Below are 57,671 nucleotides of genomic sequence, written 5' to 3' on the forward strand. Positions count from 1 at the left end.
AAAAATAGCCGCCTCTCTTGCGTCAATATTTGCTGCCACGGCGCTGTTATCGGGAAATGCAGCAGCATCTGATCCACTTCGCTATCGCAGTTGCCGCGCACGGCAATGATTTGCGTCGCCACCGCGTTCAGGCGTTCGGCGACCTGGGCGGGCGCATAGCCTTCAGGCAGCGCATTGCGCGGCCCGTGGTTAAGGACATCGCCTAATATCACCAGCCAACGCGCGCCGCTTTGCGCGAACCGCTCAAGCACGCGTTCCGTGGCAGGTAAAGAACCATGAATGTCCGATGCGAACATCAGTTTCATCGCTCACTCCTTGTTGTGAAAAACGGCGTTATGATACTGGAATATGAATAGATTTTCAGCCTGAACGCTTCGAGGAAAGCGCAATAAAACGCTGTACGGAAGCACGCTGCCACTGGAATGTCGCATACGCCGCCAGCGACGCCGGCACGTCATCGCCATGCAGCGCCAGACGATTGATCATCAATGCCAGATCGGTATCGGCAATGCACCATTCACCAAATAAATTTTGCGTTCCCTGCCCCAATAGCGCTTCAGCCGTCGCAAACAGTTTTGCCGCGCTGGCTTTTCCAGCCTCGCTTAGCGGCGCTTTTTTCGCCCCGGCAAACACCACGTCGGTAGGCCGTTCTTCGCGAAGCGGCAGTAAATCGCTGCGTAGCCACGCCTGAATCTGTCGCGCGCGGGCGCGTTTTTGTAAATCGTGCGGGTAGATACGCTCCCACTGCGGCGGCGCGAAACGCTCCTCCAGGTATTCCGCAATAGCGGACGACTCGCTCAGCTCAAAATTGTCGGCCTCAAGCACCGGTACGCGCTGCGTCAGCGCATATCCCCGCCAGCCAGGTTGCAGATGTTCTCCCTGGTCCAGATCGCGAGTTTTCAGAGTAAAGGAAAGCCCTTTTTCTTGTAATGCCACCCAGGCGGACAAGACGTAGGGAGAGAAAAAGTTCGCATCCGACCACAGCACAATAACAGGCTTACTCATAATGTCCTCTTGAGGGCGTATTAGGTTTCTTCCCAAAATATAGCGTCTTTCGCCTGCTGTCACCTGATGAAAACTCACACACATCAGGAGGCTTTCTATACTTAATTCAGCCCAGACTCTTTACGCACATGCAGGAGCCAAAATGATTGACCTTTACTACGCCCCCACGCCCAACGGGCATAAAATAACGCTGTTTCTGGAAGAGGCGGAGCTGGCGTATCGTTTGCTAAAAGTAGATATCAGCAAGGGCAATCAGTTTCGCCCTGATTTTTTGGCTATCTCTCCCAATAATAAAATTCCTGCCATCGTCGATCACGCCCCGGCAGACGGCGGTCAACCGCTTAGTCTTTTTGAATCCGGCGAAATTCTTCTCTACCTGGCGGAAAAAAGCGGCAAACTGCTTAGCGGGGAGCTGCGTGAACGCCATACCACGCTGCAATGGCTGTTCTGGCAGGTCGGCGGGTTAGGGCCGATGCTGGGCCAGAATCACCACTTTAACCACTTTGCGCCGCAGGCCATCCCCTATGCGATTGAACGCTATCAGGTTGAAACGCAACGCTTATACAACGTCCTGAATAAACGCCTGGAAACCTCCCCGTGGCTGGGCGGCGACCACTACAGTATTGCGGATATCGCCAGTTGGCCGTGGGTTAACGCACATCAGCGTCAGCGAATCGATCTTGATACCTACCCGGCGGTGTATAACTGGTTTGAACGCATTCGCACGCGTCCTGCGACAGCGCGCGCACTGTTACAAGCGCAACTGCACTGTAACAGTACGAAAGCGTAACGCGGTAGCATACATCATGTATGATGTAGAGGTGTATACACGGAAAAAACCTGCGTCCGGCACCCTTATTCGTATTAAAAACCTGACATTAGGGAAGAGGAAATCCTCCCTACTCTGGAGGTCATATGCAGATTCTGATTACCGGCGGTACGGGCCTGATAGGGCGTCATCTCATTCCCCGGCTGTTAACACTAGGGCACCAGGTGACGGTCGTTACGCGCAATCCCGATAACGCGCGTCAGATTCTCGATTCCAGAGTGACATTATGGAAAGGGCTGGCGGAACGTGAGCACCTCAATGAGATTGATGCCATCATCAATCTGGCGGGCGAACCGATTGCCGACAAGCGCTGGACGTCGCAACAAAAAGAACGGTTGTGCCAAAGCCGCTGGGCTATCACGCAAAAGTTGGTGGATTTAATTCATGCCAGCGCAACGCCGCCCTCGGTGTTGATATCCGGCTCCGCCACGGGCTATTACGGCGATCTGGGCGACGTTGTCGTCACTGAAGATGAGCCGCCGCACAACGAATTTACGCATAAACTTTGCGCCCGCTGGGAACAGATTGCCTGTCGTGCGCAGAGCGACCAGACCCGCGTCTGCCTGCTGCGTACCGGCGTTGTCCTGGCGCCGCAAGGCGGGATTCTGGGGAAAATGGTTCCGCCGTTTCGCCTCGGACTCGGCGGTCCGGTGGGTAATGGTCGGCAATATCTGGCCTGGATTCACATCGACGATATGGTCAACGGCATTCTGTGGCTGCTGGATAACGATCTTCGCGGTCCCTTCAATATGGTCTCGCCGTATCCCGTCCATAATGAGCATTTTGCTCATGCGCTGGGTCGCGCGCTGCGCCGTCCAGCGATTATTCGCATTCCGGCGACGGCAATTCGCTTATTGATGGGAGAGTCGTCAGTGCTGGTGCTGGGCGGACAGCGGGCGCTGCCAAAACGGCTTGAAGCCGCCGGATTCGCATTTCGCTGGTATGATTTAGAAGAGGCGCTGGCGGATGTGATTCGCTAGTTCCCAAAGCGCCGTATCCTGCCCGGTAAGCGATGCGCCGCCGGGCTTCTTTTATTTCAGCGAGCCTTTCAGGAATTGCTGTAAACGCGGGCTTTGCGGATTGCCGAACACCTGCTCCGGATCGCCCTCTTCTTCAATTTTCCCCTGATGCAGAAAAATAACGTGCGAAGAGACATGGCGAGCGAAGCCCATTTCATGCGTGACCACCACCATCGTTTTGCCTTCTTCCGCCAGTTGTTGCATGATGCGCAACACTTCGCCGACCAGTTCAGGATCGAGCGCCGAAGTAGGTTCATCGAACAGTAAAACGTCAGGTTCCATCGCCAGCGCGCGCGCAATAGAAACGCGCTGCTGTTGGCCGCCGGAGAGATGGACGGGATATTTGCCCTGAGCGCGCTCATCAATCCCCACCTTCGCCAGATATTTCAACGCCCGCTCGCGCGCGTCGTGCTTGCTTAATCCCAGTACCTGAATCGGCGCTTCCATCACATTTTCCAGCACCGTCATGTGGCTCCAGAGGTTGAAGTGCTGAAACACCATCGTCAGGCGGGTACGCAACAAGCGTAGCTGATTTTTATCCGCCACTTTGAGCTGCCCGTCTTTATCGCGGACCAGATTAATGTTCTGACCGTTCACGATAATCGCGCCTTCGCTCGGTTTTTCGAGGAAGTTAATACAGCGCAAAAAAGTGCTTTTACCGGAGCCGGACGAGCCGATGATGCTAATCACATCTCCGGCGCGGGCCTGCAGCGATACCCCTTTCAGCACTTCATGACCGCCGTAGCGTTTGTGCAAATCGATAACGTGTAATTTATTTTCTGACATCATGTTACTCGAATTATTTAGAGGACACGTGCTGCAACCAGCGTCTTTCCGCCCGACGGAACAGGCTTATCAGGACATACGAAATGAGTAAATACAACACGGCGGCAATGCCAAACGCGGTAAACGGCTGGTAAGTCGCTGAGTTAATATCGCGGGCGATTTTCAACAAATCCGGCACCGTCGCGGTAAACGCCAGCGCCGTAGAGTGCAGCATTAAAATCACTTCGTTGCTGTAGGCAGGCAAGGCGATGCGTAATGCCGACGGCAAAATAATGCAGCGATACATTTTAAATGACGAGAAGCCATAGGCCCGTGCCGCTTCAATTTCACCGTGCGGCACCGAGCGAATCGCCCCGGCGAAAATTTCCGTGGTGTACGCGCAGGTATTCAGCGTCAGCGCCAGTACGGTACAGTTCAGTCCGCTGCGGAAAAACGCGTTAAGAAGATCGGTGCCTTTGACTATCTCCAGCGTATACATCCCCGAATAGAACACCAGTAGCTGTACGTACAGCGGCGTACCGCGAAAAATATACGTAAACAGCCAGATGGGAAAACGGATGAATTTATTACTGGAAACGCGACCTACCGCCAGAACCACCGCCAGAAGACCGCCCATCACCACCGATGAAATTAACAACCACAGCGTAATCGCCACGCCGGTAAAACGATAGCCATCCGTCCACAGCAGGGATTTCCAGTACTCCTCAATGATCTCAATCACAAATCGGCCCTCTTCACGCCCACGGAATAGCGACGCTCAAGTAAGAGCAGCACACCATTGGAAACGGTGGTAAATACCAGGTAGATAAGTCCACAGACCACGGCAAAATAGAAAGGCTCCCAGGTACTTTTACCGGCAAGCTGCGTGGCTTTGACGACATCTTCCAGGCCCAGCAGCGACACCAGCGCCGTCGCTTTGAGTATCACCTGCCAGTTATTGCCGATCCCCGGCAGGGCGTAACGCATCATCGCCGGGAACATAATCCGCCGGAAGGTTTGCCCGTGGGTAAAACCAAAAGCCGTCGCCGCCTCGATATGGCCTTTCGGCACCGCCATAAACGCGCCGCGAAAGGTTTCGGTAAAATAGGCGCCGTAGATGAAACCAAGGGTGATAATACCGGCCACCATCGGATCAATATCTATCTGGTCGATACCCAGCGAATCGGTCACCACGTTAAGCGCGATTTGCAATCCGTAAAATATCAGCAGCATTAAGACCAGATCCGGCACCCCGCGAATCAGGGTGGTGTATCCTTCAAAAATAAGCCCCGTTACCCGGTTTTGCGAAAGCTTCGCCCCCGCGCCGACAAGACCGATAAGCACGGCCAGCACCACGGAACTGAGCGCCAGTTCCAGCGTGACGATCGCGCCCTGTAAAATTACGCCTGAAAACCCGTACAACATGCAGCCTGTCCTGTTGTGTGTGGTGAAGTAAGAAGCCTCTTTTGCATTTTTGCCTCACATCACGCCGGATGGCGGCTGTGCCTTTCCCGACCTACGATGCTCCGTAGGCCTGACATGCACAGCGCCATCAGGCAATGCAGACAGTCAACATTCTTTGGGCTTTATCTGCACCGACGGTGATTAACCGCCATAAACATCAAAATCAAAGTACTTTTTCGCCAGCTTTTCGTAAGTACCGTCAGCACGCATTTCAGCAAAGGCTTTGTTCAGCGCTTCGCGCAGCTCGTTATCCTCTTTGCGCAGCCCCATACCGGTTCCTACGCCGAATAACTTCTCATCTTTCACCGCCGGGCCGCCGAATTTATAGTCTTTTCCGACGGGCTGTTTAAGGAAACCTTCGCTGGCCGCGACCTCGTCCTGGAACGCTGCATCAATACGGCCAGCCGTCAGATCGGAATAAATGTTGTCCTGCCCCTGGTAAGAGACGATCTCAATCCCTTTCGGCGCCCAGTGCTCATTGCCGAAGGTCTCCTGCGTTGTCCCCTGTAGCACGCCGACGCGCTTGCCTTTCAGCGACGCGACGGTCGGCTGAATATCAGAGTTCTTCGCCACCACCAGACGGGAATCAGCGGCGTAAAGCTTGTCGGTAAACGCGATTTCCTGCTGGCGCTTTTCAGTGATGGACAGCGAGGACATGATGGCATCAATTTTCTTCGCTTTTAAAGACGGAATCAGCGCATCCAGCGGGTTTTCCACGAACGTACACTGTGTGTTGATACGTTTGCACAGCTCTTTGGCCAGATCGATATCAAAACCGACCAATTCACCTTGTGCATTTTTGGATTCAAACGGTGCGTATGTAGGATCGGTACCGATACGAATCTTTTGTGGAATAGCGGCAAATGCTGCGGTAGCGCTGGAAAATGCCAGCACCAGAGAAAGGGATAACGCCAGTTTTTTCATAACTATCCTCAACAGACTGTCTTTCCAGGAGATCTTTACAGATCCGATGCGACTATCGTGCCATTAATCAGGCCGACAAGGCAAAGCATTCTACCTTGTCAGCCGGTTTATTTTGCATAAAAATCGATTAAGTATGCATTTATGTGCCTGTTCCGCAACGGCTTATGCACCAAAAAGGTGCAAAACATCTATTTTGCACCGTGATAGTTCCCCATCGCGGCGCGTTATCCCCTTTTCTCAATCGCCGTAGACATTAAAATCGAAGTACTTTTTGGCCATTTTGTCGTAAGTTCCGTCCTGGCGCAGTTCGGTCAGCGCTTTATCAAACGCGGCTTTTAGCTCGGTATCGTCTTTGCGCAGCCCAACCCCCGTCCCGTCGCCAAAATATTTTTTATCCTTCACGGAAGGACCGGCAAACGCATACTCTTTGCCCGCTGGCTGCTTCAGGAATCCTTCGCTGGCGGCGACTTCATCCTGCAATGCAGCATCCAGGCGACCGGCGGTTAAATCGGAATAGATAAGATCCTGGTTGGCATAAGCCACCACATCCACACCTTTAGTGCGCCAGTTATCATTGGCGTAAGCCTCTTGCGTGGACCCTTGCAGCACGCCGACATGCTTGCCTTTCAGCGATTCCAGCGTCGGCTGAATGGGAGACCCTTTTGCCGCAATCAGGCGTGAATCCGCAGCGTAAAGTTTGTCGGAAAACGCAATTTCTTGCTGGCGTTTATCGGTTATAGAGAGCGATGAAATAATGGCATCAATTTTTTTCGCTTTTAGTGAGGGAATAAGCGCATCAAAGTCGCTGGCGACCCAGGTACATTTCACCTGCATACGCTTACACATTTCATTACCGAGATCGATATCAAAGCCAATAAACTCGCCTTTGGCATCTTTTGATGAGAAAGGCGCGTAGGTGGTATCTGTTCCAATACGAACCGTTTGCGGGAGCGCGGCGTAACTGGCCGCCGTCGCACCCAAACCTATCAGCAAAGACAAAGCGAGAACGGTCTTCTTCATACATACCCCTCAAGTGGCGTCATTTTCTTATGTTTTACGTGGTGTTGTGTGTTTGCAGACTTTTTCATGCAGGTCTTATGCCATTTTCACGTCAGCAAAACGATTCGACGTTAAATTTGTTAATAAAACGTTGCAATATTGTCCTGATGTTGAAGATAGCAGGTATGACGGTTGAACCGCAGCGTTTCGGCGGCTTTTAACGAATTAAATGTTGAGGATATGATCGCGGTTACAAAATTGCCCTGAAACAGGGCAACAGGGACAATAATGCACGCTAAACAGACAACGCTATGCGCCCTGCCAGCGAACAAAAAGATCGTGCGGAAGGGGGATATCAAACTGATCCAAAACTCGGTTAACCGTTTGATTTATAATATCATCTAACGTCTGAGGAAGATGATAAAAAGCCGGAACCGGCGGCATAATCACCGCGCCTATCTCAGCGGCCTGGGTCATTAAACGCAAATGCCCGATATGCAGCGGCGTTTCGCGCACACACAGCACCAGAGGTCGCCGCTCTTTTAATATCACATCCGCCGCGCGGGTAAGCAGTCCGTCAGTATAACTGTGGACAATCCCCGACAGCGTTTTAATCGAACAGGGCAAGATAACCATTCCCGCCGTCGGGTAAGAGCCCGAGGAAATGCTGGCGGCAATGTCGCGCGCATCGTGCGTCACATCGGCCAGCGCCTGCACCTCGCGCAGCGAAAAATGGGTCTCCAGCGCCAGCGTTTGCCGGGCCGCCTGGCTCATCACCAGATGCGTTTCCACGCTATCGACATCGCGCAAAATTTGTAATAAGCGCACGCCATAAATCGCTCCGCTGGCGCCGCTAATTCCTACAATGAGTCGTTTCATGTTCTCTTACCGTTTACGAGCACCATTCATCCCACTGTGTTACGTAATCGGCTCAAAGTGGGTCTGAAGAGATACCATGACAAAAGAATCCCTATCATAAAAGCCAGCTCAACCAACATTATCACTACCCCTTGCTCACTAAACCAGGTGCCGACCATAATGGCAAAATTGGTGATAATGACAAATCGGGCCGTCCAGGGGAAAAGCGGCGATCGATAGCGTAGCAAATCGCTGGCGTACGTTCCATTACGCACCGATTGTCGGAAGCGATACTGGCACCATCCGATGGTTATCCATGCCAGGCAACCCACCTGCCCGGTACTGGCGATCAGATATAAATAAAATTGCTGTGCGGGAATATAGCGGGTCAGCAACGACACCAACGCCAGCAAGGCCGTGATTAAAATAGCATACACCGGCACGCCGCCGCCGTTCGTTTTACCAAAGCAGGCTGGCGCAAAGCGATCGCCCGCCATAGACCACAGCATACGCGAACTGGCGTAAATGGCCGAGTTAGCGGCAGAAACCGCGGCGGAAAAGATCACCAGCGTCATCAGCGTATCCGCCCCCGGAATGCCCGCGTGGGAGAATACCCATACAAAGGGACTTTGTCCATTTGGCGTCAGTTCATGCGGATAGACCAGCGCCAGCACCGCAATCGCCAGGCCGTAAAACAAAATGATTCTGAGACCGATCCCCAGGATCACTTTCGGTAAAATAATGTGCGGCGATTCGGTCTCCCCTGCCGCATTTCCTACCAGTTCCACCCCCTGGAAGGAGTAAATCACGATCGTCATACAGACCACAATTTGCTCCCAACCGTGGGGAAACCACATTCCGTCTGTTTTTAACGTCGGGTGCCAGTCACTATGGCCCATTAGCGAGTAGATCATGACCCCGCCCGCGCAGATAAACAGCACGATCGCGAAGACCTTAATGGCCGAAAGCCAGTATTCGCATTCGCCAAAACTTTTTGCGGAGGTGAGATTGATAGCCGTCAGGATGAGCAGAATCGCCAGGCAGAACATATATACCGGAACCGCAGGGAAAAACTGGTGAGCAATAAACCCTGCGGCAGTGAGGTCGGCTGCCAGGGAAAAGACCCAGCTAAACCAGTAAAGCCAGCCAATGGTATAGCTCCAGCAAGGTGACGGCATAAACATCAGCGCGTAATGTTGAAATGAACCGGAGTGAGGAAAGGCGCATGATAATTCGCCAAGACACATCATCGTTGCCAGCATAATGGTTCCGGCAAACAGATAGGCCAGTAAGGTTCCCGCCGGCCCGACGCTGCTTAACGGTTCGGCAATGCCGATAAATAAGCCGGTGCCAATCGTGCCGCCCAGCGACATCATCAGCAGATGCCGTTTCTTCAGGTTACGCCGCAGACCGCCTTCAGGCTCTGCTGGCGGTGATTGTTGCAGGGTATCCATCGTTACTCCCTGTCTTTCGTGAGGTCAAAGATGCCGCCGCGACATAGCCGCGGCGGTTATGCGTTAACGCGTAAACCTCCAGGCGACGCCTTTGGTCTGGCAGGCCATTAACAGGCCCGTATAATCCAGCTCAAAGCGAACCACATCGCCTACTTTTAGCGACTGACGACAATCTTCAATATCCACCAGCGTATGATCGCTGGTTTGCCCTAAGATAGTGATAGCGTCGTCGCATGGCACACAGTTATCCGATGGCACATCCTGACGACCAAACGCCAGCAATGCGCGTCGGCGTATGCCACGATCGACAAAGGTTTTACTTTGCAAAAAGGCATCGACGCCCAGCTCCCCGACCGGGACGGTCGGTTTACTGTTCAGTTCGATGATTTCCGCTTCCAGGATATACATATCGGAACAGGCTTTATCGACCGGTTTTGCGGAGTGGTGAAATTCATTCAGGTATTTCATGTCCACATATTCAATGCCGAATTCATGCAGTCCGCCGATGCGCAGATGATTCAGTCCCTGCGGCCAGATACCTTTATCCAGCAGGTGATAGCTGGTACAATTTCCCGCAGAAAGCCGCCGGACAGGAATACCGCTGTCGGCTTCCAGCCGGGCGGCCAGCGCCAGAAAATCCTCGCCATTTTTTACCGTTGGCAACACGGTGCCGTAACAATTAAAGTTGGTGCCCAGTCCATATAATTCCAGACCGGGCAGACCAGTAATCAGAGTCACGGTCTCAAGAATGCGTTGATATTCACCAAACCAGATACCCTCGCGTAAATCGCCCATATCCACCATCAGTAATACCTGATGCGTTTTCCCCTGGCGTTGGGCTTCCTGCGATAATGCCCGTAATACCACCGGCTCGCTATTTAAACTAATATCCGCGTAGCGCACCACATCTTCGATTTCACTCAGACACGGGCTGCGTAACAGGCAGGTCGTACATCCTGTCTCGCGTATTTTTTTCAAATTATAGGTTCGTGATTCAGCAATAACGGTAATTCCACCGTTGAATACCGCCTGCGCGGTTTCCACGCAGCCGTCAAAAACTTTATTGACAGCCATCACGTCAATACCGCTGCTTGCCAGCAGAGCTTTTTCCGTGCGGGCGTTTTCTTCCAGCTTGCGTAGATTTATTTCCAGAACTGGCATATACATTTTATTTTCCTCCCGCCATGCTTAAACGGGCATTACGTTTCTGCGCCCGATGGTAAATGTACTCCGCGACGACAACCGCCAGCACGGCTCCGCCAATAATCTTCCCGGCGTACTGGAAATATCCGCCCATATCAATTTGAGAAGGCGGAATAAATAACAGCGCAACGGCAAAGGCGATAGAAAGAAAACCCAGCGCGGGTAAAATAGCCGGTAAAACCTTGCCCGGAATTTTAAAACTTCTTGGCGTATCCGGCTGAGTCTTACGTAAACGCCAGAACGCCGGGAACATCACCAGATAAGGAATAAAATAGGTGATGGTCGTTAGCGCCGTTAACATCCAGTAAGCCGCCGCAACGCTTGGCGAAATAAAAGTCGAAAAACACAGGACCGTGACAATAATCGCCTGTACAGTCAAGGCAAAGGCGGGCGTTTTCCACACCGGATGTAATTTGCCGATTCGGTCCCCCAGCAGATTATCTTCACGCGAGGCTTCCTGGAGCATATAAATCGGCCCCACCAGCCAGGAGTTAATCTGCCCGAGTGCGCCAAAAAACATACAGATGGCCATAACAGGAATTAACCACGGCATATGCAGCGTGTCCGCAGCAGCATGCATAGCCTGCATGACGCCTGCCACGATGTCGGTTTTCCCGGCGGGTAAAAGCGTGTTTAGCGCCCAGGTGCCGACCATATAGATCCCAACGATAACGGCGGCGGAGACGGCCATCGCTCGCGGAAAATCACGCTGTGGATTACGGGTACGCCCGGCAATCATCGGGGCGACCTCCAGTCCGGCAAACGCAAACATCATGCTGGATAAGAAAACGATCGTATCCCAGTGTCCGAGATCCGGAATCCAGTTTTTCGCTGTAGTGTAGTCCGTCTGCATCTGGTGTCCGGTACATAGCCATACCACCGCCAGTAAAATGAGGATGGCGGAGGGAATAAATACGCCGCACCAGGCGCTGATGCTATTAATAATTTTTGTCCATTCCATCCCGCGGATATTCATCAGCGTTAATAGCCAGAAAATTACCGCGGAACCAATACCGATAAATGCTTTATTTTCCGCCAGGCCGCCGCCGATCATATAGCCCAACGCGGTAAAGCCGAATTGCAGCATTAATGGGAAAAACAGTACGCAGGAAAAGAGAAAACAAACCACGACAATCCATGCAATACGTTTACCAAATGCCTCTTTAATCCAGACAAATATCCCGCCATCTTTCGGCCAGCCGGTTGACAGCTCGCCGCATACCATCGCTAAAGGAAAAAACAAGCAGAATGCGGCTATCACCCATAGCAACATGGCCGATGCCCCGTAAGGCGCCACGTTAGGGATTTGCCGCAAACTCAGAATAGCGATGACATTCATAAAGACAATGTCTTTGATGCCAAGTAAGCCAGAATTCGTGTTACTCATGGCCATCTCCTGTTATGCATTCAGGCATCACTGCCCTCTTCTTATCATCTGACGACGGGCTTCAGCATGAAACTGAAGCCCAAAACAGTATTAATAAATGTCGTACTTGACCATGTCTTCGTAACTGTCTTCCCGACGAATCAGACGCGTTTCACCATTTTTATCGATCATCACCACGCCCGTGCGCGGACGGTTGTTATAAACGGTTTGACTTTCAATGGTGTATGCCCCGGCATCAAGAAACGCGACAATATCGCCAACATGAGTCTCCTTCGGCAGTAAAAACTCTTCGCCTTTCACTCCCATGTGGAAATAATCTCCGCCATCACACAGCGGCCCGGCTAATTTTATCCAGGCGTCGTGCGCTGCCGTCATGCGAGAGGCGTTATAGACATAAAAGAACCAGTCAAAATGCTGGCTGTCAGAGAGTACGCTGTAACCAGCGTCGACAAATTTCCATTCAACGTGGCATTCCACATTGCCGTTAAGATCGTAATTTGTTTTACGTTTTTCGCAGGAGACTTCCGTCAGTAAAACCGCCGCCGACCCGGTCACTTTACGTCCCGGTTCAATACATATTTCCACATCGGTACGCCATTTATGCACTTCGCGAATGACCGCATCGGCAAAATCCTGGGCGGTAATACCGGCATACATATTATCTTTTAACGGGTCGCCATTCTCGTCGTCATATTTATAGGGAACCGGAATTCCGCCGCCCACGTTGATCAAATCAAATTTAATACCGAGCACCTCTTCCAGGCGACGGGATTCATCCACCAGCACTTTAGTAGCTTTTGCGAAAGGCTCTGACTCCGGCACCTGATCGCCCACATGCATATGCAAGCCGCGCAAATGCACATAAGGCATCGCCAGAATGCGGCGGCAGGTTTCTTCCGCCTGTTCCAGGTCGAGACCTGACTTCGCATGGAAAGCGGTAACCAGTTCCGCATGCGTCGCCGAGGGAACATTCGGCTCTACACGGACGCAAACATTGGCGACTTTCTTCAGCTTGCGAGAGATGGCATCAATATGTTCCAGCTCATACAGGCTATCAACATTAATAAGATACAGATCGTTGGCGATGGCATATTCCAGATCGGCAGGCTTTTTCACCACGCCGTTGAAGACGATCTGATCGCCGCGAAAGCCTATCTCCAGGCACTTGCGAACCTCATATTGTGAGTTTGCCTCCGCGCAAATTCCGGCGTCACGAATGGCTTTCAACACCCCCATGACCGAGCAGGTTTTTGACGCAAAGAAGGTTTTGGTATTTTTATGCGCCGCAAATGCCTGCTGGATTTCATGAATGTTACGAATAATCTCCGGCTCAGAAAACACATAGAACGGCGTGGGGTACTGGCGCGCCAGTGCGTCCAGATCGACCCCTTCAAAACACAAATGACCGTCTTTGTGCTGGAAACGGCGATCGCCGTTGATTACCTGCTCACGTAGCTGGTTGTAATTCTGCATAATCGAGTCAGTCATAACGCCCTCTGCTTAATGTTTATGGTAAAAATCCGCATTCTTTACAGGGATAAAGCAAAAGGCATGCCACTATTTTTTATCAAAATAATCAACCACTTATAAAAATAAGCTTTTTCTCATTTTCGTCATTGAGTTTGCTATTCATCACAACGACGAAAATTCGTCAATTTTATAATGACAACATGAACAATAGATATGAGGAATGCGTGTATGGCATCCACCAATCAGGAACTGGCCTCGGCGCTCAGGATGTTTTCCCGCTTTTTCGATTTGATTCATCAGCCGTTGGCCGTCATTAATGAGCGTGGTGAATACGTTTACTACAATCAGGAAAGCGCGGATCTGGACGGCTACAGCATTGAACGGGCAATGGGAAAACATATGCTGGATGTCTATCCGGGCATGAAAGAGACCCAAAGTACGATGCTTTCATCGTTAAAAAAAGGCGTGGAATACATTGGCCATTATCAAATTTATTACAATGCGCGAGGCCAGGCCGTTGACTATCAGCACACCACCGCGCCGCTCTATGCAAGCGATGGCGGCATGGTCGGCGTTATCGAAATCGGCAGGAATATGTCTGGCGTCAGGCGGCTCCAGGAGCAGGTGGTAGAACTGAACCAACTGCTGTATGCCGATCACCATGAGAAGCACCATGCCATTATTACCGAAAACCCGGAAATGCTCAGTAATATCGCCAAAGCCAAACGGCTGGCCGCCAGTAATATTCCGGTGACGATTGTCGGGGAGACGGGAACGGGTAAGGAGCTATTTTCCCGCCTGATCCATCAATGCAGCAAGCGGGCGAATAAACCATTTATCGCCCTGAACTGCGGCGCTCTACCGCCTACGCTTATCGAAAGTACGCTTTTCGGCACCGTGCGCGGCGCCTATACCGGCGCGGAAAATAGCCAGGGCTATCTGGAACTGGCAAACGGGGGAACGCTCTTTCTTGATGAGCTGAACGCCATGCCGATAGAGATGCAAAGTAAGCTGCTGCGATTCTTGCAGGATAAAACCTTCTGGCGGCTCGGCGGACAACAGCAACTCCACTCTGATGTCAGGATCGTTGCCGCCATGAACGAAGCGCCCGTCAAATTAATTCAACAAGAACGTCTGCGGGCAGATCTTTTTTATCGGTTGAGCGTCGGAATGTTGACGTTACCGCCGCTGCGCGCCCGCCCGGAAGATATTCCCTTACTGGCGAATTATTTTATTGATAAATACCGTAATGACGTGCCGCAGGACATTCACGGATTAAGCGAGACGGCGCGTGCTGATCTGCTCAATCACGCCTGGCCGGGTAATGTCAGGATGCTGGAAAACGCGATTGTACGCAGCATGATCATGCAGGAAAAAGACGGGCTGCTGAAACACATCATTTTTGAACAGGACGAGTTAAATTTAGGCGTACCGGAAACCGCGCCGGAAAATCCCCTTCCCTCGTCACCCGATCCACAGTATGAAGGGTCGCTGGAGGTACGGGTTGCCAACTACGAAAGGCATTTAATAGAAACCGCGCTGGATACGCATCAGGGGAATATTGCCGCCGCGGCCCGCAGCCTTAACGTATCGCGCACCACGTTACAGTACAAAGTACAAAAATACGCTATTCGCTTCGGCGTGGTGCGTAATTGACATCGGCCAGCGGCATTGCGCCGCTGGCAAAGCCATTAGCCTTCGTTATGCATTTCCAGGTTTTCCATTTCGTTCTGGAACAGCACCGCTTTGGCGTCGTCATTACGTAATGAATCCAGGAAGTCGAGGTATTGCTGGTCTACGTCTTTGGTGACATATACCCCGTTAAATACCGAACATTCAAACTGCTGGATATCCGGGTTTTCCGCGCGTACGGCTTCGATCAGATCGTTTAGATCCTGGAAGATAAGCCCGTCTGCGCCGATGATCTGACGAATCTCATCCACCTCGCGACCATGCGCGATCAGCTCATTGGCGGTCGGCATATCAATGCCATAGACGTTAGGGAAACGAATTTCCGGCGCGGCGGACGCCAGATAAACCTTCTTCGCGCCGGCTTCCCGGGCCATCTCGATGATCTGCTCTGATGTGGTGCCACGCACGATGGAATCATCCACCAGCAGGACGTTCTTATCGCGGAATTCCGCGCGATTAGCATTGAGCTTACGGCGCACGGATTTACGGCGTAGCTGTTGGCCCGGCATGATAAAGGTACGTCCCACGTAACGATTTTTGACAAATCCCTGGCGGTACGGCTTGCCGAGAATACGGGCAATTTCCAGTGCGATATCGCAGGAGGTTTCCGGGATAGGGATCACGACGTCGATGTCCAGATCTTCCCATTCACGAGCGATTTTTTCGCCAAGTTTGGTGCCCATATTCACACGAGCGCTGTAGACGGAGATCTTGTCGATAAAGGAGTCCGGGCGAGCAAAATAAACGTACTCAAACAGACAGGGGTTACTGACCGGGTTATCCGCGCACTGGCGCGTGAACAGTTGCCCCTTTTCGGTAATATAGATAGCTTCGCCCGGCGCGACATCGCGCAGGAATTCAAAGCCCAGCGTATCCAGCGCCACGCTTTCAGAAGCGACCATATACTCCGTACGACCATCGCCAACGTCACGCTTGCCCAGCACTAATGGGCGAATGCCGTGCGGATCGCGAAAAGCCACCATACCGTGACCGATAATCATCGCCACGCAGGCATAGGCGCCGCGAATTTGACGGTTGGTCGCGGCAATCGCGGCAAAAATATTGTCGGCTTCCAGCGGATAGTGACGGAAGTTGTCGAGCTCGCTGGCGAAAATATTGAGCAGGATTTCGGAATCGGAGGTGGTGTTGATATGACGGCGCTTTTCTTCAAACAGCTTTTTACGTAGCTCATGCGCGTTAGTCAGGTTGCCATTATGGGCCAACGTGATGCCATACGGCGAGTTAACGTAAAAAGGTTGCGCTTCCGAAGCGCTGGAGCTGCCTGCGGTAGGGTAGCGTACATGGCCAATCCCCATGTTGCCCTGCAAACGCTGCATGTGGCGAGCTTCAAAAATATCGTTCACCAGTCCGTTTGCCTTACGCAAGCGGAAGCAGTTATTCGCATCAATGGTGATGATACCGGCAGCATCCTGACCTCGATGCTGGAGCACTGTTAACGCGTCATAAATCGACTGGTTGACCGGCATAACACCGGCGATACCGACAATACCGCACATACGTCATTTTCCTCGTTAAGCCACATCTCAGAACCTGTTACGTCCTGGGCAAGAAACTCGACGAGCTTTGCAGATAGTCAAAGAACCATCTGATGATGAAGCTGAACTGCGGGATGAGCTGCGATTTGCTCCAGTCTTCGCTTTTCGACAAGCCGGTAAAGGTATCAAGGAAGAACAGAATGGCGGCGACAATCAGCGCCCCTCGCAGTGCGCCGAAACAGATCCCCAACACCCGGTCAGTTCCCGACAGGCCGGTCTTTTCTACTAGCTGACCTATCACAAAATTCACGATAGCGCCGACGATAAGCGTCGCGATAAACAGTACCGCGATAGCAATCCCATTACGAACCAGTTCGTCTTCAAAGCCCGTAAACCAGACAGACAGGTAAGTGTAGTAGTGACTGGCGACAAAGAAAGCACAACCCCACGTCACCAGCGATAACGCTTCACGAACAAAGCCGCGGATTAGGCTAACCAGACAGGAAAAAGCAATCACCGCGATAATGGCGTAATCAATCCAGACCATAGATGTCCCACGATTTTACGCCCTGTCGTCCTGTTCGGGGCGCATTCTAACAGAAAAAGAAAACGTTTGCGTAGGGATTTCCTTCCCACGCGTAAATAAAAATGGCGCTGAAAAAATATTCAACGCCATCACACTTTTTATCTCTTCGGGCACGACCAGAAGAGCTGCCATCGGCCTGATAAGCGCAGGATACCAGGTTTATTCCTTCTGCCGGATGGCGGCGTAAACGCCTTATCCAGCCTACAGAACTTCGGCTATTACCAGATGAACACCGTAGGCTTTAACGCTGCACGCTCAGGCAAAACGCGCCTTAGTTCGGGCTATATCCCATCACCACGCCGCTTAACCCGGAAATCTGCTTGAGCTCGCCAAGCGATCCTTTCATCTTATCTTTCGACGCATCCGGCCCGACGAGAATACGGGTTATTTTACCCTGTACCGGCGTTGAGGGGGAAGTATAAACCCGGAACCCGGCGGAACGAAGCTTGCCGACTATCTCGTTGACTTTATCCGCGTTTTTCAGCGCGCCCAACTGTACGACATAAGCTTTGCCGGTCGGCGCAGGTTTATCGTCGGCGGCCGGTTTCGGCGCGGGCGTCGGCGTGGAAGCGACGACAACCGGCTGTTGCGGTTTAGGCTGCGGCTTCGGTTTTTCAACCGGCTTCGGTTTAGGCGTCTCCACCGGTATCGGATCAAGCTCGACATTGTTAGACGCCATGCGCGACGGGTCCAGAGACGGCGCTGCCGCATCTCCCGCCCGCACCTCTTCAGCCGCCCCTTCCGGCGGCTGTGTCGGCAGCGCCTGCGTTGCGGCAGGCATCATATCCGGCTCATCGCGGTCGCCAGGCTTCGGTACCAGTGGAATCGCAGCAAATTCATCCTGATAATGCTTTTTCTGTCCGTCCAGCAGACCGGGAAGCACAATAACCCCCAGCGCGACTAACACAATCGTGCCGACTAAACGATTCTGAAACTTACTCGCCACCGATTCTCCCCGCGTCTATCACTTCCATAACATGTGCGACGGTGTGGAACGATCCGCACACCAGCACGGTATCTTCTGGCTGCGCCGCGTCGATAGCGGCCTGCCATGCCTGCGCGACGCTATCATAGACATTCCCTTTCCCCAGATGTTCCAGAAGTTGTTCCGCCGTCGCGCCGCGCGGCCCCTCTAACGGAGCACAATACCAGTCGTCAACCACGCTTTTCAACCAGGCTAACGTGCCGGCGATATCTTTATCATGCAGCATACCAATCACCGCAAGCACGCGCCCGCGTTTCGGCAACATTTTCAGACGACCCGTCAGGTATTCCGCCGCGTGGGGATTATGGGCGACATCAAAGATAACGCGCGGCGACTCACTCACGATTTGAAAACGTCCCGGCAAGGTAGCCTGCGCAATACCGTCGCGAATCGCCTGCTCGTCAATGTTCAACCTGCTGGCGCGCAGCGCGGCCAGAGCGGTGGCGGCATTCGGCAGGGGAACCTGCGGCAACGGCAGTCCGGCAAGCGTGCCGTCGCCATCGGTAAACGCCCACTGGGTCGCTGTCACCTCATAACGCCAGTCAACGCCGCGACGCCGCAACAGCGCGCCGGTCTCCTGCGCGACATCCGCGATGGTTGCCGGCATTTCCGGTTCGCCGACAATAGCGGTTTTTTCCGCGCGAAAAATCCCGGCCTTCTCGCGGCCGATACTTTCGCGATCCGGCCCCAGCCAGTCAGTATGGTCAAGCGCGATGCTGGTAATTACCGCTACATCGGCATCCACAATGTTCGTGGCGTCCAGGCGCCCGCCCAACCCGACCTCCAGAATCACCACGTCAAGGTTAGCCTGTTTAAACAGCCACAATGCCGACAACGTGCCATATTCAAAATAGGTCAATGAAATATCGCCGCGCGCCGCTTCTATTTCCGCAAAGGACGCGGTATGCGCGGATTCCGCTAATTCTTTCCCCTGCACGCGCACGCGCTCGGTGTAACGTACCAGATGAGGCGAACTATAGACGCCCACACGGTATCCCGCCGCGATTAACACCGACTCCAGCGTTCGACAGGTCGTACCTTTACCGTTGGTTCCCGCCACGGTAAAAACGAACGGCGCAGGCTTGAGGATGTCCAGACGCGCTGCCACCTGGCTTACGCGCTCAAGGCCTAAATCGATACTCTTGCTGTGCAGGTTTTCCAGATAAGAAAGCCACGAGGCCAGGGGCGACGCAGCTTGAGGTATAGATTTGTTTTTCATTGATTCCGCTGCTTCTTTACGGTGAAAAGCAAAAGGGCAGAGCCTGCGGCCCTGCCCTTTTCAGTTATCAGGCCTCAGACTCCTGATCCGGCGCCGGAGGCACCACCACGCCTTCACGCGGGGCGTCCGGGTTCGGCGCGGGCAGATTCATCAGCTTCGCCAGAATGCTCGCCAGCTTCAGGCGCATTTCCGGGCGGCGGACGATCATATCAATAGCGCCTTTTTCGATCAGGAACTCACTGCGCTGGAATCCCGGCGGCAGTTTTTCGCGAACGGTTTGTTCGATAACGCGCGGGCCGGCGAAGCCAATCAGGGCTTTTGGCTCGGCGATGTTGAGATCGCCCAGCATCGCAAAACTGGCGGAAACGCCGCCCATTGTCGGATCGGTCAATACCGAGATGTAGGGCAGACCACGTTCCTGCATTTTAGCCAGCGCCGCCGAGGTTTTCGCCATCTGCATCAGCGACATCAGCGCTTCTTGCATACGCGCGCCGCCGGAAGCAGAGAAACACACTAACGGACAGTTGTCTTCCAGCGCCTGTTCAACGGCACGAACGAAGCGTGCGCCAACGACAGACCCCATTGAGCCGCCCATGAACGCGAATTCAAACGCGGCGGCGACAACCGGCATACCGTGAAGCGTCCCTTTCATGACCACCAGCGCGTCTTTCTCGCCGGTTTCTTTCTGCGCGGACGCCAGTCTGTCTTTATATTTTTTGGAGTCGCGGAACTTGAGCACGTCTTTTGGCTCCAGCTCGCTACCCAACTCCACAAGGGAACCTTCATCTAACAGGCTATGCAGGCGATTGCGCGCCGACATGCGCATATGATGGTCACACTTAGGACAGACCTCAAGATTACGTTCCAGCTCAGCGCGGTATAAAACCTGACCGCAGCTATCACACTTGGTCCACACCCCTTCAGGAATGCTTGCCTTGCGGGTGGGAGTAATGTTGCTTTTAATTCGTTCAATCCAGCTCATTGGTGACCTTTCTGCCTGAACCTTAGTCAGCTTTATTATAAGGGGCGCATAATGCCATTTTTGCCCCCAACAGACCATGAATGTTGCACATTAAAACATAACAGCCCGAAACTTTGGATAAAAAAGTGGTCGAACCGCTGAGTTACTTTCTATTTTGCGGCACGCGACGCAGCGCGCTTATGCCGGACAATCTCAATGACGCCAGGTAATATCGAAACCACGATAATCCCCACAATCAGCAGCTTAAGGTTATCCTGAATCAACGGTATCGTACCGAAGAAATAACCGGCGTAGGTAAAGAGCAGCACCCACAGCAGCGCGCCGATGACGTTATAAGCGGCAAAATGCCGATAGGACATGTGCCCCATCCCTGCCACAAACGGCGCAAAGGTTCTGACGATCGGCACGAAGCGAGCGAGAATGATAGTTTTACCGCCGTGTTTTTCATAAAACTGGTGGGTTTTATCCAGATAACTGCGGCGGAAAATTTTCGAATTCGGATTACTGAACAGTTTTTCGCCGAACAGTCGACCAATCGTGTAATTTACCGCATCGCCGACAATTGCGGCGATCAGCATTAACGCCACCATGACATGCACATTGAGATCGTTGGTTTCCAGCGAAGCCAGCGCCCCGGCGACAAACAGCAGCGAGTCGCCCGGCAGGAACGGCGTGACGACCAGGCCGGTTTCACAAAACAGAATCAAAAACAAAATAGCGTACACCCAGACGCCGTACTCCGCGACCAGCTCCGCCAGATGCACATCGATGTGCAGAATAAAATCAATAATAAAGTAGATCAGGTCCATATTTGTCTTTGCCTTTCTACCCGACACGTTTCGGGTGTGCGATTCGGATTAGTCCGCAAGAAATAGCGGGCCCATTGGCGGTTTTGGAAGGTCAAACCGGTCAGGGTAATCTACCGCAACCAAATATAGCCCTTCCGCCTTCGCCGTTGCCGCCGCCAGCGTTCTGTCCCTGGCCGCTAACAGCTCTGCGATCCAGCTCTCCGGCTGGTTGTGAGCGCCTACTTCCAGCAGGCTGCCGACAATATTCCTGACCATATGATGAACAAAGGCATTCGCTTTGATATCGACCACCACATAAGGGCCGTGGCGGGTAACGTTGATGTGCATCACATTACGCCACGGCGTGCGCGACTGGCACTGCACCGCACGAAACGAGGTAAAATCATTTTCGCCAAGCAGACACTGCGCCGCGCGATGCATCCGCTCTGCATCCAGCGGCTCATAGTAATGCGTCACGCCTTTTGCTAATACCGCGGGACGCAGTCGATGATTGTAGATGATATAGCGATAACGGCGAGCCGTAGCGCTAAATCGCGCGTGAAAATCATCCGGTACAGTTTTCACCCAGCGCACGGCAATGTCACCAGGCAAATTCGCATTTACCCCCAGCGTCCATGCCGCATCTTTGCGCAATGCGGTCGTTTCGAAATGGACAACCTGCCCGGTGCCGTGAACGCCGGCATCGGTACGCCCGGCGCAGAACACGTTAATAGGTTCATTTGCCACCTGCGAGAGCGCTTTTTCCAGCTTTTCCTGCACGCTGCGCACTTCATTCTGACGCTGCCAGCCATAATACTTGCTGCCGTCGTACTCAATACCCAGCGCAATTTTATAGACCGGCGATGATTGCTGTCCGGACATCAGTACAGATACTCCTGCACCAGCTTCTCCGCAATTTTAACGGCCATCAGCGCGCCGCCGAAACGCACGTTGTCCGCCACTGACCAGAACTGAATTTGTTCCGGCATACCGTAATCATTATGCACACAGCCAATAGAAAGCTGTGGATTGCCGGAAGCGTCGCCCACCTGCGTCGGGTAATCCGTCTCTTCTGACAGTACGATATCTTCACCGCGGGAAAACGCCTCGCGCGCCTCTTCCGCCGCCAGCGGACGGAGCGCTTCAAAGCTCACCATCTGCGCATGGCCATAGAACACCGGCGACTGCACGACACTGGCGGAGATCATCACGCCATCGTCCTGCAAAATTTTACGCACTTCATCGACGATACGACGTTCCTGGCGCACGCTGCCTTCACGATCCGGCAGCAGCGGCAGCATATTGAACGCCAACTGGCGGCCAAAGAAATCATCTTCATCAATCGGTATGCCGTTAAGCAGCTTCGCACTCTGTCCGGCCAGCGCATCGACCGCTTTTTTCCCCTGTGCGGACGCTGATAACATACTGGTGACGGCGATGCGCGACAGTCCCCCCTGATCGATTAACGGCTTGAGCGCCGCGAGCAGTTGACTGGTCAGACTATCGGCGACCGCAATCACGTTACGGTTACGGTAATCCGCCAGTACATACGGGTTAACTTCCGGCACGACCAGCGGCACATCAGGCTCCAGCGCGAACAGACCGCTGGAATCTATCACCAGGCAGCCTGCATTGGTCGCGTCGTCTATCCAGGCAGCCGATGCCTCTGCGCCGGCAACGAAAAACGCCAACTGCGCCTGCGTCCAGTCAAAGTCCGCCGCATCCTGGACAATGACCGACTTGCCACCAAAACGGAGGTGCTCGCCCGCGCTTTCATGACGCGCCAACGCATAAATTTCACCGACCGGGAACTGGCGTTCAGCCAGTGTTTCAAGCAGGGCTTCGCCTACGGCGCCCGTTGCGCCCAGAATGGCAATGTTCCAGCCTTCAGACATGGTGATTTACTCCAGAAATACATAAGCGTCCCTGTCGCATTATTCGACAGGGAGCATTAAGAAGACATTAATGTGCCGGGTGATGAACAGCGTTAAAACCTAGCTTACACAGCAAGGCGGCTGCCGTTTCGTCGTCACACATCACGTATAAAGACGACCATTCACGGCGCTCAAGATAATTTTTACGCAATTTATCAAATTCACCCGGAATTCCAGCGACTTTACGCAGTGGCGCATCGTCGCGGCGCACATCATACACCAAATGCGCCAGTCTTTTCAGCGTCGGTTGATCCAGCGGGCCGTGAAGCGTAATACGACCAAACTCAGGCGCAGGCAGTAATGTCTCCAGCGCGACATGCTGCTCGCGACCGATAAACGCGCTATACGCCTCAAAGACCTGGGTGGTGCCGCGCGCTTTGCCTTCCAGCGTATAGCCGGCAATATGCGACGTGCCGATATCCACGGCTTCCAGTAGCGCGACGTTAAGATCCGGTTCGCCCTCCCACACATCAAGCACCACGCTCAGCGGCTGCCCGGCATTAAGTCGCGCCAACAACGCGGCGTTATCCACCACCGGACCGCGGCAGGCGTTAATGAGAATGGCGCCGGGTTTCAGTCGACGGATCAGCGTCTCATCGGCCAGATGCAGCGTTTTGTACGGTCCGTCTTTATAAAGCGGCGTATGGAAAGTCAGGACATCCGCTTCCTGCACCAGCTCATCCAGCGTACGAAAATCACCCTCGTCCCCGCGTGCGGCGCGTGGCGGATCGCACAGCAACGTGCGGATACCCAACGCTTCAAGCCTGGTCTGTAGCCGGCTTCCGACGTTACCCACGCCGACAATCCCTATAGTGCGATCGCGTAACGAAAAGCCGTCACGTTCGGCCAGCATCAACAGCGCGGAAAACACATACTCCACCACGGCGATAGCATTACAGCCGGGCGCGGCTGAAAAACCGATGCCCGCCTGCTTCAGCCATGCCTCATCCACATGATCGGTGCCTGCCGTAGCAGTACCAACGAAGTTAATCGGCGTGCCGCTCAGCAGCGATTCATTCACTTTCGTGACCGAACGCACCATTAACGCATCGGCATGGTTCAATTCTTCAACGGGGATCGGGCGACCCGGCACTGCCTTTACCTCACCCAGGCGGCTAAATAATTCGCGGGCGTAAGGCATATTTTCATCAACGAGAATTTTCACGACTGTCGTACCTGTTTGAGAACGAGAGTTAACCGAACAAGTGTGCCATAATCTGGCCGCCAGGCATATATTGCTCAGATTTATGGTTAAAGGATAATTAATTATGCATCCCATCTCCGGTGCCCCTGCACAGCCTCCAGGCGAAGGGCGTAATCCTCTTTCCGCTGCGAGCGAGCAGCCGCTTTCCATGCAACAGCGTACGGTACTGGAAAGGCTGATCACGCGCCTGATTTCACTGACCCAGCAGCAAAGCGCGGAAGTATGGGCCGGAATGAAACACGATCTGGGGATAAAAAATGACGCGCCGCTACTGTCGCGCCACTTCCCCGCCGCTGAACAGAATCTTACCCAGCGTCTGGGCGTAGCGCAGCAAAATCACGCCAATCGTCAGGTACTTTCACAGCTAACAGAGCTGCTTGGCGTCGGGAATAATCGTCAGGCCGTCAGCGATTTTATCCGTCAGCAATACGGTCAAACCGCGCTTAGCCAGCTTACGCCCGATCAACTCAAAAACGTACTGACGCTCCTGCAACAGGGGCAGCTTTCCATTCCGCAGCCGCAGCAACGTCCGGCAACGGATCGGCCATTATTGCCTGCTGAACATAATACGTTGAATCAGTTGGTGACGAAGCTGGCGGCCGCGACCGGCGAGTCAAACAAACTTATCTGGCAATCAATGCTGGAACTCTCCGGCGTGAAAAGCGGCGAGCTCATTCCGGCAAAGCAGTTTACCCATCTGGCGACATGGCTACAGGCGCGGCAGACGCTGTCACTACAACACGCGCCTACGCTACATACGCTGCAGGCTGCGTTAAAACAACCGCTTGAGCCAGACGAGCTCACAGCGATCAAAGAGTATGCCCAACACACTTATCAAATTCAGCCGCAAACGGTGCTGACCACCGCCCAGGTGCAGGACTTACTTAACCATATTTTCCTGCGTCGCGTAGAGCGGGAGGCGAATGAGCTGGAACCGCTCTCTATTCAACCCATCTACCGCCCGTTCGCGCCGATGATTGAAACCGTGAAAAATCTGTCTGCGCGACCAGGCCTGTTGTTTATCGCGCTAATAATTGTACTGGCGCTTTTCTGGCTGGTTTCTTAACCACGCCGGAACGATAATATCGTCACCAGGATGCCAACCACCGCGGAGATCGCTCCCGCGAGGAATACGGAAGGATAGCCGCATGACGTGGCCAGCATGCCCGCCAGCGGGCCGGTAACGCCGTAGGAGATATCCTGAAACGCGGCGTAGCCGCCGAGCGCCGTACCGCGTACCTGTGCAGGTACGCGTTTCACAACCTCCACGCCCAGCGCCGGGAAAATCAGTGAACACCCTGCCCCGGTGAGCGCCGCGCCTACCAGCGCTATCCAGGCCGTCGGCGCCAGCCACAAGAGCAGCAGTCCTGCCGTCTCAACCAGCAATGAGACAACGGCGACCTTCACGCCGCCAAAGCGGTCCGGCATCCAACCGAACAACATGCGCATCAGTACAAACGCACCGCCAAACGCGGTCAGGGTGAATCCCGCCATCGTCCAGCCATTGCTGACAAAATAAAGTGAAATAAACGTACCGATGACGGCAAAGCCCACGCCCTGCAATGCCAGGCCCAGGCCCGGTTTCCAGATAAGCCCGACCACGCTCCACAGTGAAGGTCGCTCCCCCGTATACGCAGGCACTTTACGCACGGTGCCGTTGAATGCCCAGGCCAGCAGCGGTAAAACCATCGTCGTTCCCGCCAGCGCCGCGAAGCCAAAGTGGCTATGGATCAGCAAGCCCAACGGCGCACCGGCCGCCAGCGCGCCGTAAATCGCCATTCCGTTCCACGACATCACCTTACCGGAACGCGTTGGGCCAACCAGCCCCAGTCCCCAGGTCAGGGTTCCGGTCAGCAGCTGGCTTTCGCCGAAACCGAGAATTAAGCGCCCGACAATAAGCAGCGCGAATTTTACCGGCGCGGAAACCGGCAACAGCGCGGCCAGGAGCCAGGCGGCGCCCGCCAGCCCGCAGGCAAACATCCCCTGTAACGCCGATCGTTTAGCGCCATATTGATCCGCCAGCCGTCCGGCATAGCCGCGCGTCAGTACCGTCGCAAAAAACTGAATGCCCACGGCGATCCCAACCATCGTATTGCTATAGCCCAGTTCGTGATGGACAAAAAGCGGGATGACGGGTAACGGCAGGCCGACCGTCATATAGGTCAGGAAAACCGCAAAGGCGATGCGGAACAGCGAAAAATTCGCAGACGGGGTCGTTGTTTTTTGGCTAACTGCTGTCATGCATTACTCCAGAATGCAGAGTAAGGCGGGGAAAGGCCACGCCCCCCTCTACCTGAACGTCAGGATTAAGGTGCGTTGGATAACGTTAAACGCTTACGCATTATCGGAAGGATAATGTAGAGAGTGAAGTCTGCCTGTGAGACGCGAAACTTGTCAACCTTGAAATTGCAGCCAGGGTATCAACGCGGCGGCGTGTCATCAAACAGAAAGGGAAAGACCGCTTTCATCCCTCTCACCTTAAACCGTCCGGTCACCTGCTTGCGCTGTTCTGGCGTCAGTAACCTGAACATCATCTCCCAGATATCTTCAGGCTCCGCTTCCTGTAAGGAAATGGGTTCTGGCGTCGGTTCCTCTCCGCTGTCGTCCAGATAACGATGAACATAAAGAGGGAAAACAGATATATGAAACTCCTCGGCCTTTGATTTAACACGCTTACGCCTGACACCCTCTTTCCCTTCGCTGTACTTATACAAACGTTCGCGAACCGCAGGCTCGCTTCCCGGAAACCCCGGTAAGCCAAGACATTCCTTAACCGTGAACCATTCCTTTGCCATCGGTTTCTTTCCTTTCCTCTGATGAAATAAAAATATTTCTTCTTTTGCGCGAAATTTTGCTTTCTTTCTGGCACTATTCTTAGAGTGAAAAAGAAAGTAACTTTCTTTTTCTCACGCTAATTTTCACTTTAAAAATATCGGTGCCGATAACACATCTTCTTAGGATTACAGAATGGAACCAAAAAGCCAAGACTGGCATCGTGCAGATATTAAAAGTGCACTGGAAAAAAGAGGTATTACGCTCAGAGATCTTTCTCGTCAGGCCGGTTTATCACCTGATTCACTGCGCAATGTCTTTACCCGCTCCTGGCCGAGAGCCGAACGGATTATTGCGGACGCGCTTGGCATCACGCCGCAGGAGATCTGGCCGTCGCGCTATGGCGATATGCAAATAAAAAATGATGCCAATACCGCAGAATAATAATTAATGTTGAATAAATTGGCCCTAACTTATCAATCTCAACAATTAATAAATATTTAAACTTATTCTATTGAAAATAGTAATAGCACTATTTGTCATGCTTCCCGAATTAAATACTGTTAAAGCATTACGTCATTGCTATTATGTATTTTATTAACAGGAATCATTATGAGTTGGGATAAAAGAATGGCGGTTAATTATGCCAAAACACATGCAGGTTCTCATTCTCAAGGCCGGTGTGCGGAATTTACCCGAAAGGCAATTCAGGCGGGCGGTATCACGCTGGGGCATACATATCATGCGAAAGATTATGGCCCAATGTTAAGAAGCGCCGGATTCACCGCTATTGGTACCTATGAAATGCCGCGCGAGGGTGACGTCATCATTATTCAACCTTACGCTGGCGGAAACCCGAGTGGTCACATGGCGATATATGATGGCACAGAGTGGTATTCAGATTTTAAACAACGCGATATGTGGGCCGGCCCGGGCTACCGGGCAGCCAGGCCCTCATATACCATCTACAGGAAGAATTAATGAAAACGTTCTCCCTTGTCGCGCTTATCCTGTTGCTTTGTAGTTGCTCTGCGCCTCATCACGACAGTACGCAGGCCGTGAAGCAGTTCTATACCTCATGGATGACGACGTTCACGAACGATGTGAATCCCCCTGACGACACCACCGCCTTAATGCAACGTTACGTCGCTAAAGAGGTTATTCATCGCCTGGCGCTAATACAGTCCCTTTATGAACAGGAGATTGTGGGGGCTGATTATTTTATGTATGCGCAGGACTATGCGCCAGAGTGGATTCCACAGTTACGGGTTGGGAAGGCACACCCTTTCCTCGGCGGAGAAAAAGTGGATGTTCTGTTGGCTACAGAGTCAACGCCCATCCACCTGGAAGTTTATACCCGTTGGGAAGAGGGACGCTGGAAAATTTACCGCGTTCGGGATGCTGATAAGGGTTATGAACAGCCGATTTATGACGCAGGCGCCATCACCCAAGCTGAGGCCTGGTCAGCGAAAGTCGCGCCGGAATATAAGAAGCATTAAAAAAGGGAACCGCCATCGGTCTCTTGTTCGTACCGGAGAGGTTAAAGCGCCTATTGCATCAGGCGCTTATTCCGTCGCTGAAAACAGTAAGCCGAAAATAACCCAGGCATTATTTAAAATATGAAGTATTATCGGTATCATTAGCCCACGACTTCTCATTCGAACAACGCATAATATCGATGAAAAAACAAACAGATAAACAAAAGTCACCGCAAAGAGATATTGTGTATGCATAAATGCAAAAGCGAGTGAGGTAATAATAATACCGGAAACTCTTGAGTACCGACCCCAACCGATACTGCTGTTTAATAAAAACCCTCTGAATATAATTTCCTCCGCCACAGGAGCCAGAAAGCACATCGCCAGCGTGTTAAGAAATTTATGAAGAAAAAATTGCCTTGATAACTCGGCCATCCAGGGTTCCGGGCCACTAAAAGCATTGTAGAGAACGGTAAGGCACACCAGGGCCAGCGCCGGAACAAAACATTCCACAAATGATAAGCGGCCCAATGATAAAAACGGATAATACTTTGAATAAATACTCCAGGCGGCAATCGCATAGACAAAAACAATACTATATATAAAAGGCGCAGCCAGACCTGCCAAATAAAGCCAGGCATAGGAAGGCGAAAATGAGGAAAAAACAAAAATGCCAAGCAAACCAAATAAAACAGCCACGCAACTCAAACTATGCCTAATTTTATCTAATGTATTAGTTGGCATTTATATAATATCCATATAATTTGTTGTTCCCTGAATGAAAAAACAGGTCGCATTAGCGACCTGTTTCATTATTGATACTACAACGTAATAGTCAGGCTTACAACTTACGCATCACCAGCGTGGCGTTGGTGCCGCCAAAACCGAAGCTGTTAGACATTACGGTAGTCAGTTCACGCTCGGTCGTTTCGGTCACGATGTTCAGGCCCGCGGCCTGCTCATCCAGCTCTTCGATGTTGATACTCGGCGCGATAAAACCGTGCTCCAGCATCAGCAGAGAGTAGATAGCTTCCTGCACGCCTGCGGCACCCAGCGAGTGGCCGGTCATCGCTTTGGTCGCGGAGATAGCCGGGCTGTTATCGCCAAACACTTCACGGATTGCACCGAGTTCTTTCACGTCGCCTACCGGAGTAGAGGTACCGTGAGAGTTCAGGTAGTCGATCGGCGTGTCTACGCCGTGCATCGCCATCTGCATGCAACGTACTGCGCCTTCACCAGACGGAGCAACCATGTCTGCGCCATCGGATGTTGCGCCGTAACCGACGATTTCCGCATAGATATGCGCGCCGCGCGCCAGAGCGTGTTCCAGCTCTTCGACAACAACCATACCGCCACCGCCTGCGATGACAAACCCATCACGGTGCGCATCATAGGTACGGGACGCTTTTTCAGGCGTATCGTTATATTTGGTGGACAATGCCCCCATCGCGTCGAACTCACAGGCCATTTCCCAGCACAGCTCTTCGCCGCCGCCAGCAAAAACGATGTCCTGTTTGCCCAGTTGGATCTGTTCAACCGCATTGCCGATACAGTGTGCGGAGGTCGCGCAAGCGGAGCTAATGGAGTAGTTCACGCCATAAATTTTAAACGGCGTAGCGAGGCAGGCGGAAACGCCGGATGCCATTGCTTTCGTCACCACATACGGGCCCACGGCTTTCAGACCACGCGGGCTACGCATGGCGTCTGCGCCAAAGACCTGGAATTTCGGGGAGCCGCCGCCGGAACCTGCAATCAGGCCGACACGCGGGTTATTCTGATAGACTTCCGGCGCCAGACCGGCGTCGGCCACTGCCTGCTCCATAGACAGATAAGCATAGATGGAGGCGTCGCTCATAAAGCGCACGACTTTGCGGTCAATGAGGCCAGTGGTATCCAGTTTTACGTTGCCCCATACCTGGCTACGCATGCCGGCGTCCTTCAGCTCCTGAGAGAAAGTGATCCCTGAACGTCCTTCACGCAGAGATGCCAGGACTTCCTGCTGGTTATTACCGATGCTGGAAACGATGCCCAGGCCAGTAATCACTGCACGTTTCATTCAATACCTCTGTAATTCGCACTATTTTTAAGTTTCGATTGGCACAATAGCGTACACTTGTACGCCGAACAAGTCCGATCAGCCATTTAGTACGGAAATTTGCGCCATCAGGCACACATCGTTAAGATCGCGATACCGCCCGTCAGACGAGTAACTTACGTGAAACAATACGCCATACAACCCGCCACACTCGAATTTAACGCTGAGGGTACACCTGTTTCCCGAGATTTTGATGATGTCTATTTTTCTAATGACAATGGACTCGAAGAGACACGCTACGTTTTTCTTGGCGGCAATCGTCTTGCGGAGCGATTTTCCGTACATTCACATCCATTATTTATAGTCGCGGAAAGCGGTTTTGGCACCGGACTCAACTTCCTGACGCTGTGGCAGGCGTTTGACGGCTTTCGTTCTGAGCATCCACAGGCGACGCTGCAAAGGTTACATTTCATCAGTTTTGAGAAATTCCCGTTAACGCGCGGCGATCTGGCGCTGGCGCACCAACACTGGCCGGAGCTCGCGCCCTGGGCAGAGCAGCTGCAGGCGCAATGGCCGCTGCCGCTCCCGGGATGCCACCGCCTATTGCTGGATCGGGGTCGGGTGACGCTGGATTTGTGGTTTGGCGATATTAATGAACTGACCGACCAACTGGACGCCACGCTGAATCAAACAGTCGACGCCTGGTTCCTCGACGGTTTTGCCCCGGCGAAAAATCCGGATATGTGGACGTCAAACCTGTTTAACGCGATGGCGCGGCTGGCGCGGCCCGGCGCAACGCTGGCGACGTTTACCTCGGCGGGTTTCGTTCGTCGGGGATTACAGGAAGCCGGTTTTACCATGCAAAAACGCAAAGGCTTCGGACGTAAACGCGAGATGCTTTGTGGAGTGATGGAACAACACCTCATGCCGACCCTTTCCGCGCCCTGGTTTTACCGCAGCGGAAGCGAAAAACGTGAAACGGCGATCATTGGCGGCGGCATCGCCAGCGCGCTGTTATCACTGGCGTTACTGCGTCGCGACTGGCAGGTGACGCTCTATTGCGCAGATGATCAGCCCGCCCAGGGCGCTTCCGGTAATCGACAGGGCGCACTTTATCCGCTCCTTAGCAAACATGACGCCGCCATTAATCGCTTTTTCCCGACCGCATTCACCTTTGCCCGTCGCCTGTATGATGCCCTGCCCGTCTCTTTTGATCATGCCTGGTGCGGCGTGACACAGCTCGGATGGGATGAGAAAAGCCAGCAGAAAATTGCCCAGATGCTGTCCCTGGCGCTGCCCGCCGGACTGGCCTCGGCGCTCAATGCCGAAGAGGCGGAACAGGCGGTTGGCGTGACGACACGCTGCGGAGGAATTACCTATCCGGCAGGCGGCTGGCTGTGCCCGGAACAATTAACTCGCGCAGTCATCGCACTGGCGACCGAACAAGGTTTACAAACGCGCTTTCGCCATACGCTCACGTCGCTCGTTGCGCAGGAGTCGCGCTGGCAACTGCGCTTTACGTCAGGTGAAACCGCCAGCCATGAGACCGTCGTCCTGGCGAACGGCCATCAGATTAACCGTTTTGATCAGACCCGGCCGCTGCCGGTGTATGCCGTCGGGGGGCAGGTCAGTCATATTCCCACCACCCCCGCCCTCTCGGCGTTGCGTCAGGTGTTATGCTACGACGGCTACCTGACGCCGCAAAATCCGCATAATCAGCAGCACTGTATTGGCGCCAGCTATCACCGGGGCGACGAAAGCACCGTCTGGCGCGAAGAAGATCAGCGTCAGAACCGACAGCGTCTGCTTGACTGTTTTCCGGATGCGAACTGGGCCACAGAGGTTGACGTTAGCGGCAACAGCGCCCGTTGCGGCGTGCGTTGCGCCACCCGCGACCATCTGCCGATGGTGGGCAATGTCCCCGATTACCACGCCACGCTGACGCATTACGCCGATTTAGCCGATAATAAAACGTCGGCGGCACCTGCGCCTGTGTATCCGGGTTTATTTATGCTCGGCGCGCTGGGATCGCGCGGTTTGTGCTCAGCGCCATTATGCGCAGAAATTCTGGCGGCGCAGATGAGTAACGAGCCGATTCCACTGGATGCCGGTACGCTGGCGGCGTTAAATCCGAATCGGTTATGGGTGAGAAAGTTATTGAAGGGAAAAGCGGTGAAGTAATGGGCCTGTCAATAGCGGAAGGCGGCAAGCGTCGCCTTCCGGCCCACGGCGTTATTGTTTTGCCTTGTCGAACAAATTGTCCCACATCGCTTTGACTAACGCCTGATCGCGCGGCGACAGTTCACCGGCGCCGATCGCTTTTTCCAGACTTTGGCTAACGTTGGCATAGACCGCCTCGACGGAGTGGTCATCACCGCTCTCCAGCTCGGCAATGGCTAACGTCAGGTGGCCACGCAGGTATCCACTGGCAAAAAGCTCATCGTCGCTGGCGTGCTCTACCATATCGTCAATTAATGCCAGAATGCGTGATTCAAACTCCGCGATCATCTTCTTTCCTCATTGTAAACGTGGCGCTGGCTTTAATTAAGCGCTTCCGGCCACGGGAACTGTTCCGCCTTAAGTTCGGGCGTGTGATAGTAATTCTGTAGCGCTTTGATGAAGCGGGCCGGACGTTCAGGAATGCCCTGCTCCAGATACGCCATTACCTGCGCATGAACCCGGCGCTGAAACGCCACGCGATCCGGCTCAATATCGCCTTCCAGATTGTCGCAACTGACGTTAAAGGGATACCCCGCCGCCACGCAAAACAACCAGTCGAAAGCCTGTGGCTTCACCTCAACGTCTTCGAATTGACTTTGGGTCTGCGCGTCGCGTCCGTCCGGGCAGTACCAGTAACCAAAATCAACCAGTTCGCGGCGTGCCTTGCCGGCGATACACCAGTGAGAAATCTCATGCAGCGCGCTGGCGTAAAACCCATGCGCAAAGACGATGCGGTGATACGGTACCTGCGCGTCAGCAGGAAGATAGATCGGTTCGTCGTCGCCTTTAATCAGACGGGTATTAAATTCTTCGGCAAAGCAGCCGTTAAAAATCTCAATTAACTGTTCGTAATGGTGCGTACTGTTCATTAATTCATCCCCAACCAGTGGAGGATCTCCTGTCCGTGGCTATCATAAAGTAACCTGGCGCTCATCACCGCCGAGACAATAACGATCATCGGTCTGATAAGCTTTTGGCCTTTGCTCAATACCAGACGCGACCCCATTCGCGCCCCTAAAAACTGACCAACCAGCATCACGAAGCCCGTCGCCCAGATCACTTTGCCGCCGATGATAAATAACAGCAGGCCGCCAACGTTGGAGGTAGCGTTAAGCACTTTGGCATGTGCCGTGGATTTCGCCAGGTTATAGCCACATAAGGTGACAAACGCCAGAGCGTAAAACGACCCGGCGGCAGGCCCGAAAAAGCCGTCGTAAAACCCGACGCATCCCCCGGCTATCAGCGCGAACGGTAATCCATACAGGCGGCGCTGGCGATCTTCCTCGCCCAGCTTCGGCATCAATAAAAAATAGAGGCCGATGAAAATCACCAGGATGGGCAAGATCTGGCGCAAAATATCCGCCTGCACGTGCTGCACCAGCAGCGCGCCGCTCATCGAACCAATGAACGTCATCAGAATATTGAGCTTTTGCTCGGCCAGGTTTACCACTTTACGGCGAATAAAATAGAGCGAAGACGAGAGAGAGCCGCCGCACGCCTGTAATTTATTGGTCGCCAGCGCGTTTGCCGGCGACATCCCGGCGGCCATCAGCGCAGGGATAGTGAGCAGCCCTCCGCCCCCGGCGATAGAATCAATAAATCCTGCCAGTACGGCGACAAAAAACAGCACCACCAGCAGCAGCGGGGAGACCATAAACAGATCATAAAAATTGTCCATCAGAGTACATGCTCATCCAGTAGCGCCTGGCAGGAAGGCGGCAACGGCGGCGGTGTCTTCTTCTCAGGCTTTGTGGTGCCAGGTTTTGGCGGTTCGAACCAGCTTTGCAGTTCAGCGCCGCATCCATCGCCCGGCGGGGGTAAAGGTTGATCTTCGCACTCCAGGCTGTCGGCAGGGCAGCGTAAACGCACGTGCATATGCGCGCGATGCTGGAACCAGGGGCGTACTTTACGTAGCCAGTCACGATCGCTTCCGGCATCGAGGCAAAGCTGTTGTTTAATGGCCGGATTGACGAAAATACGGGTGACGTCATTGTCTTGTGCCGCCAGTTTGATCAGACTGGCGATATCCGACGACCAGCGCGACGGCACGACATGTTTACCGTCGCGGGACACCAGATCTAACGCCTGCGGGCGCAATAGCTGCGCCTGGCTCCAGCGCGTTTTCGGCAACTGCAAGAAAATATCCACATCAAGCCCGGTCTGATGACTGGCGTGTCCGCCATTAAAGCGGCCTCCGGCAGGCATCCCCATGTCGCCTATCAGGACGGTTCCGAGCCCCCGTTGCTGCGCCTGATGACTCAACCGCTGGATAAACATGACCAGATCCGGGTGGCCGAAATAACGGCGCTGATCGGTGCGCATCACCTGATAATTATCGGACTGTACCGGCAACGTGTCGGCGCCAATGATGCATCCGTTGGCAAAGCTACCGATAGACTGGGCTGCGCCGGGGACAGGATGAGTTATTTTCTGCCACGGCGTCGCCGCCAGGCTGGCGCTACTGACAAACCATGCCAGCAGCGCAATCGCGGTTTTTTTCATTTCTTACCAGCGTGGAATCTCTGTCTTTACATCCGCATTCTGTGCCCGATGGCGCAGCAGGTGATCCATCAGCACGATCGCCAGCATGGCTTCTGCGATCGGCACTGCGCGAATCCCCACACACGGATCGTGGCGCCCTTTGGTGATCATCTCGACTTCTTCACCCATCCGGTTGATCGTACGTCCCGGCACGGTAATGCTGGAGGTAGGTTTCAGCGCCATATGCGCCACAATGTGTTGCCCGCTACTGATGCCACCGAGGATGCCGCCAGCGTGGTTGCTCTGAAAACCCTGCGCCGTGATTTCATCGCGATTCTGGCTGCCGCGCAGCGCCACCACGTTAAATCCTTCGCCGATCTCCACGCCTTTCACCGCATTAATGCTCATCAGCGCATGGGCGATGTCCGCATCCAGTCGGTCAAATACCGGTTCGCCAAGCCCTGCCGGCACGCCGCTCGCCATCACCGTCACTTTCGCGCCGATGGAGTCACCCTCTTTTTTCAGCGCGCGCATCAGTTCGTCCAGCGCGTCAAGTTTGTCCGCATCGGGACAAAAAAACGGATTAAGCTCAACCTGACGCCAGTCTTTAATCTCCAGCGGAATATCGCCCATCTGGGTCAGGCAGCCGCGGATTTCGATGCCGAACTTTTCCGCCAGGTATTTCTTGGCAATCGCCCCTGCCGCTACGCGCATCGCGGTTTCACGCGCGGAAGAACGTCCACCGCCACGGTAATCGCGCAGGCCGTATTTCTGCTCATAGGTGTAATCCGCGTGTCCCGGACGAAAAACATCTTTAATCTCGCTGTAGTCCTGCGAGCGCTGATCGGTGTTTTCAATCAGCAGGCCAATGCTGGTGCCGGTCGTCACGCCATCAAACACGCCGGAGAGAATTTTTACCTGGTCCGGTTCGCGGCGCTGGGTAGTATAGCGCGAGGTGCCGGGGCGGCGTCTGTCGAGATCGTGCTGCAGATCGGCCTCCGTCAACGGGATGCCGGGCGGCACGCCATCGACGATACACCCAAGCGCCAGCCCGTGTGATTCGCCGAAAGTGGTTACGCGAAAGAGTTGTCCAATTGTGTTTCCTGCCATCACGGCTCCGTTATCGTTGTTATCGTTTGCGTGTTTTAATCTTTATAAATATTGAAATGTTCACGGGCCGCGAGCAACTGCGCTTTGGTCAACATAAAGACGCCATCGCCGCCGTTGTCAAACTCCAGCCAGGTGAACGGCACATCCGGATACTGCTCCATCAGATGTACCATGCTGTTTCCGACTTCACAAATCAGAACGCCGTCATCGGACAGATAATCCGGCGCATTTCCCAGGATACGACGGGTCAATTTGAGGCCGTCAGTGCCGGACGCCAGCCCCAGCTCAGGTTCGTGGCGATATTCGTTCGGCAGATCGGACATATCCTCCGCATCGACATAAGGCGGGTTAGTGACAATGAGATCGTACTGAACTTTCGGCAGATCGCGGAACAGATCGGAACGGATTGGCGTCACGTGATGGATAAGACCGTGTTCTTCAATGTTATGCTCGGCGACAGCCAGCGCATCCGGCGAAATATCGACCGCATCAACCTCTGCGTCCGGGAAAGCATAAGCACAGGCGATGGCGATGCAGCCGCTACCGGTACACATATCCAGAATATATTTCGGCTGTTGACTAATAAGGCCGGCGAAGTGGTTATTAATCAGCTCGCCAATCGGCGAACGCGGCACCAGCACGCGCTCATCGACATAAAATTCGTGGCCGCAGAACCAGGCTTTATTGGTCAGGTAGGCGACCGGGATACGCTCGTTAATGCGACGAACCACTCGCTCGACAATGCGGTGTTTTTCGCTGGACGTCAGCCGCGCGGTCCGCATATCTTCCGGAATATCCAGCGGCAGATAAAGAGACGGCAACACCAGTTGTACCGCTTCATCCCACGGGTTATCGGTACCGTGTCCATACCAGATATTCGCCGCGCTAAAGCGGCTTACCGCCCAGCGCAACATGTCCTGAATGGTATGCAGTTCACTTACTGCTTCATCGACGAAAATTTTATCCACGTATTCCTCCAGGGCATGCTCGCATTAAATTCGGCGGCTAGTTTGCCACGAAGACAGGGATAAATCAGCATTGACGCGGCGGGAGAATACGAAAAATCCGTTTTGACCGTTCGGATATCCTCCGGGTCGGGTAAACTAAGGCAAAAGATCAGACGAGACCCACGAATGAAAAAGAAAACATCGCTCAGCGAGGAGGACCAGGCGCTGTTCCGTCAGCTGATGGTCGGCACCCGAAAGATTAAACAGGATACTATCGTCCATCGGCCGCTGCGCAAGAAAATCACGGAAGTCCCTACCCGAAGGTTAATTCAGGAACAGGCGGACGCCAGCCACTATTTTTCCGATGAGTTCCAGCCGCTGCTCAATACGGAAGGGCCGGTAAAGTATGTCCGTGAAGATGTCAGCCATTTCGAGCTAAAAAAAATGCGCCGCGGCGACTATTCGCCAGAACTGTTTCTGGATTTACACGGCTTAACGCAGCTTCAGGCCAAGCAGGAACTGGGGGCGCTGATTGCCGCCTGCCGTCGGGAACATATTTTTTGCGCCTGCGTCATGCATGGACACGGTAAACATATTCTGAAACAGCAAACGCCGTTATGGCTGGCGCAGCATCCGCATGTGATGGCCTTTCACCAGGCGCCAAAAGAGTACGGCGGCGACGCCGCGCTGCTGGTGTTGATTGAAGTGGAAGAGTGGCAACCGCCCGAATTACCCTGATGCGGAATTGCCGGATGGCGGCGCAAGCGCCTTATCCAGCCTACGAACAGCCAGCGCTGTCGTAGGCCTGATAAGCGAAGCGCCATCAGGCAGCAAAGATTAAATCGCTTTCGCCATTTTCAGATTGCAGGGACTCATTTGCCAGTTGAATGTCCCCTTGCCGCTTTCATCAAGCGTAACGTTGGCAATTGCGGACGTCGTGAACATCGGCGGCGTTTCGCCCGGACAAAGCTCAGATACCAGGTATCCGACCAGAGGTAAGTGAGAAATCACCAGCACCGATCCGATCTCTTCATTGGCCAGCGCCTGGAGGTAGGCGCTGACCAGACCGACATCGCCACAGGGCGTTAGCTCCGGCAGGACATCCACCTGAGCCGGCAGATTCATACAATCGCCGACCACATCTAACGTCTGTTCGGCCCGAAGAAACGGACTCACCAGAACACGTTCGATATCCACTTTTTGACCTTTCAGCCAGTTCGCCATCAGGCGAGACTCGTCACACCCACAAGGGGTCAAGGGACGAACCGAATCACTGGCGGCATCGAGGGCTGCGTCGCCGTGACGCATGATAAAAACTTGCATATTGCACCGCTTTTGTTAACCAGTTTCACCAACACGCTTACCACATGCCCCTATTGGCTGCGGCAAAAATGCGGTGGCCGGCATTGTGCCTTATCCATTCACCGAATGAAACGCTGTTTTTTACCTCAATGGCGTAAGTATAGTCAATCCTTGATTATTATTTCGCCACCAAGGAGGCATTCAGTGCGGATTCATATTCTCTTTGACCTCAATTTCCTTGGTCAGTTTCCCTATTCGTCCAGAAATGCTCCCTGCGCTCCGCCATGCGCACTAATTGTTCACAAGGCGCGTAACGAGGACCGTAAAGTGCGGCCAGGCGCTGTAATGTCGCCACCATTTCACCCGGCCCGAGAGCATCCATATAGCGGAACGGGCCACCGAGAAACGGCGGAAAACCGATACCAAACACGGCGCCGATATCGCCATCGCGCGCGCTGCGAATCACTTTTTCGTCGAAACAGCGCGCCGCTTCGTTAAGCATTAACATGACACAGCGCTCTGCCACCTGCTGCGCAGACAATCGACTCTGCCCTTGCACGCCAATAAGCTTATAAATAGCAGGGTCAACCTGTTTTTTGCTTTTACGCCCTTTTTCGCCATAAAGATAGAAACCGCGACCATTTTTTCTACCTTTGCGATCGTCATTCAAAATTGAAGCGACAACATTTGCAGGCGCGCTAAAACGTTCTCCATACGCCGCCTCAAGCACAGGAATAATTTTAGTGCCCGTGTCGATTCCTACCTCATCCAAAAGTTGGATTGGCCCCACCGGAAAACCAAATTTTACCAGGGCGGCGTCAATATGTTCGACGCGTTCGCCTTCAGTCAGCATCCGAATCGCCTCATTGATATATGGCGCAAGAATTCGGTTAACATAAAACCCGGCTTTATCGCTGACGACTATCGGGGTTTTACCCTGTTTTTTCGCCAGCTTAACGGTCGTGGCGATGGTCTGCGCGGAAGTAGACGCATGAGGAATGACCTCAACCAGCGGCATTTTTTCGACCGGGCTAAAAAAGTGCAATCCAATCACCTGTTCCGGTCTGGCCGCATTCGCCGCAATATCGCCAATCGGCAGGGAAGAAGTATTGGAGGCAAAAATGGTGTGAGCAGCGCAATTTTGTTCCACTTCCGCCACCATCTGTTGTTTTAACGGCAGATCTTCAAACACCGCTTCAATGACCAGATCACGATGACTGAAACCACGGTAATCGGTCGAACCTGATATCAACGCCAACTGTTTATCGCGTTCGCTGGCTTTGATATGGCGGCGGCGTACTTTTGTTTCAAGCAGATCCCAGCTGTACTTCAGAGCATGATTGATCCCCTGAGTATTTATATCCTTAATTCGTACTGGCAAGCCGCCTTTACAGGCCGTAACCCAGGCGATACCGCCGCCCATTAACCCGCCGCCTAAGATGCCCACGCTGTTCAGCGGGCCGGGCGGCGCATCGCTACCGGGATCTTTTTTCACCTCGGTACTGGCAAAGAAAATAGCACGCAGCGCCTGCGATTGAGGCGTCATCGCCAGCTCGCCGAAAGCGCGCGCTTCCGCGTCATAGCCGCTACTGCTGCCCTGCGCCAGTCCGGTTTCAATCACATCAATGATCCGCTCCGTCGCCGGATAATTACCCTGCGTTTTTTGCGCCGTCTTTTTACGCACCAGGCGAAATAACAGCGCGCGCCCCAGCGGCCCCGCCAGGATACGTTCACGGACCGGTAATGTCCGTTGCGCCAGACGTTCTTTTTTAGCCAGCTCGACAGCCGCTTCCAGTAAAATAGTTTGCGGCACCACATCATCAACCAGCCCGGCTTTAAGCGCCTGTCTGGCGCGAAGCTGTTTACCTGTCAGGATCATATCCAGCGCGGTACTGACCCCCACCAGCCGTGGAAGTCGCTGCGTTCCGCCCGATCCCGGTAAAAGCCCTAACTGTACCTCCGGCAGTCCAAGAACGGTTTTAACGTCATCGGTACAGATGCGCCGATGGCAGGCCAGCGCCATTTCAAGGCCGCCCCCCAGACAGGCGCCATGAATGGCGGCGATAACCGGAACAGGCAACGCCTGGATCTCCGCCATCAGTTGTTGCCCCTGACGCGCCAGCGTTTCCGCTTCCTGCGCGTTTTGGCAGTGGCCTATCATGTTGATATCAGCGCCAGCAATAAAGTTATCTGCTTTGGCTGAGATAAAAACAACGCCCTGCAACGCTTTATTTTCCCGGATCTGCTTCAGGATGGCGCGTACCTGCGCGGCAAACTCCGCTTTCAGGGTGTTCACCTTTTCTCCAGGGACATCAATAGCGACAACCGCGACATTATCCAGACGCACGTTAAGCATAAAAGCTGATGTGGTAGTCATTATTCCGCCTCCAGAACCATCGCCGCGCCAAGACCGCCAGCCGCGCAGGCCGTGACCAGGCCAAAACCTCCGCCCCGACGCCGTAATTCATGCAACGTTTGGGTTATCATCCGCGCGCCCGTTGCGGCAAAAGGATGCCCGTAGGCGATTGAGCCGCCGAGCACGTTGAATTTAGCGTCATCCACCTCCCCTGTTGCCTGCGCACGACCAAGCACCTCACGGGCAAATCGTTCGCTGCCCAGCAGTTGTAAGTTCGCCAGAGTCTGGGCGGCAAACGCTTCATGCATGTCAAAAAGCGTCAGATCGGCCATCGTCAACCCGGCCCGCTCCAGCGCCAGCGGCGTTGACCAGGCCGGCCCCAATAGCATGTCCTGCCAGACATCAATAGCGGTAAAGGCGTAGCTGCGCAGATAACCAAGCGGGTGCAGCCCCAGCTCTTTAGCGCGGGATTCGGTCATCAGAATAACGGCGGCAGCGCCGTCGGTCAGCGGTGTACTATTGGCGGCGGTCACGGAGCCATGTTTTCTGTCAAAAGCGGGACGCAGTTTAGCGTAGTCCGCCAGCGTGGAGGTGCCGCGAATGTTGTTGTCTTCTGCAAAGGGGTTTTTATACGGCGGCACATAGGTCGTCATCACTTCTTCCGCCAGTTTACCCTCCGCCCATGCCTGCGCGGCGCGCTGATGTGAACGATGCGCCAGCGCGTCCTGCTGTTCACGCGTAATACCATACGTTTTCGCCATCTGTTCGGCGGTATCGCCCATGCGCAGACCGGTGGAATACTCAGCAACGGCGGGAGGAACGGGCAGCAGGTCGCGTAAGCGCAGACGAGAAAAAAGCGTCAGCCGTTGGCGGGTCGTCCGGGCTTTATTGACATCAACCAGTACCCGCGCCAGGGCTTTACTCACGCCTATTGGCAGTACCGACGACGAATCTGCGCCGCCAGCGATACCCGCGCGTATCGTGCCGGCCATCAGGCTTTCCGCCACATTCGCTACCGCCTGAAAACTGGTGGCGCAGGCGCGGCTTACGCTATAGGCATCGGTATGAACATTCATCCCCGTACCCAGCACAATTTCGCGCGCAATATTGGGGGCTTCCGGCATTTGTACTACCTGACCAAAAACCAGTTGCTCAATGGCATCGGCTGGAATTTCACTGCGCGCCAGCAGCTCGCCTACCACCATCTTGCCGAGATCAACAGCGGGAATACCATGAAATGCAGTGGCCTGACGAGCGAAGGGGGTTCGTAACCCACTGACAATAGCAATGCGATCGCCCTGACGGGTGACCAACGGTAAAGCCTGACGCATAGTACTCCCCTGTAAAAAAATAAATTAGTGGTCTGACCTGATCACAGTCTTAACCAATTTTTTACATTTAGCCAAGCAGAGAGAAAAGAAAGTGGGAGCTAAGGCACAGTGAAGGGAAGCGACAAAAAAAGAAAACGCCTCCGCCAGATGATGACGGAGGCGTCGTGAATGAACGGATTAACGCAGGCCGAGCTGGAAGATCAGCGTTTCTGCTTCGCAGGCGAAAACAAAATCAATATCCAGACGAACGCCTTCGGATTCCTCGGTAAAGGTTGGCGTAATTTGGCAAGGTTCAGACTCCACGCTACGCGCTTTTTCGGTTAACGCCGCCAGCGTCTCTTCAGCCTCTGCGCGGGTAGCGAATACGCGGCTGTATGACGCGGTGCAATCGGAGTTGTCCATGATGGTTCCAACGTCCATACAGCAGCAAACCGGGGTTTCATCAGCACTGCATTTACTCATTGTAGATTTCCTCTGTATTTGCACCCAGGGTGCCAGATAAACGATGGGGATATTTTACGCTCCCGGCATTCGCCTCTCCAGTCGTTAATGGAGGGAAACGCGTTAAGTGACCGAAATCACACTTAAAAATGATCTAAAACAAAAATCGCGCGATCGGGTGACCGTTAAGCCCGCCGATTTTGCCAGCCAGATCTCGTTTCTAAGATCACAATTGAAAAAACTTATAAACATACTTGCAACATTCTAGCTGGTCAGACCTATACTCTCGCCACTGGTCTGATTTCTAAGTCGTACCGCAGACCCTACACTTCGCGCTCCTGTTACAGCATGTAACATAGTTTGTATAAAAATAATCAATGAGGTTATGGTCATGAGCCAGAAAACCCTGTTTACAAAGTCTGCTCTCGCAGTCGCAGTGGCAATCATCTCCACCCAAGCCTGGTCTGCAGGCTTTCAGTTAAACGAATTTTCTTCCTCTGGCCTTGGCCGGGCCTATTCGGGTGAAGGCGCAATCGCAGATGATGCGGGTAACGTTAGCCGCAACCCGGCGTTAATTACCATGTTTGACCGCCCGACGTTTTCAGCGGGCGCGGTTTATATAGATCCTGATGTTAATATTAGCGGGACATCGCCATCTCGTCGGACGTTAGATGCGGATAACATCGCACCGACGGCCTGGGTGCCGAACGTCCATTTTGTCGCCCCGATTAACGATCAGTTTGGCTGGGGGGCTTCTATTACCTCTAACTATGGTCTGGCGACAGAGTTTAACGACACATACGCCGGCGGCTCGGTTGGCGGTACGACCGATCTTGAAACCATGAACCTGAATTTAAGCGGCGCTTATCGCTTAAATGAGGCCTGGAGCTTCGGCCTTGGCTTTGATGCGGTATACGCGCGCGCGAAAATCGAACGTTTTGCGGGCGATTTAGGCCAGTTGGTCGCGGCACAGAATCCGGCGCTGGCGCCGGTCGCGGGTCGGATTCCCAGCGACACCAAGATTGCCCACCTGAACGGTAATCAGTGGGGCTTTGGCTGGAATGCCGGGATCCTTTATGAACTGGATAAAAATAACCGCTACGCGCTGACCTACCGCTCGGAAGTCAAAATTGACTTTAAAGGCAACTACAGTAGCGATCTTCCCATCGCTATAAACCAATTTAATCTGCCCATCCCAACGGCAACCGGCGGCGCGACGCAGTCAGGCTACCTGACGCTGAATCTGCCGGAAATGTGGGAAGTGTCCGGTTATAACCGTGTGGCGCCACAGTGGGCCATCCACTATAGCCTGGCCTATACCAGCTGGAGCCAGTTCCAGGAATTGAAGGCAAAATCGACCGCTGGCGATACGCTCTTTGAGAAGCATGAAGGCTTTAAAGACGCTTATCGCATTGCGTTGGGCACCACCTATTACTACGATGACAACTGGACGTTCCGTACCGGTATCGCCTTCGATGACAGCCCGGTACCAGCGCAAAACCGTTCTATCTCTATTCCGGACCAGGACCGTTTCTGGCTGAGCGCCGGTACGACTTACGCCTTTAATAAAGATGCGTCTGTCGACGTTGGCGTCTCTTATATGCATGGTCAGAGCGTGAAAATTAATGAAGGCCCTTATCAGTTTGAATCTGAAGGGAAAGCCTGGCTGTTCGGTACTAACTTTAACTACGCGTTCTAATCTCTTTCTGAAACGGATCAAAAAGGTGAGCATTGCGCTCACCTTTTTATTTACTGCCGTTTATTCCGAGTCGATCTCTTTGAGTTCGTCCTGAATCGCCTGCGCGTTCGGGTTTTCCTGCGGCTTGAGTTTTCCGCCATTGGCGATAAAGTCATGACGCTGGAAGTACGCCTCGCGCACCATAATATAAGGATCGGAAGACTGGCGCAGCAAACCATCGGAGTCCAGCAACTGCGCGCGGGTTTCTATCCCTTCGACAGTCCATTTTCCTATGGACATTGGCCAGGTCAACCACGAGAGCACCGGATACAAGGTATCCGCCATATCCCCGCCATCTTCACGCAGCGTGAAGCTGCCGTAGAACGGAAGTTGCATATAAGGCCCATACCCCACGCCATAATGGCCCAGCGTACTGCCAAAGCGATGCGGTTCAACGCGCTGCAGCTTAGGATTCGCCATTCCCGCGACGTCAATAAAGCCGCCCATCCCTAATAAGGTATTCAGGAAGAAACGGGTGAAATGCACCATACCCTGATAAGGATCGCCCTGCAGGAAATAGTTCACCATGATCGCCGGTTCTTCGAGGTTGCCGGTGAAATTACTTAAACCGTTACGCGCAGGCTGTGGAACATAATCACGCCAGGCGACCGCGACCGGCCGAACAACATACGGGTCCAGCACATTAAAGTTGAAGTTGTACATGGTGCGGTTAAACCCTTCAAATGGGTCTGAACGCCCCTGCTGTTCTGTACCGGAACTCGCACACCCGACCAGCAGTGTGGTTCCCAGCGCCAGCGCCGACAGGCGAAGCTTCATAGATGTCTCCCTGTGAATTATGGCTATCGCTGATTGCCATCCATGACGGAACGCTACCGTATCCGCCTGTTTAGGTGTGAGCGATTTTAACAGCACGTCAAACGATGTCTATATGCGCGATCTCATTGCTCTGAGCATAGCCTGGTAACGCAACAACGTGACGGCCCCATTCTAACGAAACAGATAAAAACGAGCGTGATCATTTTTATTTTTTCGGAGAATGCCCCGGCCTGGGTAAATGAAAAACCGCTACGCTTTATTAATATGTGTTAATCAGCAGGGATCATCATGGATAGCCTTAACGACGATAAAATTAACCGGCACAGCAGTGACCTGGAAGTTGAAAGCGAAGAAAAACAAAGCGGTAAAGAGATTGAAGTGGATGAAGATCGTCTTCCCTCCCGCGCCATGGCGATTCATGAACATATTCGCCAGGATGGTGAAAAAGAGATGGAACGCGATGCGATGGCTTTGCTCTGGTCAGCCATTGCCGCAGGACTTTCTATGGGGGCATCACTCCTGGCGAAAGGAATTTTCCACGTGCAGCTTGAAGGCGTTCCCGGCGGCTTTTTACTGGAAAATCTCGGCTATACCTTTGGTTTTATCATTGTCATCATGGCCCGCCAGCAATTATTTACTGAAAATACCGTTACTGCCGTATTGCCGGTAATGCAAAATCCCACTCTGAGTAACGTTGGCCTGCTGATGCGCTTATGGGGTGTAGTCTTATTGGGCAACCTTATTGGCACCGGGGTTGCGGCGTGGGCATTTGAATATATGCCTATATTTGATGAAGAGACCCGCGACGCCTTTGTCAAAATTGGTATGGAGGTCATGAAAAATAGCCCAACGGAGATGTTTGCCAACGCGATTATCTCTGGCTGGATCATCGCCACAATGGTATGGATGTTTCCTGCTGCAGGCGGGGCAAAGATTGTGGTCATTATTTTGATGACCTGGCTTATCGCGCTGGGCGATACCACCCATATTGTCGTCGGTTCCGTTGAAATTTTGTATTTGGTTTTCAACGGCACGCTGCCCTGGAGCGACTTTCTCTGGCCCTTCGCCCTTCCCACACTTGCCGGAAATATCTGCGGCGGCACCTTTATTTTCGCATTGATGAGCCACGCGCAGATCCGCAACGATATGAGCAATAAGCGTAAGGAAGAAGCGAGGCTACGCGGCGAGCGCCTGGAACGGGAGCGGAAAAAAGCGGAAAAACAGCGCTGAGTGGCGACGGTTTAACCAGTCAGGCGGCGCTACACTTACTCCGGCGAATAAAAAACGCTATACTGGCGCCGCGTTGTCCCCTTAGTTAAATGGATATAACGAGCCCCTCCTAAGGGCTAGTTGCAGGTTCGATTCCTGCAGGGGACACCATTGATACCCAGGACATTCTCTTCTTGCTGCATAACCTTTCGAGCGGTTCCCCTTTCATGTTGCTTTTATTGCCCCTATGCAATATCACCGGACATGCCATACGTTCAGCAAAAAGTCGTCATCGGCCGGTTATGACCGATGACATCCTGATGTGGTCTAGAAGCGGTACTGCAACCCCGCGGTAACCGTATAGTTATTATTAGCTATACCTGCGGCATCGCCACCAAAATAAGCCGTATCACCGCTGGTTTTATCTATGATTTGCGTACCGCCCTTACCTTCTTCATATTTACTGTAAGCAAACTCAGCAAAGATTTTTGCATTACTGGTAATATAATATCCGGCGTCAATAGAAGCGCCATAATATCGTGAATTTTCCGTTTTTTCACGGAAGGTAAGTTTGCGCATGTAGTGTTCGTCATTATCATGCGCATTTACCCAGTCGCTGTATTTAAACAGTACATTACACTCAAAGTCATTAATACGATAATCAGCCGCCAGCCCGATATAGGGCATTTCGAAACGCTGGCTATAACCTATGCCGCGCACGCCATGAGGAAAATTACCAATATATCGACCATTATCATAAATATAAGACCCGCCTCTTGCCGTCCAGCTAAAACGGGTTTCCTGATAGCCCGCTGTTACGCCCGCCTTGTAGTTATCGCCCTGCAATAACCAACCTTTCACGTTCAAATCGTATTCATTAGCATAGTTGACGCTGGTGTCCGGATGAATTGAACGATCGGTCCAGCCTGGCTGCTCACTGCTCATCCAGTCATGGTCAACCATATGACCAGATCCCGACGCCAAAGACGTCCAGCCGCGGGCGTCCAGCGTCATGAACGAATAGGGTTCCCATGATAAATCCCCCTGCAACGTGGCGACATTTTTTATTTTCCAGTCCAGTTGACTCAGCTTCCGCCCGGTGTCGGTATCATAAACCAGCTCCCTGGATTTACCATTTAACACTCCCACGGAAAGGGATGTCGTGACGCTCTCAGGAGAGACGTCCGGAATAAATAAGGTAGACTCCGCATAAGCCGACTCAGAAAATACGGCGATCATCATTACTGCAATAGCATGTTTTTTCATTTCTCTTGTCCTCATATTCAGATGTAATCTGGAGAGGTAATGAAGTTTTCATCTTGTCAAATCGTCGGACAAGAGTACATTTATTACGCCAGAGAAATTGACGCATTTTTACTTTATATTGAAGTTAAGAAATAGAATTCGATGCTCAGGAGAATAATAAGCAAGCTATAATCATGATGGAATGATTTACCATTACGGTGATGCGGCGTTATCTGGCTAACGACATCGTTGCTGATGTTGTCAGCCAGATTGAAAGTAACTGTAATATCAGAATTTATAATGCTCTTTACTTAAACCATATTTTTTCATGCGCAGATAAAGTTTTTTACGGGGAATTTGCAGGTACTCCGCCACTTCATTAATTCGTCCCTGATGAATATTTAATGCTTCGGTAATAATTTGTCGCTCATACTCTTCAACGCGCCGGTCAAGCGGGGTCGGCTCCTGAAGAAGCAACTGCGGGTTGACCGTTTCCGCCAGCGGCAGCACGCCAACAGCAAAAAGCTCTGCCGCATTAGCCAGTTCGCGCACATTGCTTGGCCAGGCGCGTCGCATTATTCCTTTCAGTAATTCCCCCGCTATTTCCGGCACTGGATGATTGAGTCGCAGGCAGGCTTTTCGAAGATAATGGCGAAATAACGGCTCGATATCATCCGGTCGCTGAGAAAGAGACTGGCAGGCGATTTGGGTCATGGCGAAACAGTAGTAAAGCTCGGCCGCAATCTGGTTAGCTGCCGCCTGCTCCACCAGCGAAGCGCTGCCAACGCCCACCAAACGAAAAGGCCGATGCTCCAGGCTTTGTAAACGCGCCAGATGGTGCTGCTGTTCGCGTGTCAGATATTCGGGATGACTCAACACCAGCGTACCTCCTTGCGCCTGGTCGATGAATGTCTCCAACTGCCCGGCATTCTCCGGCGTGAGTTCATAGCGTACCAACGGCCCTTTCGCGTTACGCCCCAGTTGATGGAGATAACGGGCGCCAGTCATACGTCCAGTGCCATGCTCACCGTAAAACCATACGGCAATGTCCGTTTCCGCCAGTTGTTGTAACCGTTGTCGAAACTGATTCATCCACTCGCTGCGCCCAATCAGTTCAACCTGTAACGTCTGCTGGCAATATTGCCGCCGTGCAATGACCGACCGGCGCTGGCGTAGCGCGTCTTCAATTAATATCAACAGCTTGCCCGGATCGACGGGTTTTTGCAGAAAATCCCAGGCGCCCTTTTTCACCGCATCAACCGCCATCGGTACATCGCCATGTCCGGTAATCAATAAGATTGGCAGTTGATCGTCATCCTGATGAAACAGCGTCATAAGATCGATACCGGAACACCCCGGCATACATACATCGCTCAAAACGATCCCCTCCCAATCCGCTTTTACCCACTCTTTGGCCTCGAAAGGATGGGTAAAGCCACGCACGCGGTAGCCTGCCTGCTCAAGCATTTGGGTATAGGCGTCAAGTACATCAACGTCATCATCAATCAGCAAAATAGAACATTCATCATTCAACATCATCGACATCCGTTACCGAGAATTGCAGCACCACGCAAGCGTTACGCGTCAGCGTCGACGCCAGACGCAGGTCGCCCTTCATTTGCGCCATCAGCGACACGCTAATCGACAGCCCAATACCCAATCCGACAGCTTTACTGGTAGTAAATGGCTTGAGTAAAGAGGGCAACAGCGCCACAGGCCAGCCAGGGCCGTTATCTGCAATATAAACCTCCAGCGCCTCTCCCTGCGTCTGCCACGTCACCGCGATCGCCGCATCATGCGAACAGGCGTCAAGCGCATTCGCCAGCACATTCACCAGAACCTGCTGAATACGCACTTCATCGCCGCTAACCCATACGGTGTCGGTTGGCAGTGAAAGCGCTCCCTGCCGGGATTGGTGGCGCATGGCTAATAACTCCCATGCCGCCACAAAGGTTTGGCGCAGATCAACGGGATACAATGGCGTTTCCAGCTCCGCCCGGCGGGTAAACTGCCGCAGCGAACGGATAATGGCGTCAATCCGGTTAATGAGCCCTTCCGCTTTGGTGAGCGTATTTCTCGCCTGTCCGCTCTGACCTTGTTCAATCGCGCGTCCCGCCGTAAATAAATACATTGAAAGCGCATTCAGCGGCTGGTTAATTTCATGCGCCAGCGTGGTCATGGTCTGGCCGACTACCGCCAGTTTCGCCGTCTGAATCAACTCATCCTGCATGGCGCGCAGGTCGGCTTCTATCTCTTTGCGCTCGGCGACCTCTTGTTCAAGCTGCCTGCGTTGCATATTGAGCTGGCCCAGCGTATGACGTAGCAAACGGGCTATCCGTCCTAGCTCATCGCGCCCGTAAACCGGGATAGTCGAGTCGGTTCTCCCCAGCCCTATCTGTACCACAGCCTGATTAAGCGCGGTAAAACGCTTTACCAGCCGGGAACGGATAAAATAGTGGTTGAGTCCCCAGGCCAGCAGCAATGCCAGGAGCGTCGCCACTAAAATAAGCCCGCCGCTAACGCGAACAATCTGTTCCAGGCGTTGATTGAACGTCTGCATTTGCTGGTGACTACTACCTAACTGCGCCTCAAGCAGCGTGCGAAAGCGCCCTAGCGTAGCCTCTCTGGCGCGGCTGGCGTCCAGTAAGGCTTTTTGCGCCGCAACATAATCGCGCATGGTATCGGGCATCTTATTTTTTACCATCCCGATTTCCAATAGTTCGTCGATGGTTTGCCGCAGCGTGATCGTACTGGGCCAGTCATCCAGCGCACGAATATTCTCATCCGCCGTTTTTTTTAGGTTTTCCAGATAGCGAATATGGGTCTCCACCAACATCCCGTCATTATTGCCGGACTTGAGCTCATTCAATCTGTCGCGCAGGTCGTCAACAATCTGATTTTCAATTCGCGCCAGGGTATATACCTGTTGCTGCTCGTTCTGCACCTCGCGCGAACGTTGCAAGTACTGCGCTGCATCGCCCTGATTCGCCTCAATTTGATCGAGCAGCGTCCCCTGCTGCCAGGTAAAATCCTGTACCAGCGAATTTAGCTCCGTGGTGAAATCATCATGGAGCCAGTCAATACGAGCGGAAAGCTCGCTGACTTTCTCCCGCACCAAAAACATGTTGTAGAGGGCGTTGTCCAGCTCCGCCAGCAAGGTCCGGCTATCCTGTAAAATGACGGCCAGTTGCCGGCGTTCAGCAAGCTGAAGCCCCTGACTGAGACGCTCAATCTTATCCAGATGCTGAATAATCTGCGTACGTAACTGCAAACGTACCGTCGTGTTCGGCGCCAGCAAAAATTCATTGAGCTGATCCACGGCCAGATTCAGGTTCCCCTCAATTAAAAAAGCGGAGTGGATGCGAGGAAAATATTCATCAAGCGAATAGCGAACCTGCGAACTTTGCTCATGCCAGGAATAAAGGCTGACCATACTGACAATCAGCGTCAGTAATGCGCCCGTTAAAAATGCGCCCCGTAAACTGTTGCTGATACTGAGCTGACGAAGCCGTTGCAATAATCTCCCCTTCATTTCAGCTCTTCCAGTTTGTGAATCGCCAGCCGCTGATTGTTCAGAAACCAGATCTGCCACTCCATCATTTTTTGTTCGGCAAAGCTTTTATTATCAAACTGCGCCAGCCAGGTTTCATCTTCGCTGCTTGCCGCATCCACCGGGACGCTGGTCAATAAGGCTCTGATTTCAGGTAAGGGGCGTTTAAGCCGCGTTTCTGCGCTGTGCAACGCTCGCCATGCATCTTTAAGCTGCGCGAGACGAAAACTGATCGCGGTATCAAACATGCGTTGTACCAGTTGCTGACGCTTCAGGATCAGACGATAGTTCAACGGCGGCTGGGCCATCAAACGCTGTTGTTGCGCGGCGCGAGGATTATCGGCGCTAAGCGGTGCGACGGGATACTTACCGGTATTCGCGTCAGCCAGTATCCTTTGCCCTTTCGGACTTAATAAGTAATGAATAAAAGCACGCGCTTCGTCTGCATGACGGCTGTTTTTCAACACCGCGACGTAAGTGGGCGACACCGCAGAATACGGGAAATAGGTAAAAGTAAGATTAGGATCGTTAAGTAGCAAATTAGCATAGTTATCAATGACCGGCCCGGCAACGCCAAGCCCGCTTTTGATTTTATCCGCTACGCCGAAACTGCGAGAGGAAATCGTGACCAAATTACCCGAGATTGCCAGCAGCGTCGCCCATCCTGCCGTCCAGCCTTTTTGCTGCAACAGCGACTCCACCATCAAATGATTGGTGTCTGAGCGTGACGGACTGCTCATTAATAGAGCGCCCTGGTAACTGGGCAGGCCCATATCCTGCCAGTCGGCAGGCGGCGGAAGATGGCGCGCAGCGAGCGCTGAACGATTGATCAATAGCCCAAATCCGGATACCGCTACCGCCACTGAAGTTGAGCGGATAGAACGCGGCACCAGCTTCTGGCTGGCGGCAGGCGCGCTATCTAATAGCGCCAGCTTTTGGTGCTCCTGAAGGTGTTGCAACAGCATGGGGGATGACGTCAGGATCAGATCGACATTTTCCGCATTCGCCGTATCAAGTAATTGCTCTAAAGAACCGCTGGTGCGGTTGAGCGTACGAATCATGACGGAACCCGGCTCCGTCTGCCAGCGCTGGATAATCCAGGCGGTCGCGCTGGGTGAAAAGGTCGTTGCCATCACCAGCTCGCGGCTGTACGCCTGGCAAGAACCGAACATCGCCGCCAGCCATAGCGTAAAAGCGCCCACTCTGGCGAAACGACCACAGCATGAGAAAAGTCGATTTGTGATCCCGTTCATAAATATCGATATCACATAAAGAAAATATTGAGACAAAACTTACCCTTTTATTTCTGTTGGCATCCAGAACAGCGTTATTTGAATAATAACGGGTCCGTCGCTCGAAAACATCAATAAAGCGTATCAGATTACTGGCAGCAAATTTGTTAATATCCGCACATGCTAACGATAAAACGGCCATGCCAATAATTAAAGTTTCACCACCCCCTTCAGGATGGGTCAAAAATAACCTTTAAATTCACCCAATTGAGTCAATTTTGACACATTTCTTCGACTTGAATTTTATTGTCACTCCTTTCACTCTACCGACAAAACCTCCTGATGTTCATCTCACTATAAAATACAGGTGACTCCATGTTAACAATATTAAAAACAGGGCAATCGGCGCATAAAGTCCCACCGGAAAAAGTCCAGGCTACGTATGGTCGATATCGTATACAGGCATTGTTAAGCGTATTTCTGGGATATCTCGCTTACTATATAGTCAGAAACAACTTCACATTATCGACGCCTTATTTAAAAGAGCAATTGGATCTCAGCGCTACGCAAATCGGCCTGCTGAGTAGCTGTATGCTTATTGCTTACGGAATCAGTAAAGGCGTAATGAGCAGTCTGGCGGATAAAGCCAGCCCAAAAGTCTTCATGGCGTGCGGTCTGGTACTCTGCGCGATTGTTAACGTTGGGCTGGGATTCAGTAGCGCATTCTGGATATTTGCCGCTCTGGTGGTCTTCAATGGCCTTTTTCAGGGCATGGGCGTCGGCCCCTCGTTTATTACCATTGCAAACTGGTTCCCTCGCCGGGAACGCGGACGCGTAGGCGCCTTCTGGAATATCTCGCATAACGTTGGCGGCGGGATCGTCGCGCCTATCGTCGGTGCGGCTTTTGCGATATTGGGCAGCGAACACTGGCAAAGCGCCAGTTATATCGTTCCGGCCTGCGTCGCCGTCATTTTTGCCTTAATTGTTCTGGTATTGGGAAAAGGTTCGCCGCGCGAAGAAGGTCTTCCCTCCCTGGAACAGATGATGCCGGAAGAAAAAGTCGTACTGAAAACGAAGAATACGGCAAAAGCGCCGGAAAATATGAGCGCATGGCAAATCTTCTGTACTTATGTGCTGCGCAATAAAAATGCCTGGTATATTTCGCTGGTGGATGTCTTCGTCTATATGGTGCGGTTTGGCATGATTAGCTGGTTGCCTATCTATCTGTTGACAGTAAAACACTTTTCAAAAGAACAGATGAGCGTCGCGTTTCTCTTTTTCGAATGGGCGGCGATTCCCTCTACGCTACTGGCAGGCTGGCTGTCAGATAAACTGTTTAAGGGCCGCAGAATGCCGTTAGCCATGATTTGCATGGCGCTGATTTTTGTCTGTCTGATCGGATACTGGAAAAGTGAATCTTTGCTGATGGTAACGATTTTCGCCGCCATTGTAGGTTGTCTGATTTACGTCCCGCAATTCCTCGCGTCCGTACAGACAATGGAGATAGTCCCCAGCTTTGCCGTAGGTTCCGCCGTCGGATTACGTGGGTTCATGAGCTATATTTTCGGCGCCTCGTTGGGCACCAGCCTGTTTGGCGTCATGGTGGATAAACTGGGCTGGTACGGCGGATTTTATCTTCTGATGGGCGGTATTGTGTGCTGCATTCTATTCTGTTACCTCTCCCATCGCGGCGCGCTGGAACTAGAACGTCAGCGCCAGAATGCGTTACATAATCAGGACTCGCTGCAGCTTGCGGACGCGCAATAAACGATTAGCCTTCCCGGGGAACAGAAGCGCCGACATTGTCGGCGCTATCTATTCGCTGACATCGTGTATACCAAAAATAATTCGAGTTGCTTAAAAGCGGCAAGGGAGTGAGTCCCCGGGAGCATAGATAACGATGTGACTGGGGTGAGCGACGTCCCGTCAGGGCGAGGCCCATGAATGGGCCGAGTAATCCATAGCCAACACATCAGCAACTTGAAGTATGAAGGGTATGTACTGACTAACGCTTACCGTATCCCACCATAAAGCGAATAATTAACCCACATGCCGGTGCGAGAAAAAGCAATAATCCGCTAACGATGTCATCGCCATCCTGCAGCCATACATTGAGTAAATAAATCAGCGCGGCAAGGATAACCATTCCCGTAAAAGAAGAAACCGCAGAAAAAGCCCCCATCACCTGACCGATATAGCCACTCACGGCAAGTATACTTATTGCAAGAAATGTCCATAAATAGATCATCTATAATACCTCCTGTCTATGGCAAGGCTTCCATATAGCCTTACGGTCCCTCTCACTTCTCCTTTAAGATAAACCTTATCAGCACGTCATTTCCATAACATTTATCTCACATTTTATTTTTCTAATCATTTTTCAATGACCTTCGTCTGAAATAAAATTATTACTGTAAAAACAATGCATTAAAAATAATGATTAGCTTATTTTTGCTACGGAAGAAATATTTACGCTTCTTGATAAAGAATTTCTGGGCGCGAGTAAATAACTGGTGGTACATTAGCCTGCCTGGCGTTCATGCCCTCGTGGTTTAGTACTGACTTAGTTTTACACTCCTTACGGGAACCATTGTCGTACATGATGGCCTAACTATACGCAAATCATTCAAGTTACCCTGATGAGCTTACTCAAGTAAGTGCTTCGGATAAGCGAACGCAACTTGAAGGATGATGCGTATTTCAGAGTGTACCGCTGCGGATAATGACTCTTCTGCGATACATTATTTTCGTATCTACAGAAGGTATTTTATGTTTTCTCAAAGCAAATTTTCACGCGCGTTTTTGCACCCGCGCTACTGGCTGACGTGGTTTGGCGTTGGCGTCCTCTGGTTACTGGTGCAGCTTCCCTACCCGGTTTTGCGTTTTCTGGGCACCCGCACCGGTAAACTGGCGCGCCCCTTCCTGAAGCGACGTGAGTCGATCGCCCAGAAAAATATTGAACTCTGTTTTCCGACCCTCTCCCGGGAAGAAAGGGAAAAACTGATCGCCGAGAATTTCCACTCTCTTGGCATGGCGCTGCTTGAAACGGGCATGGCCTGGTTCTGGCCTGATAGCCGGGTTCGCAAATGGTTTGATGTGGACGGGCTGGACAACCTTACCCGTGCGCAGGCGCAAAATCGCGGCGTAATGGTCGTTGGCGTGCATTTTATGTCGCTGGAATTGGGAGGCCGGGTAATGGGTCTCTGCCAGCCGATGATGGCGACCTATCGTCCGCATAACAATCCGCTCATGGAGTGGGTGCAGACGCGCGGTCGTATGCGCTCAAATAAAGCGATGATCGGCAGAAACAATCTGCGCGGCATTGTGGGCGCGCTAAAAAAAGGGGAAGCCGTTTGGTTTGCTCCCGACCAGGACTACGGTCCTAAAGGCAGCTCCTTTGCGCCATTTTTCGCGGTTGAAAACGTCGCCACCACCAACGGTACCTATGTACTGTCCAGGCTGTCTGGCGCCGCCATGTTGACCGTTACAATGGTAAGGAAATCCGATAACTCGGGTTATCGTCTGTATATTACCCCTGAAATGGAAGGTTACCCGGCAGATGAAAATCAAGCCGCTGCCTATATGAATAAAATTATTGAGAAAGAGATCATGCGCGCCCCGGAGCAATATCTCTGGATTCATCGCCGTTTCAAGACTCGCCCGTTGGGAGAAGCGTCACTCTACATCTGAAAAAGGCCGCAAGGCCTTTTATTTTGTCATTCCGCATTGCCATAATATTCATATCGTAAATTACTCATTCCTGCTTTTAGCGATAAGTCTCCTGTTTACAGGCGATTTTTTACTGTGTCGGCGGCGTCGCTCAATAGCGATTCATCACTGTCAGAAATTAAACTGTCGCCGATTCCCGACACTTGTAAGTTACTAAAAGTAAATAAGAAAATGCCTCTTGTTTCACCTCATTTTTAGGCGTACATTAGCGCCGTCTGGAGCGATGACGCGCAGAATTCTGAGGTGATGCAGGCGGTCGAAACACGAATAATTCTCAATTTCGTATTGTCCGGCATCAACTCTCTATAATCAGGTAAGTGTAAGTTCATTTAGGCGTACGACAGGTACGCGGAGAGATGAAACGTGAAATATTTCTTTATGGGCATTTCATTTATGGTCATCGTTTGGGCCGGTACTTTCGCCCTGATGATTTAAAAGTACAATGCAAAGAAAAACAGGAGCCATGGGGCTCCTGTTTGCTTTTCTACTCCGTGCTCGCTTCAACGGGTTTTGGATGTGACGGCAGCACGCCATCAGCGCGGAACATCGCTTTAATCCCTCTGACGGCCTGGCGAATGCGGTCGCGATTCTCTATTAATGCAAAGCGTACATGGGTGTCGCCATAATCACCAAAGCCTATCCCTGGAGAAACGCAAACCTTCGCCTCATTCAGCAGCTTCTTGGCAAACTCAAGCGATCCCATCGCCGCATATTGCTCCGGGATTTTCGCCCAGACGTACATTGAGGCTTTCGGCATTTCAACCATCCAGCCCGCCTCATGCAGCCCCTTCACCAGCACATCGCGACGACGTTTATACTGCTCGGCGATATCGCGCACGCACTGCTGATCGCCTTCCAGAGCGGCGATAGCCGCCACCTGAAGCGGGGTAAAGGTGCCATAATCGTGATAACTTTTAATGCGCGCCAGCGCGCTGACCAGGGTTTTATTGCCCACCATAAACCCAATACGCCAGCCCGCCATATTATAGCTTTTCGACAGTGTGAAAAATTCGACCGCCACGTCGCGCGCGCCAGGCACCTGCATAATGGATGGCGCTTTCCAGCCGTCGTACACGATATCGGCATACGCCAGATCGTGCACTACCAGCACATCATAACGTTTAGCCAGAGCGACCACTTTTTCAAAAAATTCCAGTTCGACGCACTGGGCCGTAGGGTTAGACGGAAAACCCAAAATCATCATTTTCGGTTTCGGATAACTTTCGCGAATAGCGCGCTCCAGCTCGTTGAAGAAATCCACCCCCTCTACCAATGGAACCGAACGCACCTGCGCCCCGGCGATAACGGCGCCATAGATATGAATCGGGTAACTGGGGTTCGGCACCAGAACCGTATCACCATGATCCAGCGTCGCCAGCATTAAATGCGCCAGTCCCTCTTTGGAACCGATGGTCACAATCGCTTCGGTTTCCGGATCGATATCGACATCATAAC

At 52.7% G+C, this 57,671-nt stretch carries 57 protein-coding genes and 1 tRNA gene (2 of these 58 cut by a window edge); 15 read left to right on the plus strand and 43 right to left on the minus strand.

Going from position 1 to position 57,671, the window contains the following annotated elements; genetic code table 11:
* On the minus strand, nt 1-305 hold the 5' portion of the coding sequence (gene yfcE / locus NA389_RS19875) for a phosphodiesterase (protein WP_000772458.1). It extends 247 nt beyond the left edge of the window; only the first 305 of its 552 coding nucleotides appear in the window; its start codon is at nt 303-305; its stop codon lies off the left edge, out of view.
* A gap of 55 nt (nt 306-360) precedes the next feature.
* Complete coding sequence (yfcF, locus tag NA389_RS19880) at nt 361-1,005, minus strand: glutathione transferase (RefSeq protein WP_000043010.1); 645 nt, start codon at nt 1,003-1,005, stop codon at nt 361-363.
* Between the two features lie 142 nt (nt 1,006-1,147).
* Between yfcF and yfcG the strand changes: the two genes are divergently transcribed.
* The gene (gene yfcG / locus NA389_RS19885; protein WP_000566563.1) at nt 1,148-1,795 is read left to right on the plus strand and encodes a GSH-dependent disulfide bond oxidoreductase; all 648 of its coding nucleotides are present in this window, start codon (nt 1,148-1,150) and stop codon (nt 1,793-1,795) included.
* 125 nt (nt 1,796-1,920) lie between these two features.
* Nucleotides 1,921-2,814 (plus strand): TIGR01777 family oxidoreductase, encoded by an 894-nt coding sequence (locus tag NA389_RS19890; protein ID WP_001166274.1) that lies wholly within the window; start codon nt 1,921-1,923, stop codon nt 2,812-2,814.
* A gap of 51 nt (nt 2,815-2,865) precedes the next feature.
* Here NA389_RS19890 and hisP read toward each other — a convergent pair whose 3' ends face one another.
* The 10 genes from hisP to NA389_RS19940 all read right to left on the minus strand — a co-directional run bounded on the left by hisP (nt 2,866) and on the right by NA389_RS19940 (nt 13,395).
* Nucleotides 2,866-3,639, minus strand: coding sequence for a histidine ABC transporter ATP-binding protein HisP (gene hisP, locus NA389_RS19895; RefSeq protein ID WP_001293591.1), 774 nt, complete (start codon nt 3,637-3,639; stop codon nt 2,866-2,868).
* Between the two features lie 13 nt (nt 3,640-3,652).
* Nucleotides 3,653-4,360, minus strand: a complete 708-nt coding sequence (hisM, locus tag NA389_RS19900) for a histidine ABC transporter permease HisM (protein ID WP_000569757.1) — start codon at nt 4,358-4,360, stop codon at nt 3,653-3,655.
* Nucleotides 4,357-5,043, minus strand: coding sequence for a histidine ABC transporter permease HisQ (locus NA389_RS19905; protein WP_000965498.1), 687 nt, complete (start codon nt 5,041-5,043; stop codon nt 4,357-4,359). The genes hisM and NA389_RS19905 overlap by 4 nt, the downstream gene beginning before the upstream one ends.
* A gap of 180 nt (nt 5,044-5,223) precedes the next feature.
* Nucleotides 5,224-6,006, minus strand: a complete 783-nt coding sequence (gene hisJ / locus NA389_RS19910; protein ID WP_000731868.1) for a histidine ABC transporter substrate-binding protein HisJ — start codon at nt 6,004-6,006, stop codon at nt 5,224-5,226.
* A 237-nt stretch (nt 6,007-6,243) separates the two neighbouring features.
* Complete coding sequence (gene argT / locus NA389_RS19915) at nt 6,244-7,026, minus strand: lysine/arginine/ornithine ABC transporter substrate-binding protein ArgT (protein ID WP_000754423.1); 783 nt, start codon at nt 7,024-7,026, stop codon at nt 6,244-6,246.
* A gap of 288 nt (nt 7,027-7,314) precedes the next feature.
* Nucleotides 7,315-7,884, minus strand: a complete 570-nt coding sequence (locus tag NA389_RS19920; RefSeq protein ID WP_000825680.1) for a UbiX family flavin prenyltransferase — start codon at nt 7,882-7,884, stop codon at nt 7,315-7,317.
* A gap of 26 nt (nt 7,885-7,910) precedes the next feature.
* The gene (locus tag NA389_RS19925; protein ID WP_000380356.1) at nt 7,911-9,317 is read right to left on the minus strand and encodes an amino acid permease; all 1,407 of its coding nucleotides are present in this window, start codon (nt 9,315-9,317) and stop codon (nt 7,911-7,913) included.
* Nucleotides 9,318-9,380: 63 nt separating this feature from the next.
* Nucleotides 9,381-10,484 (minus strand): alanine/ornithine racemase family PLP-dependent enzyme, encoded by a 1,104-nt coding sequence (locus NA389_RS19930; RefSeq protein ID WP_000281907.1) that lies wholly within the window; start codon nt 10,482-10,484, stop codon nt 9,381-9,383.
* A gap of 1 nt (nt 10,485) precedes the next feature.
* Nucleotides 10,486-11,907: an APC family permease gene (locus tag NA389_RS19935; protein ID WP_000072512.1), complete on the minus strand. Its 1,422-nt coding sequence runs from the start codon at nt 11,905-11,907 to the stop codon at nt 10,486-10,488.
* Nucleotides 11,908-11,997: 90 nt separating this feature from the next.
* Entirely contained in the window at nt 11,998-13,395 is a 1,398-nt protein-coding gene (locus tag NA389_RS19940) for a diaminopimelate decarboxylase family protein (RefSeq protein ID WP_000132306.1), read from the minus strand.
* Nucleotides 13,396-13,605: 210 nt separating this feature from the next.
* Between NA389_RS19940 and NA389_RS19945 the strand changes: the two genes are divergently transcribed.
* Nucleotides 13,606-15,033 (plus strand): sigma-54 interaction domain-containing protein, encoded by a 1,428-nt coding sequence (locus NA389_RS19945; protein WP_000168925.1) that lies wholly within the window; start codon nt 13,606-13,608, stop codon nt 15,031-15,033.
* A 35-nt stretch (nt 15,034-15,068) separates the two neighbouring features.
* Here the strand turns inward: NA389_RS19945 and purF are convergent, their stop codons facing one another.
* The 10 genes from purF to pdxB form a co-directional block, all read right to left on the minus strand.
* A complete protein-coding gene (gene purF, locus NA389_RS19950; RefSeq protein WP_000334205.1) occupies nt 15,069-16,586 on the minus strand; it encodes an amidophosphoribosyltransferase in 1,518 nt (505 codons plus the stop codon).
* 37 nt (nt 16,587-16,623) lie between these two features.
* The gene (gene cvpA, locus NA389_RS19955; protein WP_000262102.1) at nt 16,624-17,112 is read right to left on the minus strand and encodes a colicin V production protein; all 489 of its coding nucleotides are present in this window, start codon (nt 17,110-17,112) and stop codon (nt 16,624-16,626) included.
* A gap of 15 nt (nt 17,113-17,127) precedes the next feature.
* Nucleotides 17,128-17,283, minus strand: coding sequence for a hypothetical protein (locus NA389_RS19960; protein ID WP_000729428.1), 156 nt, complete (start codon nt 17,281-17,283; stop codon nt 17,128-17,130).
* 139 nt (nt 17,284-17,422) lie between these two features.
* Nucleotides 17,423-18,097: a cell division protein DedD gene (gene dedD / locus NA389_RS19965; RefSeq protein WP_000157041.1), complete on the minus strand. Its 675-nt coding sequence runs from the start codon at nt 18,095-18,097 to the stop codon at nt 17,423-17,425.
* A complete protein-coding gene (gene folC / locus NA389_RS19970) occupies nt 18,087-19,355 on the minus strand; it encodes a bifunctional tetrahydrofolate synthase/dihydrofolate synthase (RefSeq protein WP_000792285.1) in 1,269 nt (422 codons plus the stop codon). Before folC ends, dedD begins: the two co-directional genes overlap by 11 nt.
* A 67-nt stretch (nt 19,356-19,422) precedes the next feature.
* Complete coding sequence (gene accD / locus NA389_RS19975; RefSeq protein WP_000118383.1) at nt 19,423-20,337, minus strand: acetyl-CoA carboxylase, carboxyltransferase subunit beta; 915 nt, start codon at nt 20,335-20,337, stop codon at nt 19,423-19,425.
* Between the two features lie 149 nt (nt 20,338-20,486).
* Nucleotides 20,487-21,146, minus strand: a complete 660-nt coding sequence (locus NA389_RS19980) for a DedA family protein (protein WP_000364318.1) — start codon at nt 21,144-21,146, stop codon at nt 20,487-20,489.
* A 48-nt stretch (nt 21,147-21,194) separates the two neighbouring features.
* The gene (gene truA, locus NA389_RS19985; RefSeq protein WP_000016631.1) at nt 21,195-22,007 is read right to left on the minus strand and encodes a tRNA pseudouridine(38-40) synthase TruA; all 813 of its coding nucleotides are present in this window, start codon (nt 22,005-22,007) and stop codon (nt 21,195-21,197) included.
* Complete coding sequence (locus tag NA389_RS19990; RefSeq protein ID WP_001289141.1) at nt 22,007-23,020, minus strand: aspartate-semialdehyde dehydrogenase; 1,014 nt, start codon at nt 23,018-23,020, stop codon at nt 22,007-22,009. Before NA389_RS19990 ends, truA begins: the two co-directional genes overlap by 1 nt.
* A gap of 67 nt (nt 23,021-23,087) precedes the next feature.
* Nucleotides 23,088-24,224: a 4-phosphoerythronate dehydrogenase PdxB gene (gene pdxB, locus NA389_RS19995; RefSeq protein WP_000699176.1), complete on the minus strand. Its 1,137-nt coding sequence runs from the start codon at nt 24,222-24,224 to the stop codon at nt 23,088-23,090.
* A 103-nt stretch (nt 24,225-24,327) separates the two neighbouring features.
* On the opposite strand from pdxB, the gene flk reads away from it, so the two are divergent.
* Complete coding sequence (gene flk / locus NA389_RS20000) at nt 24,328-25,329, plus strand: flagella biosynthesis regulator Flk (RefSeq protein WP_000553396.1); 1,002 nt, start codon at nt 24,328-24,330, stop codon at nt 25,327-25,329.
* Here the strand turns inward: flk and NA389_RS20005 are convergent.
* Nucleotides 25,326-26,504, minus strand: coding sequence for an MFS transporter (locus NA389_RS20005; RefSeq protein WP_000127731.1), 1,179 nt, complete (start codon nt 26,502-26,504; stop codon nt 25,326-25,328). The genes flk and NA389_RS20005 overlap by 4 nt on opposite strands.
* Before the next feature lie 179 nt (nt 26,505-26,683).
* Nucleotides 26,684-27,058 (minus strand): hypothetical protein, encoded by a 375-nt coding sequence (locus NA389_RS20010; RefSeq protein ID WP_001051266.1) that lies wholly within the window; start codon nt 27,056-27,058, stop codon nt 26,684-26,686.
* A gap of 172 nt (nt 27,059-27,230) precedes the next feature.
* On the opposite strand from NA389_RS20010, the gene NA389_RS20015 reads away from it, so the two are divergent.
* The 3 genes from NA389_RS20015 to NA389_RS20025 all read left to right on the plus strand — a co-directional run bounded on the left by NA389_RS20015 (nt 27,231) and on the right by NA389_RS20025 (nt 28,534).
* A complete protein-coding gene (locus tag NA389_RS20015) occupies nt 27,231-27,479 on the plus strand; it encodes a helix-turn-helix domain-containing protein (RefSeq protein WP_000433429.1) in 249 nt (82 codons plus the stop codon).
* Between the two features lie 168 nt (nt 27,480-27,647).
* The gene (locus NA389_RS20020; RefSeq protein ID WP_000118256.1) at nt 27,648-28,016 is read left to right on the plus strand and encodes an NlpC/P60 family protein; all 369 of its coding nucleotides are present in this window, start codon (nt 27,648-27,650) and stop codon (nt 28,014-28,016) included.
* Nucleotides 28,016-28,534, plus strand: coding sequence for a YbjP/YqhG family protein (locus NA389_RS20025; protein ID WP_000847534.1), 519 nt, complete (start codon nt 28,016-28,018; stop codon nt 28,532-28,534). Before NA389_RS20020 ends, NA389_RS20025 begins: the two co-directional genes overlap by 1 nt.
* A 66-nt stretch (nt 28,535-28,600) precedes the next feature.
* On the opposite strand, the gene NA389_RS20030 is transcribed toward NA389_RS20025, so the two are convergent.
* Entirely contained in the window at nt 28,601-29,257 is a 657-nt protein-coding gene (locus NA389_RS20030; RefSeq protein ID WP_001142917.1) for a CPBP family intramembrane glutamic endopeptidase, read from the minus strand.
* Nucleotides 29,258-29,354: 97 nt separating this feature from the next.
* Nucleotides 29,355-30,569 carry a beta-ketoacyl-ACP synthase I gene (gene fabB, locus NA389_RS20035; protein ID WP_000817161.1) on the minus strand — a complete coding sequence of 405 codons (1,215 nt, stop codon included), beginning with the start codon at nt 30,567-30,569 and terminating at the stop codon, nt 29,355-29,357.
* Between the two features lie 159 nt (nt 30,570-30,728).
* Here fabB and mnmC point away from each other — a divergent pair, with 159 nt between their 5' ends.
* Nucleotides 30,729-32,729, plus strand: coding sequence for a bifunctional tRNA (5-methylaminomethyl-2-thiouridine)(34)-methyltransferase MnmD/FAD-dependent 5-carboxymethylaminomethyl-2-thiouridine(34) oxidoreductase MnmC (gene mnmC, locus NA389_RS20040; protein WP_000816107.1), 2,001 nt, complete (start codon nt 30,729-30,731; stop codon nt 32,727-32,729).
* Nucleotides 32,730-32,780: 51 nt separating this feature from the next.
* On the opposite strand, the gene NA389_RS20045 is transcribed toward mnmC, so the two are convergent.
* From NA389_RS20045 to prmB, 6 genes are read right to left on the minus strand one after another with little or no spacing between them, the layout of a single operon-like run.
* On the minus strand, nt 32,781-33,056 hold the full coding sequence (locus NA389_RS20045; protein WP_000559749.1) for a YfcL family protein: 276 nt from the start codon (nt 33,054-33,056) through the stop codon (nt 32,781-32,783).
* A gap of 32 nt (nt 33,057-33,088) precedes the next feature.
* Nucleotides 33,089-33,637, minus strand: a complete 549-nt coding sequence (locus NA389_RS20050; protein ID WP_001089211.1) for an elongation factor P hydroxylase — start codon at nt 33,635-33,637, stop codon at nt 33,089-33,091.
* Complete coding sequence (locus NA389_RS20055; RefSeq protein WP_000368599.1) at nt 33,637-34,446, minus strand: sulfite exporter TauE/SafE family protein; 810 nt, start codon at nt 34,444-34,446, stop codon at nt 33,637-33,639. Before NA389_RS20055 ends, NA389_RS20050 begins: the two co-directional genes overlap by 1 nt.
* Nucleotides 34,446-35,270, minus strand: a complete 825-nt coding sequence (gene mepA, locus NA389_RS20060; protein ID WP_000750429.1) for a penicillin-insensitive murein endopeptidase — start codon at nt 35,268-35,270, stop codon at nt 34,446-34,448. The genes NA389_RS20055 and mepA overlap by 1 nt, the downstream gene beginning before the upstream one ends.
* Before the next feature lie 3 nt (nt 35,271-35,273).
* A complete protein-coding gene (gene aroC / locus NA389_RS20065; protein WP_000918461.1) occupies nt 35,274-36,359 on the minus strand; it encodes a chorismate synthase in 1,086 nt (361 codons plus the stop codon).
* A gap of 35 nt (nt 36,360-36,394) precedes the next feature.
* Nucleotides 36,395-37,327 carry a 50S ribosomal protein L3 N(5)-glutamine methyltransferase gene (gene prmB, locus NA389_RS20070; RefSeq protein ID WP_001667006.1) on the minus strand — a complete coding sequence of 311 codons (933 nt, stop codon included), beginning with the start codon at nt 37,325-37,327 and terminating at the stop codon, nt 36,395-36,397.
* Between the two features lie 165 nt (nt 37,328-37,492).
* Between prmB and smrB the strand changes: the two genes are divergently transcribed.
* A complete protein-coding gene (gene smrB / locus NA389_RS20075; RefSeq protein WP_000730794.1) occupies nt 37,493-38,044 on the plus strand; it encodes an endonuclease SmrB in 552 nt (183 codons plus the stop codon).
* 99 nt (nt 38,045-38,143) lie between these two features.
* Here smrB and sixA read toward each other — a convergent pair whose 3' ends face one another.
* The 4 genes from sixA to NA389_RS20095 form a co-directional block, all read right to left on the minus strand.
* A complete protein-coding gene (sixA, locus tag NA389_RS20080) occupies nt 38,144-38,629 on the minus strand; it encodes a phosphohistidine phosphatase SixA (protein WP_001195800.1) in 486 nt (161 codons plus the stop codon).
* Between the two features lie 208 nt (nt 38,630-38,837).
* Nucleotides 38,838-40,985, minus strand: coding sequence for a fatty acid oxidation complex subunit alpha FadJ (fadJ, locus tag NA389_RS20085; protein WP_000214136.1), 2,148 nt, complete (start codon nt 40,983-40,985; stop codon nt 38,838-38,840).
* Nucleotides 40,985-42,295, minus strand: a complete 1,311-nt coding sequence (fadI, locus tag NA389_RS20090; protein WP_001248130.1) for an acetyl-CoA C-acyltransferase FadI — start codon at nt 42,293-42,295, stop codon at nt 40,985-40,987. The genes fadJ and fadI overlap by 1 nt, the downstream gene beginning before the upstream one ends.
* Nucleotides 42,296-42,472: 177 nt before the next feature.
* Complete coding sequence (locus tag NA389_RS20095; RefSeq protein ID WP_000030904.1) at nt 42,473-42,757, minus strand: YfcZ/YiiS family protein; 285 nt, start codon at nt 42,755-42,757, stop codon at nt 42,473-42,475.
* 370 nt (nt 42,758-43,127) lie between these two features.
* On the opposite strand from NA389_RS20095, the gene fadL reads away from it, so the two are divergent.
* Nucleotides 43,128-44,435 (plus strand): long-chain fatty acid transporter FadL, encoded by a 1,308-nt coding sequence (fadL, locus tag NA389_RS20100; protein WP_001549822.1) that lies wholly within the window; start codon nt 43,128-43,130, stop codon nt 44,433-44,435.
* A gap of 60 nt (nt 44,436-44,495) precedes the next feature.
* On the opposite strand, the gene mlaA is transcribed toward fadL, so the two are convergent.
* Complete coding sequence (mlaA, locus tag NA389_RS20105) at nt 44,496-45,251, minus strand: phospholipid-binding lipoprotein MlaA (protein ID WP_000776788.1); 756 nt, start codon at nt 45,249-45,251, stop codon at nt 44,496-44,498.
* Nucleotides 45,252-45,539: 288 nt separating this feature from the next.
* Between mlaA and NA389_RS20110 the strand changes: the two genes are divergently transcribed.
* Complete coding sequence (locus NA389_RS20110) at nt 45,540-46,481, plus strand: formate/nitrite transporter family protein (RefSeq protein ID WP_000377772.1); 942 nt, start codon at nt 45,540-45,542, stop codon at nt 46,479-46,481.
* 75 nt (nt 46,482-46,556) lie between these two features.
* Nucleotides 46,557-46,631: transfer RNA gene (locus tag NA389_RS20115), tRNA-Arg, on the plus strand.
* A 156-nt stretch (nt 46,632-46,787) separates the two neighbouring features.
* On the opposite strand, the gene pgtE is transcribed toward NA389_RS20115, so the two are convergent.
* From pgtE to pgtC, 4 genes are all read right to left on the minus strand, one after another.
* Nucleotides 46,788-47,726: an omptin family outer membrane protease PgtE gene (gene pgtE, locus NA389_RS20120; protein WP_000716004.1), complete on the minus strand. Its 939-nt coding sequence runs from the start codon at nt 47,724-47,726 to the stop codon at nt 46,788-46,790.
* 267 nt (nt 47,727-47,993) lie between these two features.
* Nucleotides 47,994-49,241, minus strand: coding sequence for a two-component system response regulator PgtA (gene pgtA, locus NA389_RS20125; RefSeq protein WP_000930848.1), 1,248 nt, complete (start codon nt 49,239-49,241; stop codon nt 47,994-47,996).
* On the minus strand, nt 49,231-51,237 hold the full coding sequence (pgtB, locus tag NA389_RS20130) for a two-component system sensor histidine kinase PgtB (RefSeq protein ID WP_000678493.1): 2,007 nt from the start codon (nt 51,235-51,237) through the stop codon (nt 49,231-49,233). The genes pgtA and pgtB overlap by 11 nt, the downstream gene beginning before the upstream one ends.
* The gene (gene pgtC / locus NA389_RS20135) at nt 51,234-52,427 is read right to left on the minus strand and encodes a phosphoglycerate transport regulator PgtC (RefSeq protein ID WP_000467985.1); all 1,194 of its coding nucleotides are present in this window, start codon (nt 52,425-52,427) and stop codon (nt 51,234-51,236) included. Before pgtC ends, pgtB begins: the two co-directional genes overlap by 4 nt.
* 435 nt (nt 52,428-52,862) lie before the next feature.
* Between pgtC and pgtP the strand changes: the two genes are divergently transcribed.
* Complete coding sequence (gene pgtP / locus NA389_RS20140; RefSeq protein ID WP_000955747.1) at nt 52,863-54,254, plus strand: phosphoglycerate transporter PgtP; 1,392 nt, start codon at nt 52,863-52,865, stop codon at nt 54,252-54,254.
* A 238-nt stretch (nt 54,255-54,492) separates the two neighbouring features.
* On the opposite strand, the gene NA389_RS20145 is transcribed toward pgtP, so the two are convergent.
* The gene (locus NA389_RS20145; protein ID WP_000639889.1) at nt 54,493-54,735 is read right to left on the minus strand and encodes a YfdY family protein; all 243 of its coding nucleotides are present in this window, start codon (nt 54,733-54,735) and stop codon (nt 54,493-54,495) included.
* Between the two features lie 521 nt (nt 54,736-55,256).
* On the opposite strand from NA389_RS20145, the gene lpxP reads away from it, so the two are divergent.
* The gene (gene lpxP / locus NA389_RS20150; RefSeq protein ID WP_000492778.1) at nt 55,257-56,177 is read left to right on the plus strand and encodes a kdo(2)-lipid IV(A) palmitoleoyltransferase; all 921 of its coding nucleotides are present in this window, start codon (nt 55,257-55,259) and stop codon (nt 56,175-56,177) included.
* 402 nt (nt 56,178-56,579) lie between these two features.
* Nucleotides 56,580-56,651, plus strand: a complete 72-nt coding sequence (ypdK, locus tag NA389_RS20155) for a membrane protein YpdK (RefSeq protein ID WP_010723117.1) — start codon at nt 56,580-56,582, stop codon at nt 56,649-56,651.
* Between the two features lie 49 nt (nt 56,652-56,700).
* Here the strand turns inward: ypdK and alaC are convergent, their stop codons facing one another.
* Nucleotides 56,701-57,671, minus strand: the 3' portion of a protein-coding gene (gene alaC, locus NA389_RS20160) for an alanine transaminase (RefSeq protein ID WP_000763118.1). Its footprint extends 268 nt past the window's final position; the window shows 971 of its 1,239 coding nt (coding positions 269-1,239); its start codon lies off the right edge, out of view — the gene reads right to left on this strand; the stop codon is at nt 56,701-56,703.

It is taken from the genome of Salmonella sp. NW645 (assembly GCF_051703725.1).
GTDB classification, from domain to species: Bacteria; Pseudomonadota; Gammaproteobacteria; order Enterobacterales; family Enterobacteriaceae; genus Salmonella; species Salmonella enterica.

Bases quoted from the DNA above. Each gene is read 5' to 3' on its own strand.
- NA389_RS20020 (WP_000118256.1), top strand. From the start codon at position 27,648: ATGAGTTGGGATAAAAGAATGGCGGTTAATTATGCCAAAACACATGCA.
- NA389_RS19890 (WP_001166274.1), top strand. From the start codon at position 1,921: ATGCAGATTCTGATTACCGGCGGTACGGGCCTGATAGGGCGTCATCTC.
- pgtP (WP_000955747.1), top strand. From the start codon at position 52,863: ATGTTAACAATATTAAAAACAGGGCAATCGGCGCATAAAGTCCCACCG.
- NA389_RS19990 (WP_001289141.1), bottom strand. From the start codon at position 23,020: ATGTCTGAAGGCTGGAACATTGCCATTCTGGGCGCAACGGGCGCCGTA.
- sixA (WP_001195800.1), bottom strand. From the start codon at position 38,629: ATGCAAGTTTTTATCATGCGTCACGGCGACGCAGCCCTCGATGCCGCC.
- NA389_RS20030 (WP_001142917.1), bottom strand. From the start codon at position 29,257: ATGCCAACTAATACATTAGATAAAATTAGGCATAGTTTGAGTTGCGTG.
- pgtB (WP_000678493.1), bottom strand. From the start codon at position 51,237: ATGAAGGGGAGATTATTGCAACGGCTTCGTCAGCTCAGTATCAGCAAC.
- argT (WP_000754423.1), bottom strand. From the start codon at position 7,026: ATGAAGAAGACCGTTCTCGCTTTGTCTTTGCTGATAGGTTTGGGTGCG.
- NA389_RS20050 (WP_001089211.1), bottom strand. From the start codon at position 33,637: ATGAACAGTACGCACCATTACGAACAGTTAATTGAGATTTTTAACGGC.
- NA389_RS19940 (WP_000132306.1), bottom strand. From the start codon at position 13,395: ATGACTGACTCGATTATGCAGAATTACAACCAGCTACGTGAGCAGGTA.
- fadJ (WP_000214136.1), bottom strand. From the start codon at position 40,985: ATGACTACCACATCAGCTTTTATGCTTAACGTGCGTCTGGATAATGTC.
- purF (WP_000334205.1), bottom strand. From the start codon at position 16,586: ATGTGCGGTATTGTCGGTATCGCCGGTGTTATGCCGGTCAACCAGTCG.
- lpxP (WP_000492778.1), top strand. From the start codon at position 55,257: ATGTTTTCTCAAAGCAAATTTTCACGCGCGTTTTTGCACCCGCGCTAC.
- accD (WP_000118383.1), bottom strand. From the start codon at position 20,337: ATGAGCTGGATTGAACGAATTAAAAGCAACATTACTCCCACCCGCAAG.
- cvpA (WP_000262102.1), bottom strand. From the start codon at position 17,112: ATGGTCTGGATTGATTACGCCATTATCGCGGTGATTGCTTTTTCCTGT.
- fadL (WP_001549822.1), top strand. From the start codon at position 43,128: ATGAGCCAGAAAACCCTGTTTACAAAGTCTGCTCTCGCAGTCGCAGTG.
- hisJ (WP_000731868.1), bottom strand. From the start codon at position 6,006: ATGAAAAAACTGGCGTTATCCCTTTCTCTGGTGCTGGCATTTTCCAGC.
- mepA (WP_000750429.1), bottom strand. From the start codon at position 35,270: ATGAAAAAAACCGCGATTGCGCTGCTGGCATGGTTTGTCAGTAGCGCC.
- NA389_RS19980 (WP_000364318.1), bottom strand. From the start codon at position 21,146: ATGGACCTGATCTACTTTATTATTGATTTTATTCTGCACATCGATGTG.
- fadI (WP_001248130.1), bottom strand. From the start codon at position 42,295: ATGCGTCAGGCTTTACCGTTGGTCACCCGTCAGGGCGATCGCATTGCT.
- mlaA (WP_000776788.1), bottom strand. From the start codon at position 45,251: ATGAAGCTTCGCCTGTCGGCGCTGGCGCTGGGAACCACACTGCTGGTC.
- truA (WP_000016631.1), bottom strand. From the start codon at position 22,007: ATGTCCGGACAGCAATCATCGCCGGTCTATAAAATTGCGCTGGGTATT.
- NA389_RS20025 (WP_000847534.1), top strand. From the start codon at position 28,016: ATGAAAACGTTCTCCCTTGTCGCGCTTATCCTGTTGCTTTGTAGTTGC.
- pgtA (WP_000930848.1), bottom strand. From the start codon at position 49,241: ATGTTGAATGATGAATGTTCTATTTTGCTGATTGATGATGACGTTGAT.
- NA389_RS20055 (WP_000368599.1), bottom strand. From the start codon at position 34,446: ATGGACAATTTTTATGATCTGTTTATGGTCTCCCCGCTGCTGCTGGTG.
- folC (WP_000792285.1), bottom strand. From the start codon at position 19,355: ATGAAAAACAAATCTATACCTCAAGCTGCGTCGCCCCTGGCCTCGTGG.
- flk (WP_000553396.1), top strand. From the start codon at position 24,328: ATGCATCCCATCTCCGGTGCCCCTGCACAGCCTCCAGGCGAAGGGCGT.
- NA389_RS20005 (WP_000127731.1), bottom strand. From the start codon at position 26,504: ATGACAGCAGTTAGCCAAAAAACAACGACCCCGTCTGCGAATTTTTCG.
- NA389_RS19925 (WP_000380356.1), bottom strand. From the start codon at position 9,317: ATGGATACCCTGCAACAATCACCGCCAGCAGAGCCTGAAGGCGGTCTG.
- yfcG (WP_000566563.1), top strand. From the start codon at position 1,148: ATGATTGACCTTTACTACGCCCCCACGCCCAACGGGCATAAAATAACG.
- NA389_RS20110 (WP_000377772.1), top strand. From the start codon at position 45,540: ATGGATAGCCTTAACGACGATAAAATTAACCGGCACAGCAGTGACCTG.
- NA389_RS20145 (WP_000639889.1), bottom strand. From the start codon at position 54,735: ATGATCTATTTATGGACATTTCTTGCAATAAGTATACTTGCCGTGAGT.
- fabB (WP_000817161.1), bottom strand. From the start codon at position 30,569: ATGAAACGTGCAGTGATTACTGGCCTGGGCATCGTTTCCAGCATCGGT.
- NA389_RS19945 (WP_000168925.1), top strand. From the start codon at position 13,606: ATGGCATCCACCAATCAGGAACTGGCCTCGGCGCTCAGGATGTTTTCC.
- NA389_RS20095 (WP_000030904.1), bottom strand. From the start codon at position 42,757: ATGAGTAAATGCAGTGCTGATGAAACCCCGGTTTGCTGCTGTATGGAC.
- aroC (WP_000918461.1), bottom strand. From the start codon at position 36,359: ATGGCAGGAAACACAATTGGACAACTCTTTCGCGTAACCACTTTCGGC.
- yfcF (WP_000043010.1), bottom strand. From the start codon at position 1,005: ATGAGTAAGCCTGTTATTGTGCTGTGGTCGGATGCGAACTTTTTCTCT.
- NA389_RS20010 (WP_001051266.1), bottom strand. From the start codon at position 27,058: ATGGCAAAGGAATGGTTCACGGTTAAGGAATGTCTTGGCTTACCGGGG.
- NA389_RS20045 (WP_000559749.1), bottom strand. From the start codon at position 33,056: ATGATCGCGGAGTTTGAATCACGCATTCTGGCATTAATTGACGATATG.
- NA389_RS19920 (WP_000825680.1), bottom strand. From the start codon at position 7,884: ATGAAACGACTCATTGTAGGAATTAGCGGCGCCAGCGGAGCGATTTAT.
- hisP (WP_001293591.1), bottom strand. From the start codon at position 3,639: ATGTCAGAAAATAAATTACACGTTATCGATTTGCACAAACGCTACGGC.
- NA389_RS19905 (WP_000965498.1), bottom strand. From the start codon at position 5,043: ATGTTGTACGGGTTTTCAGGCGTAATTTTACAGGGCGCGATCGTCACG.
- NA389_RS19930 (WP_000281907.1), bottom strand. From the start codon at position 10,484: ATGTATATGCCAGTTCTGGAAATAAATCTACGCAAGCTGGAAGAAAAC.
- NA389_RS19960 (WP_000729428.1), bottom strand. From the start codon at position 17,283: ATGGCAGCTCTTCTGGTCGTGCCCGAAGAGATAAAAAGTGTGATGGCG.
- pgtE (WP_000716004.1), bottom strand. From the start codon at position 47,726: ATGAAAAAACATGCTATTGCAGTAATGATGATCGCCGTATTTTCTGAG.
- pgtC (WP_000467985.1), bottom strand. From the start codon at position 52,427: ATGTTCGGTTCTTGCCAGGCGTACAGCCGCGAGCTGGTGATGGCAACG.
- smrB (WP_000730794.1), top strand. From the start codon at position 37,493: ATGAAAAAGAAAACATCGCTCAGCGAGGAGGACCAGGCGCTGTTCCGT.
- NA389_RS20015 (WP_000433429.1), top strand. From the start codon at position 27,231: ATGGAACCAAAAAGCCAAGACTGGCATCGTGCAGATATTAAAAGTGCA.
- NA389_RS19935 (WP_000072512.1), bottom strand. From the start codon at position 11,907: ATGAGTAACACGAATTCTGGCTTACTTGGCATCAAAGACATTGTCTTT.